At 57.4% G+C, this 57,671-nt stretch carries 44 protein-coding genes (2 of these 44 only partly in view); 31 read left to right on the forward strand and 13 right to left on the reverse strand.

Going from position 1 to position 57,671, the window contains the following annotated elements; translation table 11 throughout:
* The 3 genes from sdaAA to HF320_RS04005 all read right to left on the reverse strand — a co-directional run.
* A protein-coding gene (sdaAA, locus tag HF320_RS03995; RefSeq protein ID WP_169277162.1) for an L-serine ammonia-lyase, iron-sulfur-dependent, subunit alpha crosses the window boundary here: on the reverse strand, positions 1 to 1,201 show its 5' portion. It extends 404 nt beyond the left edge of the window; only the first 1,201 of its 1,605 coding nucleotides appear in the window; it begins with the start codon at positions 1,199 to 1,201; the stop codon falls past the left edge of the window.
* Positions 1,202 to 1,480: 279 nt separating this feature from the next.
* Positions 1,481 to 2,953 (reverse strand): glutamate--tRNA ligase, encoded by a 1,473-nt coding sequence (gene gltX, locus HF320_RS04000; protein ID WP_169277163.1) that lies wholly within the window; start codon positions 2,951 to 2,953, stop codon positions 1,481 to 1,483.
* 194 nt (positions 2,954 to 3,147) lie between these two features.
* Positions 3,148 to 4,101, reverse strand: coding sequence for an AEC family transporter (locus HF320_RS04005; protein ID WP_169277164.1), 954 nt, complete (start codon positions 4,099 to 4,101; stop codon positions 3,148 to 3,150).
* A 252-nt stretch (positions 4,102 to 4,353) separates the two neighbouring features.
* Here HF320_RS04005 and metK point away from each other — a divergent pair, with 252 nt between their 5' ends.
* From metK to HF320_RS04030, 5 genes are read left to right on the forward strand one after another with little or no spacing between them, the layout of a single operon-like run.
* On the forward strand, positions 4,354 to 5,637 hold the full coding sequence (metK, locus tag HF320_RS04010) for a methionine adenosyltransferase (RefSeq protein WP_169277165.1): 1,284 nt from the start codon (positions 4,354 to 4,356) through the stop codon (positions 5,635 to 5,637).
* 19 nt (positions 5,638 to 5,656) lie between these two features.
* Positions 5,657 to 8,128: a replication restart helicase PriA gene (priA, locus tag HF320_RS04015; RefSeq protein ID WP_169277166.1), complete on the forward strand. Its 2,472-nt coding sequence runs from the start codon at positions 5,657 to 5,659 to the stop codon at positions 8,126 to 8,128.
* Positions 8,129 to 8,167: 39 nt separating this feature from the next.
* On the forward strand, positions 8,168 to 8,704 hold the full coding sequence (gene def / locus HF320_RS04020; protein ID WP_022386598.1) for a peptide deformylase: 537 nt from the start codon (positions 8,168 to 8,170) through the stop codon (positions 8,702 to 8,704).
* Positions 8,705 to 8,725: 21 nt separating this feature from the next.
* Positions 8,726 to 9,652 carry a methionyl-tRNA formyltransferase gene (fmt, locus tag HF320_RS04025; protein WP_169277167.1) on the forward strand — a complete coding sequence of 309 codons (927 nt, stop codon included), beginning with the start codon at positions 8,726 to 8,728 and terminating at the stop codon, positions 9,650 to 9,652.
* Positions 9,649 to 11,046: a transcription antitermination factor NusB gene (locus HF320_RS04030; RefSeq protein ID WP_349290699.1), complete on the forward strand. Its 1,398-nt coding sequence runs from the start codon at positions 9,649 to 9,651 to the stop codon at positions 11,044 to 11,046. Before fmt ends, HF320_RS04030 begins: the two co-directional genes overlap by 4 nt.
* 114 nt (positions 11,047 to 11,160) lie before the next feature.
* Here the strand turns inward: HF320_RS04030 and HF320_RS04035 are convergent, their stop codons facing one another.
* The 7 genes from HF320_RS04035 to glgB all read right to left on the reverse strand — a co-directional run bounded on the left by HF320_RS04035 (position 11,161) and on the right by glgB (position 23,918).
* Positions 11,161 to 11,421, reverse strand: a complete 261-nt coding sequence (locus HF320_RS04035; RefSeq protein WP_169277168.1) for an FmdB family zinc ribbon protein — start codon at positions 11,419 to 11,421, stop codon at positions 11,161 to 11,163.
* Positions 11,422 to 11,517: 96 nt separating this feature from the next.
* Positions 11,518 to 14,700 carry a 4-alpha-glucanotransferase gene (locus HF320_RS04040; RefSeq protein WP_349290700.1) on the reverse strand — a complete coding sequence of 1,061 codons (3,183 nt, stop codon included), beginning with the start codon at positions 14,698 to 14,700 and terminating at the stop codon, positions 11,518 to 11,520.
* Positions 14,701 to 14,950: 250 nt separating this feature from the next.
* Positions 14,951 to 17,002 carry a glycogen synthase GlgA gene (glgA, locus tag HF320_RS04045; RefSeq protein WP_169277170.1) on the reverse strand — a complete coding sequence of 684 codons (2,052 nt, stop codon included), beginning with the start codon at positions 17,000 to 17,002 and terminating at the stop codon, positions 14,951 to 14,953.
* 46 nt (positions 17,003 to 17,048) lie between these two features.
* The gene (gene glgD / locus HF320_RS04050) at positions 17,049 to 18,182 is read right to left on the reverse strand and encodes a glucose-1-phosphate adenylyltransferase subunit GlgD (RefSeq protein WP_169277171.1); all 1,134 of its coding nucleotides are present in this window, start codon (positions 18,180 to 18,182) and stop codon (positions 17,049 to 17,051) included.
* A gap of 4 nt (positions 18,183 to 18,186) precedes the next feature.
* Positions 18,187 to 19,335, reverse strand: coding sequence for a glucose-1-phosphate adenylyltransferase (locus tag HF320_RS04055; RefSeq protein WP_169277172.1), 1,149 nt, complete (start codon positions 19,333 to 19,335; stop codon positions 18,187 to 18,189).
* 30 nt (positions 19,336 to 19,365) lie between these two features.
* Positions 19,366 to 21,795: a glycogen/starch/alpha-glucan phosphorylase gene (locus HF320_RS04060; protein WP_169277173.1), complete on the reverse strand. Its 2,430-nt coding sequence runs from the start codon at positions 21,793 to 21,795 to the stop codon at positions 19,366 to 19,368.
* Positions 21,792 to 23,918, reverse strand: a complete 2,127-nt coding sequence (gene glgB / locus HF320_RS04065) for a 1,4-alpha-glucan branching protein GlgB (protein ID WP_349290701.1) — start codon at positions 23,916 to 23,918, stop codon at positions 21,792 to 21,794. Before glgB ends, HF320_RS04060 begins: the two co-directional genes overlap by 4 nt.
* 269 nt (positions 23,919 to 24,187) lie before the next feature.
* On the opposite strand from glgB, the gene HF320_RS04070 reads away from it, so the two are divergent.
* Complete coding sequence (locus tag HF320_RS04070) at positions 24,188 to 24,889, forward strand: HAD family hydrolase (RefSeq protein ID WP_248276597.1); 702 nt, start codon at positions 24,188 to 24,190, stop codon at positions 24,887 to 24,889.
* Positions 24,890 to 25,028: 139 nt separating this feature from the next.
* Positions 25,029 to 25,700 (forward strand): thiamine diphosphokinase, encoded by a 672-nt coding sequence (locus HF320_RS04075; protein ID WP_248276598.1) that lies wholly within the window; start codon positions 25,029 to 25,031, stop codon positions 25,698 to 25,700.
* Between the two features lie 125 nt (positions 25,701 to 25,825).
* On the opposite strand, the gene HF320_RS04080 is transcribed toward HF320_RS04075, so the two are convergent.
* Together HF320_RS04080 and adhE are read right to left on the reverse strand one after the other, a co-directional pair.
* The gene (locus HF320_RS04080) at positions 25,826 to 26,593 is read right to left on the reverse strand and encodes a phosphotransferase family protein (protein ID WP_169277175.1); all 768 of its coding nucleotides are present in this window, start codon (positions 26,591 to 26,593) and stop codon (positions 25,826 to 25,828) included.
* 101 nt (positions 26,594 to 26,694) lie between these two features.
* Complete coding sequence (adhE, locus tag HF320_RS04085; RefSeq protein ID WP_169277176.1) at positions 26,695 to 29,340, reverse strand: bifunctional acetaldehyde-CoA/alcohol dehydrogenase; 2,646 nt, start codon at positions 29,338 to 29,340, stop codon at positions 26,695 to 26,697.
* Between the two features lie 593 nt (positions 29,341 to 29,933).
* Here adhE and rpmB point away from each other — a divergent pair.
* From rpmB to HF320_RS04180, 19 genes are all read left to right on the forward strand, one after another.
* Positions 29,934 to 30,122 (forward strand): 50S ribosomal protein L28, encoded by a 189-nt coding sequence (rpmB, locus tag HF320_RS04090; protein WP_022387517.1) that lies wholly within the window; start codon positions 29,934 to 29,936, stop codon positions 30,120 to 30,122.
* A 255-nt stretch (positions 30,123 to 30,377) separates the two neighbouring features.
* Positions 30,378 to 30,731 (forward strand): Asp23/Gls24 family envelope stress response protein, encoded by a 354-nt coding sequence (locus tag HF320_RS04095; protein WP_022387516.1) that lies wholly within the window; start codon positions 30,378 to 30,380, stop codon positions 30,729 to 30,731.
* A gap of 29 nt (positions 30,732 to 30,760) precedes the next feature.
* The gene (locus HF320_RS04100) at positions 30,761 to 32,425 is read left to right on the forward strand and encodes a DAK2 domain-containing protein (protein WP_169277177.1); all 1,665 of its coding nucleotides are present in this window, start codon (positions 30,761 to 30,763) and stop codon (positions 32,423 to 32,425) included.
* A 10-nt stretch (positions 32,426 to 32,435) separates the two neighbouring features.
* Positions 32,436 to 34,610, forward strand: coding sequence for an ATP-dependent DNA helicase RecG (gene recG, locus HF320_RS04105; RefSeq protein WP_169277178.1), 2,175 nt, complete (start codon positions 32,436 to 32,438; stop codon positions 34,608 to 34,610).
* Complete coding sequence (gene rsmD / locus HF320_RS04110; RefSeq protein WP_169277179.1) at positions 34,607 to 35,209, forward strand: 16S rRNA (guanine(966)-N(2))-methyltransferase RsmD; 603 nt, start codon at positions 34,607 to 34,609, stop codon at positions 35,207 to 35,209. Before recG ends, rsmD begins: the two co-directional genes overlap by 4 nt.
* A 41-nt stretch (positions 35,210 to 35,250) precedes the next feature.
* A complete protein-coding gene (gene coaD / locus HF320_RS04115; protein WP_169277180.1) occupies positions 35,251 to 35,748 on the forward strand; it encodes a pantetheine-phosphate adenylyltransferase in 498 nt (165 codons plus the stop codon).
* A gap of 86 nt (positions 35,749 to 35,834) precedes the next feature.
* Positions 35,835 to 36,338: an ATP synthase subunit B family protein gene (locus tag HF320_RS04120; protein WP_022387511.1), complete on the forward strand. Its 504-nt coding sequence runs from the start codon at positions 35,835 to 35,837 to the stop codon at positions 36,336 to 36,338.
* A 2-nt stretch (positions 36,339 to 36,340) separates the two neighbouring features.
* Positions 36,341 to 36,895, forward strand: coding sequence for a YceD family protein (locus HF320_RS04125; RefSeq protein WP_138377593.1), 555 nt, complete (start codon positions 36,341 to 36,343; stop codon positions 36,893 to 36,895).
* Between the two features lie 122 nt (positions 36,896 to 37,017).
* Positions 37,018 to 37,197 carry a 50S ribosomal protein L32 gene (rpmF, locus tag HF320_RS04130; RefSeq protein ID WP_022387509.1) on the forward strand — a complete coding sequence of 60 codons (180 nt, stop codon included), beginning with the start codon at positions 37,018 to 37,020 and terminating at the stop codon, positions 37,195 to 37,197.
* Positions 37,198 to 37,316: 119 nt separating this feature from the next.
* On the forward strand, positions 37,317 to 38,336 hold the full coding sequence (plsX, locus tag HF320_RS04135; protein WP_169277181.1) for a phosphate acyltransferase PlsX: 1,020 nt from the start codon (positions 37,317 to 37,319) through the stop codon (positions 38,334 to 38,336).
* A gap of 90 nt (positions 38,337 to 38,426) precedes the next feature.
* On the forward strand, positions 38,427 to 38,669 hold the full coding sequence (locus tag HF320_RS04140) for an acyl carrier protein (protein WP_022387507.1): 243 nt from the start codon (positions 38,427 to 38,429) through the stop codon (positions 38,667 to 38,669).
* A 25-nt stretch (positions 38,670 to 38,694) separates the two neighbouring features.
* Positions 38,695 to 39,402: a ribonuclease III gene (gene rnc, locus HF320_RS04145; protein WP_169277432.1), complete on the forward strand. Its 708-nt coding sequence runs from the start codon at positions 38,695 to 38,697 to the stop codon at positions 39,400 to 39,402.
* Positions 39,403 to 39,413: 11 nt separating this feature from the next.
* On the forward strand, positions 39,414 to 42,950 hold the full coding sequence (smc, locus tag HF320_RS04150; protein WP_169277182.1) for a chromosome segregation protein SMC: 3,537 nt from the start codon (positions 39,414 to 39,416) through the stop codon (positions 42,948 to 42,950).
* On the forward strand, positions 42,951 to 43,874 hold the full coding sequence (gene ftsY / locus HF320_RS04155; protein WP_169277183.1) for a signal recognition particle-docking protein FtsY: 924 nt from the start codon (positions 42,951 to 42,953) through the stop codon (positions 43,872 to 43,874).
* Between the two features lie 3 nt (positions 43,875 to 43,877).
* Positions 43,878 to 45,329 carry a signal recognition particle protein gene (gene ffh, locus HF320_RS04160; RefSeq protein ID WP_169277184.1) on the forward strand — a complete coding sequence of 484 codons (1,452 nt, stop codon included), beginning with the start codon at positions 43,878 to 43,880 and terminating at the stop codon, positions 45,327 to 45,329.
* A 157-nt stretch (positions 45,330 to 45,486) separates the two neighbouring features.
* Entirely contained in the window at positions 45,487 to 46,335 is an 849-nt protein-coding gene (thyA, locus tag HF320_RS04165; RefSeq protein ID WP_075844117.1) for a thymidylate synthase, read from the forward strand.
* 42 nt (positions 46,336 to 46,377) lie between these two features.
* Positions 46,378 to 46,905 (forward strand): dihydrofolate reductase, encoded by a 528-nt coding sequence (locus HF320_RS04170; RefSeq protein WP_211158944.1) that lies wholly within the window; start codon positions 46,378 to 46,380, stop codon positions 46,903 to 46,905.
* Positions 46,906 to 46,908: 3 nt separating this feature from the next.
* A complete protein-coding gene (locus HF320_RS04175) occupies positions 46,909 to 47,817 on the forward strand; it encodes a TrmH family RNA methyltransferase (RefSeq protein WP_169277185.1) in 909 nt (302 codons plus the stop codon).
* A 115-nt stretch (positions 47,818 to 47,932) separates the two neighbouring features.
* Positions 47,933 to 49,312 (forward strand): MATE family efflux transporter, encoded by a 1,380-nt coding sequence (locus HF320_RS04180; RefSeq protein WP_169277186.1) that lies wholly within the window; start codon positions 47,933 to 47,935, stop codon positions 49,310 to 49,312.
* Here the strand turns inward: HF320_RS04180 and HF320_RS04185 are convergent.
* Positions 49,309 to 49,845 (reverse strand): cob(I)yrinic acid a,c-diamide adenosyltransferase, encoded by a 537-nt coding sequence (locus HF320_RS04185; protein ID WP_169277187.1) that lies wholly within the window; start codon positions 49,843 to 49,845, stop codon positions 49,309 to 49,311. The two genes, HF320_RS04180 and HF320_RS04185, sit on opposite strands and share 4 nt — an antisense overlap.
* A gap of 177 nt (positions 49,846 to 50,022) precedes the next feature.
* Here HF320_RS04185 and ftsH point away from each other — a divergent pair, with 177 nt between their 5' ends.
* From ftsH to lspA, 5 genes are all read left to right on the forward strand, one after another.
* Positions 50,023 to 51,879: an ATP-dependent zinc metalloprotease FtsH gene (ftsH, locus tag HF320_RS04190; protein WP_169277188.1), complete on the forward strand. Its 1,857-nt coding sequence runs from the start codon at positions 50,023 to 50,025 to the stop codon at positions 51,877 to 51,879.
* A gap of 252 nt (positions 51,880 to 52,131) precedes the next feature.
* Positions 52,132 to 53,217: an iron-containing alcohol dehydrogenase family protein gene (locus tag HF320_RS04195; protein ID WP_169277189.1), complete on the forward strand. Its 1,086-nt coding sequence runs from the start codon at positions 52,132 to 52,134 to the stop codon at positions 53,215 to 53,217.
* Positions 53,218 to 53,345: 128 nt separating this feature from the next.
* Positions 53,346 to 53,879: a zinc ribbon domain-containing protein gene (locus tag HF320_RS04200; protein WP_169277190.1), complete on the forward strand. Its 534-nt coding sequence runs from the start codon at positions 53,346 to 53,348 to the stop codon at positions 53,877 to 53,879.
* 472 nt (positions 53,880 to 54,351) lie between these two features.
* Positions 54,352 to 57,132, forward strand: coding sequence for an isoleucine--tRNA ligase (gene ileS / locus HF320_RS04205; protein WP_211158972.1), 2,781 nt, complete (start codon positions 54,352 to 54,354; stop codon positions 57,130 to 57,132).
* A 109-nt stretch (positions 57,133 to 57,241) separates the two neighbouring features.
* Positions 57,242 to 57,671: the 5' portion of a signal peptidase II gene (lspA, locus tag HF320_RS04210; protein WP_248276599.1), read on the forward strand. The gene runs 161 nt beyond the window's last position; the window shows 430 of its 591 coding nt (coding positions 1-430); the start codon lies at positions 57,242 to 57,244; its stop codon lies off the right edge, out of view.

Here is a 57,671-nt window from a genome sequence, read left to right on the forward strand (position 1 = left end):
CTGAGGTCGTAAGGTTGAGTCCGATGGCTGCCGCGCAGAAGAGTGCCTCTATGATGGTCTCGTCGCTGGCATCGAGATGCTCGGCCAGTGCCAGGACGCACCCGGGGACGATGCCGGAGGAGCCTGCCGTAGGCGCCGCGACGATGACGCCCATGGATGCGCTTCGCTCGAGCACCGCCATGGCTTTGGCGGTCGCGGCGGTTTGGACCTCGCCCAAAAGGGAGAGACGCGTTGTTTGCGAAGCTGTTGCCACGCGTTGCGCTTCGCCGCCCAGGAATCCGCCAAGAGAGGGCGTGGGGTTCGCGAGGGGCGCGCTGGTCTCCTCGCGCATGACGTCGAGGGTGCGTGCCATGGAGGCACGGGCGCGCTCTTCGCCGATGAGGCGATGCTCGCGCAGCTCCATGACGGCTCCAATGCTCATGTTGCGCTCGCGGCAGGCATCGAGAAGTTGGGCACCGTCATCAAAGAGCTCAGGCGTTGAGACGCCGGGGGAGAGTGAAGAGGCAGATCCGGGAAGCTCGATAAAGGTTGCGAAGTCTACGTGATCGAGATTTTTAAGCACAGGGAGCACCTCGCCGCAGGCGGCTCCGTCGGTCTCGAAGACGGAGTAGGCCTGACCGCCCTGTTCGGTGCGATATGTGCGGCAAAAGGCGATGTTGACATGTGCATAGGCAAGCAGGTTGGTGAGGGCGGCAAGCACGCCCGGCAGGTCGCGATGGGCTACGAACAAGGTGCTGTACATGCCGGAGATGTCGACGCCCACGCCGTTGATGCGACTGATGCGCATCTTGCCTCCGCCGAGGCTTTCGCCTCGTACCTGCATGGACTCGCCGCGGGCGTTTTTCATATCGATATCGACGGTGTTGGGATGGATGGAGCCGTCGTCGCCGGCAACGTCGAAGGCATAGCTGAGCCCACGAGCGTGCGCGATGTCGAAGGCGTCGCGGATGCGCTCATCATCGGTATCGAGGCCCAAGATGCCGGCTACGAGGGCACGGTCTGTACCGTGGCCTCGGTAGGTGTGGGCAAAGCTATTCCAAAGCGTGAAGGTCACGTCGGTGACGTCCCCGTCGACAAGTGAGGCGGCGACCTGCGCGCAGCGCAACGCCCCGGCGGTGTGGGAAGACGAGGGGCCCACCATGATGGGGCCGAGGACCTCGAATGCTGAGGTTGTGGCAAGTGTTTGCGGGGTTCCGGACATGAGGGCTCCTAACTGCAAGGCTGGCGGTTGGCATGCCGAGTTTCGGCTCGGTCAGGTCCTGCGCAAGACGAAGCGTCCACTGGACGCTTCTTTGCGTGCGGAATCTACCGAAACTCGGCATGCCAACCGCCTCTAGGATAGAGCATTCAAGTCCCTACGGCTAAGCGTGGAGAAAAAGAGTGTGCGCTTCGCGCACGTTTGGGATATGAAAAGAGAGCTTGGCAAATGCCGAGCTCTCTTTCGAAGATACTGTATTTGCAATTAGCGTAACTGCTGGGGTTACAAAGCCATCGTCTTGGCGCGGGCGATGCGGGCCATGCAGTCTTCACGGCCGATGAGCGCCATGGTGTCCGAAAGCGGGGCGCTCACCAGATTGCCGCAAATCGCCACACGAACAGCCTGGAAGACGATGCGCTTCTTGAGGTCGAGCTTTTCGGGCAACGGCTCCAGGGCGGCGTCGATGGCCTCGGGCGTCCACTCGGCATCGGCGAGTGCGACTTCAGCCTCGTCGAGAATGGCGCCCATACCCTCTTTGGCGAGACCTTTAGCCACGGACTTCTCGTCGTACTCGAGCGTCTCGGCGGTGGCGAAGATGGGGGAGGCCACGGTGACAACGTCGGCCGGGAACTTGGTGCGCGGCTTTGCGATGGCAGCAAGCGCATCGATCCAAGCCTCATCGTACTCAAGGTTGCCTTCGATCATGCCGGCCTCATGCAGCTCCGGAACCATGATTTTATCGGCGAACTCCTTGTCGGTCATGGTGCGAATGTACTCCGCCTGGATCCAGTCGAGCTTCTTAGGATCGAACGTAGCCGGGTTCTTGGACACGTGGTCGAGCGAGAATTTGGAGGCAAGCACGTCGCGGGGAACGATTGTCGTTTCGCCATCGAGAGACCAGCCGAGCAGCGCCAGGTAATTGACGAAGGCATCGGGCAGGTAGCCCTGGTCGCGGTACTCCTCCACAGAGGTGGCGCCATGGCGCTTGGAAAGTTTCTTGCCGTCAGCGCCCAAAATCATGGAGATGTGCGCGAACGTGGGCACGGGGGCGCCGAGCGCCTCGTAGACCATAACCTGGCGCGGCGTGTTGGAAAGGTGGTCGTCGCCGCGGATGACGTGGGTGATGCCCATCATGGCATCGTCAACCACGGTGGCGAAGTTGTACGTGGGGGTGCCGTCAGAGCGGAAGATGACGAAGTCGTCGAGCTCGCGGGCGTTAAACGTAACCTCACCGTGGACGGCATCGTGAATCACTACGTCGCCGCGGTCCTCGGGGACCTTGATGCGCAAGACATATGGCTCGCCGGCGTCGATACGGGCGCGAGCCTCTGCGGGGTCGATATTGCGGCAGGTGCGCTGGTAACCCTGGAACGGGTCCTTGCGCGCCTGGGCGGCAGCGCGATCTTCGGCGAGCTTTTCGGGGGTGCAGAAGCACGGATAGGCACGGCCCTCGTCCCAAAGCTTTTGGGCGGCGGCGCGATACAGGTCCAGGCGCTCAGTCTGAGCATAGGGGCCGTGCTCGCCGCCGACCTCCGGACCCTCGTCCCAGTCAAGGCCCAGCCAGCGCATGGCACGCAAAATAATCTGAGTGTTTTCGTCGGTAGAACGGGTGGGGTCGGTATCGTCGATACGCAGGATGAAGGTGCCGCCATTGGCGCGAGCAAATGCCCAGTTGTAGATGGCGGTACGAGCGCCGCCGATGTGCAGCTTGCCGGTGGGCGACGGTGCGAAGCGGACGCGAACGTCTGAGCTCATGGATGCTCCTTGTATAGATAGGTTCAACTGTTTGACCCATGCATTATAGAGCACAAGCGGCGCGAACGTTATACGGAGCGCGGTATCGGCGTAAATGACGGATATCAACACCCGTTGGAGGCGCGAGAGCCCCTAAAGGCCCTAAAGCGTCTAACGCTCTGACTTCTGGTGCTGTTCGGCGGTCGGTCTTGCCGCTACACCATTAACGCGATGAGTGGGATGGTCAAAATCGATGCCACGATGGTCACGAAGTTCGCCTGCATCATCGGTTTGGGGTCAACTCCGTATAGGAGGCTGAACAGCACGCCATTACTGGCGGCGGGCATGGCGCTTCCCACCACGAGCACGCCTTGTGCCAGCGGATCGGTGACGAAGCCGCCCAAGATGAAGAGAATCGCGCACGGAACGAGAATCAAGCGCGCGGCTCCTGCCACATAGGCGCGCCAGTTTCCAAGCATCTCGCGTGCATTATAGCTCGCGAGGGTGGAGCCGAGCATGAGGAGTACCGCCGGCGTGGTGAAGTTGCCGATTGTCGTCAAACCGTCTCCAAGAATCCCAAGGTCATGTATGCCCAATAAGACAAGGGCGAGCAAGATGAAGCTTGCGAAAAATGTGGGGTTCGCCGCATCGCGGGCAAGCTCGCGCAGACGATTGCCCAGTGAGAGCGCACGCTGCCCCTGTGCGTCCTGGGCGCCGGCTTTGACCATAGCTGCCCCGATACTGAAATTGAACAGGTTGAAGGGGATGTTGGCGATTGCGGCGTAGAGCACGGCTTGCGGCCCAAAGATGGCGGAAAGCGCAGGATAGCCGATAAAGCCCACGTTGCCAAAGGTGATGGAGAAGTGCCAGGCGCTGCGCTCGGTTGCGGGCGTGCGCATGAGTGCGGTGATTGCATAAGCAATGATCGCGGCGATGGCGTAGCCAGCGGTGGAGGCGGCGAGAAGCGTGAGGAGAACGGGTGTCTTTGGCAGGGTCTCGTTTGCGCCCACGGAGGAGACGACCATGCATGGCAAGGTGATGTTCATGACGAGTCGCGTGAGGGCGGTATTCATCTTTTGGTCGAGAAATCCCGCACGCGCGGCAACGATGCCGCCAACGATGGGGATGCACAAGGTGAGCATCTGCAGAAAGATGGTCATGAAGGTCATGGGCTAGCCTTTGATGGTTGTGGTGGTTTGCAAGGTGAAACGGGGTGTCATTCTACCACGGGAGGGCTTTGGTGCCGCATGGGGCCACTTATCGAATTATTCGGTGCAAATGGCACAACTGACGGGAGCGTTAATGACCCGGGAGGACTACACTTGATTGCGTTTAATAGGCAGCGGAGTAGAATGTCTGCCTACACATATGCTCGACGGAATGGTAACGGTCGTCGGGCGCGTTATTGAAAGGGGCATGCCATGCCAGCTACTAATCGTTCCACCTCCGATCGCGGCAACTTCGTGTTCACATCAGAATCTGTGACCGAGGGACATCCCGATAAGATCGCAGACCAGGTGTCCGACGCCATTCTCGACGCCATTCTTGCCAAGGAGGCCGCGTTGCAGGCCCAAGGCTACGTGGCACCCAACGGCGTACCCGCCAACGTCGACAACGTCCGTTGCGCATGCGAGACACTCGTGACTACCGGAACCGTGATCGTCGCCGGCGAGATTCGCACGCAGGCTTATGTTGACGTGCAGCAGATCGCACGCGACACCATTCGCCGCATCGGCTATGACCGCGCCAAGTACGGTTTTGACTGCGATACGTGCGGCGTCATGAACCTCATCCACGAGCAGAGCCCCGATATCGCCCAGGGCGTGGATGAATCCTTTGAGACCCAAAGCGGTGCCACCACCGACCCGATCGACCTGATCGGTGCAGGTGACCAGGGCATGATGTTCGGCTACGCTTCGAACGAGACTTCGACCCTGATGCCCATGCCGCATTACCTGGCGAGCCGCCTGGCGGAGCGTCTGGCCGAAGTTCGCCATGACGGCACTTTGGATTACCTGCGTCCCGATGGCAAAACTCAGGTCACCGTTCGCTACGAGGACGGCAAGCCCGCGGGCGTGGACACTATCGTCGTCTCCACGCAGCATGCGGCCGAGATCGAGGATATGGGCATCATCAAGAACGACATGATCAAGCACGTGATTGCTCCTGTTATGGACGCCGAGGGCATCGATTGGCGCGATGCCGACATCTACGTTAACCCCACCGGTCGTTTTGTCGTTGGTGGCCCGATGGGCGACACCGGCCTTACCGGCCGCAAGATCATCGTCGATACCTATGGCGGCATGGGCCGTCATGGTGGCGGTGCCTTCTCGGGTAAGGACTGCACCAAGGTCGACCGTTCTGCCGCTTACGCTGCACGCTGGGTTGCCAAGAACGTGGTTGCCGCCGGTCTTGCCGATCGCTGCGAGATTGAGCTCGCATACGCTATCGGCGTTTCTAAGCCGCTTTCCGTTATGGTCGATACCTTTGGTACCGCCCATGTGGATGAGGATCGCATCGTCGAGGCCATCAACAAGACTTTTGACCTGCGACCCGGTGCTATCATCCGCGACCTCGACCTGCGTCGTCCGATTTACGAGAAGACCGCCGCTTATGGTCACTTTGGTCGCAACGATCCAGACTTTACGTGGGAGAAGACGGATCGCGTCGATGAACTTCGCGCGCTGTGCGGCATGAGCGCGTAGCCTGGGTTAGAATTGAGGCATGAACAAGCAGCCCTCGCTCTTTCCCCAATTGGATAGTATGCCGAAGGAGGCGCCTGCTCTCGCGGGCGCCTCTTCCTTATCTGCCGCCCCGTGTGCTTACGTACGCGTGGTGGTTGATATTCCCTCGCGTGCGCTTTCGGAGCCATTTACCTACGGCGTGCCGGAAGAGCTGGGGGCTACGGCGCTTGTTGGCGCTACGGCGCTTGTGCCCTTTGGGTCCCGTATGGCCCTGGGCTATATCTGCGAGCGCATGGACAGCCTGCCTTTGAACGGGGAGGGCTCCGTGCCCCACCCTTCGCGCATCAAGTGCATTCGCGATATCTTGGCTGCGCCGGCTTTTACCGAGCAGTCTGCACGCATCGCCTTTTGGATGGCGCGTGAGTATGTGGCTTCGGTTTCCGAGTGCCTGCGGCTCTTTTTGCCTCCCGGTGGGACGCCTCGTCTTGTGCGCGACGCCAAAGGGTCCTATCACGTGGAGGCGCCTGCCACGCCCGAAGCGCACGAGCGATGGGTGTCGCTTACCGAAGAAGGCCGCTCTTTTGAGCCGGCCGCACGGGCCGTACGTCAGCGACAGGTGCTCGACGCCCTGGCCTGCGGGCCGGTGACCACGCGCGAGCTGCGCATTCTCTATACCGATATGTCCGCCACGGTGCGTGCCCTCGAGCGTCGCGGCGTGGTGCGTGTCGAAGAACGTCGTGCATGGCGCGGATGCGAGGATGCGACGACGTTGTCTTCTGCCAATGGCGCGGCGCCCGTTGCGCTCACGGCAGGGCAGCAAGAGGCGCTCGAAGCCATCGAGCATGCGCGCGATGATGCAGCCGGTCGTGTGATTGTTGTCGATGGCGTGACCGGTTCGGGCAAGACCGAGGTGTACCTTTCTGCCATCGAGCGGGTGCTTGAGGATGGCAAGTCGGCGTTTGTTCTTGTCCCCGAGATTTCGCTTACCGCTCAGACCGTAGGACGCTTTCGCTCGCGCTTTGGCTCGCGAGTCGCGGTTTTTCATTCGCGTCTTTCGGCTGGCGAGCGCCGCGATCAGTGGGATATGGTTGCAGCTGGGACCGCCCGTGTGGTGGTGGGTGCGCGCTCGGCGCTGTTTTGTCCCCTGCGCAATCCCGGAATCATCATCATCGATGAGGAGCATGAGCAATCTTATAAGCAAGGGTCTTCGCCGCGCTATCACGCGCGCGAGGTGGCGGCGCATATGGCTTCGGTCTATGGGTGCCCCCTCGTGCTTGGTTCTGCAACGCCTAGTTCGGAAGCTCTTGCCCGCTGCCGTGCGGGGGAGTATGCGGGCCAACGTTGGCTGCGCGTTTGCATGCCCGAGCGACCCGGTGCCGCGCGTTTGCCCGAAGTTACCATATGCGACTTGCGCCGTGAGTTTATTGGCGGGAGTCGCTCGATGTTTTCCAAGGAGCTTCGAGAGGCGCTCCTGGGCGTGGCGGAGCGTAGGGAGAAGGCTGTCCTTTTGCATAATCGCCGAGGATTCGCTCCCTTTTTGATGTGCCGGGAATGCGGTTGCGTGCCAACTTGCAAGCATTGCTCGACGGCGCTTACCTATCATGAGCGCACGCATACCCTTGAGTGTCACACCTGCGGTGCTACGTATCGCATGCGTCCCTATCCTGCTATGGGTTCTGCTTGTCCTAAGTGCGGAAGCCGATATCTTGCGAAGATGGGGCTGGGCACCCAGCAGGTGGAGGATGCTCTTATCCAGCTGCTGCCCGACGACGTTGAAGTCATTCGCATGGATGCCGATTCGACTCGCGGCAAGGATGCCCACAAGGAGCTGCTCGAGCGCTTTGACGCCGCAGAGTGCGCGGTTCTTCTTGGTACGCAGATGATCGCGAAGGGACTCGACTTTCCCGAGGTAACGCTCGCCGCCGTGGTGAATGCCGACTATGCCCTTAAGATGCCCGACTTTCGCGCTTCCGAGCGCGCTTTTGACCTATACGAGCAGCTCGCGGGCCGTGCTGGCAGGGGAGAGCGGGCGGGCCGCGTGATTATCCAGACCTATTTGCCGGACGATCCGGTGATTCGCGCAGTGGCGACGCATGACCGTTCCATATTCACCGAGAGCGACCTTGCCCAGCGTGAGGAGGCGGCCTATCCACCTTTTGTGAGGCTGACCAATGTCGTGATTTGGGGTGCCGATGAGCGCGCCTGCCGGCGTTATATCGAGGAGCTTGCAGCGGCTGTCCGTGCTCAAATGGGCATTGACAATCCGCCGCCTGCTATCGGCCTCACGCCGCTATCCGAAGACGAGGGGCTCGAACCCCCATCCTCCCCGGTTTTGCTTGGTCCCGTTCCCTGTGTAATTGAGCGTGCAAAAGACCGATTTAGGTTCCACTTTATATGTAAGACTCCGGTGGGGTACCATGTTTCAGACTGTATACGTGCCGCACTTGCGAGCGTCGGTTCCCGCGAGGGCATCAGCTTGAGTGTCGATGTGGATGCATACGACCTGATGTAGATGCGGGGCCGCACAAATGAGAAAGGAGCGATGGCGTCAATGGAGATAAACGGCATCGTGATATCGCCCGACCCTCGTCTTCGCCAGGAGTGCGCCGAGATCACCGAGATTGGGCCGGAGATCGAGCGCCTGGCTGAGCGCATGAAGCAGATGATGTTTGACAACGGCGGCTGCGGCCTTGCTGCTCCGCAGATTGGCGAGCTTATTCAGCTCGTGGTTATCGATACCGACTATACGGGCGCCGATGACTACGACCCTTACGTGCTTATCAATCCCGTTATCGTGGAGCAGTCGGACACGCTTGCACCGTATAACGAGGGCTGCTTGTCCATTCCGGGCATTAACTGCGAGATTTCTCGTCCTGATCACGTGGTTGTCGAGGCATATGACCTCGACGCGAATCTCATGCGCTATGAGGCGGCAGGCGACCTGATGTGCGTGTGCCTGCAGCACGAGATCGACCATCTCCACGGCAAGACGATGTTCGAGCGTTTGGCTCCTGGCAAAAGGATCGCCGCTCTCCATGATTATCAGGAGGCGCGTGCTCGCGGTGCCAGGCCTGGCGAGACGGAGTAGTAGCTGGAAAGGAGCGCACGAATGCGCGTTGTATTCATGGGCACGCCGGATTTTGCCGTGCCGTCCCTGCGTGAGCTTGCTTCGCGCTTCGAGGTGGTCTTGGTGCTTACGCGCCCTGACGCCGTGCGCAGCCGCGGAAAGAAGCTCGAGCCCTCTCCCGTAAAAGCCGCGGCTCTTGAGCTCGATATCCCCGTGATGGAAGCCACGCGCATCACCCCGGAGGTCATGGATCGTTTGCATGAGGCCGAGGCCGATATCTTCTGCGTTGCCGCCTACGGTTGCATCCTGCCCGATGAGGTTTTGCATATGGCACCGCTCGGTATCGTGAACGTGCATGCGTCGCTGTTGCCGCGCTGGCGCGGTGCCGCCCCCATCCAGCGTGCGATTCTGGCTGGCGACGAACGTGCCGGCATCTCCATCATGCGTATCGGCCATGGTGTCGATACCGGCGCCTACTGCGCCCAGGCGAGCTGCTCGGTGGCGGGCAAGACTGCAGACGAGCTTACTGTCGAGCTGGCCCAGTTGGGAGCAGACCTTCTGTGCAATACTCTTCCGGCTCTTGCCGATGAGACTGCGGTGTGGACTGAGCAAGACGAGTCCCTTGTCACCCACGCTCAGAAGATCTCCAAGGCCGAGATGCGTTTGGACCCGCAGGAAAGCGCTCTTGTCAACCTGCGCCGCGTGCTCGCCTCTTCCGATGCGGCCCCTGCGCGCTGCATTGCTGCGGGAAAGCCCGTGCGCATCATGCGCGCCGTGGCCGCGGATGGGGATGCTTCCATGTGCGCTGCGGGCGAGCTTGTTTGCCAGTCGAAGCGCATCTATATCGGTTGCTCCGATGGCGCGCTTGAGATTACGTCCGTTAAACCCGATGGGAAGCGTCAGATGGACGCGAGCGCCTGGGCGGCAGGCCTGCATGGTGACGCCCTTGCCTGGGAGATGCTCTCGTGACCAAGCTTTCGCCTGCGCGCCGCCGCGCGCATAGTGCACTGATTGAAGCCCAGGATGGTTGCGGCTTTGTTCGTGATATTCTGGCGGCTTCTGCAGGAACGCTGTCCGATGCGCGCGACGAAGCATTTGCTCTGACGCTTGCCCTAGGCGTGACCGCAACTGTGGGCGCGCTTGACGAAGCGCTTGATCGCTATATTGCCAAGCCTTCTAAGGTTTCTGCTCGTGTGCGCATGGCGCTGCGCATCCCTGCGTTTGAGATGCTCTATCTCGATACGCCGGGGCATGTTGCAGTGAGTCAGGGCGTTGAGCTCGTGCGTTCGCAGGCACGCTCTGCAGCAGGCCTTGCGAACGCGGTGCTGCATCGCGTCGACGAGGGGCGTGCTGCATTTTTTGCGGCCGCGGATGTTTCCGATGACGAGCGCGAGCTCACTGCCCGCGCTCGCCGCCAGGGAATTCCCGTTTGGCTTGCTTGCATGCTCGACGCTTCCCTTGCGCGTCGTGGCTTTGGCGGAAAATCGCTTTGCTTCAATGGCATTGCCGCCCCAACCTGCGCTTGTATGTGTCCTGACGCTGTTTGTTCCGGCGATGTGTCGGATTGTCTTGAGCCTTCTGTGCTTGAGGGCTCTTATCTGGTGGGGTCTCCCGCGGTCGTTGCCGCGTCGAGCGATCTGGCTCAGGGCAAATTGGTGATTTCTGATCTTAATGCCCAGCTCATTGCTGCCTCAACCGTGCGTCCTGGCTCATGTTTGGAGATTGGGGCCGGGCGCGGTACCAAGACGTATGTCATGGCGTGCTGTGCGAATCGATGCGGGCTGCGCGGGCATCATGTTGCTGTAGATCTTTCTGCGGCAAAATGCGAAATCAATCGCCTGCGCTTGGAGCAAGCCGGTCTTTCCAAGGGAATCGAATTTGCGCCGGGTGATGGCTGTAATCTTGATGCGACTCTTGCACACATCGATGTTGCGGGCGAGCGCACCTTGTTCGATACGGTCTTTTTGGATGCTCCCTGTTCGGGTACGGGCACCATGCGTCGGCATCCCGAGATTCCCTGGCGTTTGGTTTCAAGCGATGTCGAGGACGGTCTTCCCAAGTTGCAACTGCAGCTATTGCAGGAGGCTTCGCGTCGCGTAAAGCCCGGAGGCGAGTTGATCTATGCCACCTGTTCGGTACTCGAGGTAGAAAACGAGCAGGTAATCGATGCGTTTTTGCAATCGGAGCAGGGACGTGCATTCAAGCTTGCCCCGCTGCACGAAGCCGATCCCTTCAAAGATGAGACTGAGGCTATGGCATATATATGCGAGCGAGAGGACATGCGTGGGCTCTTCCAGTCCATCCCTCTTTCGCCTGCAGACTTCGATGGCCATTTCTGCGCCCGCCTCATCTACCAAATATGACAAAAGTCCACGGGTTTGTTTTGTCATGTTTTCCCTGTCAACGCCCTTTTAACGCAAAGCGCCCAGCAGTCTGAATGAACTGCTGGGCGCTTTGCGTTGCATAGCGATGGACGCTTAGTTGTTATGGGGGCAATCGGCGCAGGCGCAGGAATGCGTCTCGCTTGATGCGCCCGACGTCGCCGATGTGCTCGAAGAGCCACCGCGCTGGTCGGTGTTATAGAAGCCTGAGCCTTCGAACTTGATGCCACTTGCGTTGAAGACGCGCTCGGTGGCGCCGCCGCAGTCGGGGCATACGATGTCCGGGTGCTCTGTCATACCATGCTCGACCTCAAAGACTTTGCCGCATGAGTCGCAGCGATAGTCGTACCGTGCCATGAAACTCTCCTCTTACGTTATACGATGTAAGCAACGTTGCCTACTGTACCCGAATCTGCCCTGATTTGTTCTTAAAACTCAACAAGCCTATTTCTGTCACATAAGAGCTCGTTCGCAACGTACCGCAATTTCTTTCATGCGTTCAATCGAGGCATCGAGTTCTTTTTCGGTTGCCTGCCAAGACCAATTGCCGCCAGTGGTCCCGGGAACATTCATGCGAGCATCGTCGCCCAAGAGCATCACGTCTTGGAGCGTAAGCATGATAAGAGGGCTGCTGCTTTTGAACGCACGTTCGATCATGTCGAGGGCGGTATGTTGAAGCTCCGGATCGTTTTCGTTTGCGTTTGCAAACCAGCGAGATTTCACCCAGCCCATGAGTGTTGAGGTGTCATGGGTTGAGGTATAAACCACGTTTGCCGGATTGTCGGGCATCGAGAAACGGGGATCATCGTCGCTAAACTCAAGTACATCCATACCGGGGAAGCCGCACTGCGCTTTGAGCGCGCGCACGGCGGGCGTGAGATACCCCAGGTCCTCGGCTATGAAGGGTAGGAGTCCCAGCTTTTCGTGAATGCGCTCGAACAGTTCCAGGCCGGGACCGGGAATCCACCGGCCTGCGGAACCGGTCATCCCGGCAGGGATGGAGAAATACGACTGGAAACCAAGAAAATGGTCCAGGCGCACCTCGTCATAGAGCTCGAGGGAACGGCGCAGACGCTCGGTCCACCACACGTAGCCGTCGTCGTGCATATGGCGCCAACGGAACGTGGGGTTTCCCCAAACTTGTCCCGTTTCGGAGAAGCGGTCGGGCGGGGTGCCGGCGATTTCTGCCGGCATTCCCGCTGCATCGAGTTGGAACATCTCCGGTTCGCTCCAGGTGTCGGCGGAATCGTCCGAGACGTACATGGGGATATCTCCGATGATGCGAATACCGCGCTCGTTGGCGTAGCGTTTAAGCTCGCGCCACTCGCAGTCAAAACGATATTGCGCGAAGGCATGGAAACGTGCGCGCTCTCGATAGACGGGGTCGTCAAGAATCGCGACATCATAGCGCGCGAGCTTTTCTTCCCAGGTATGCCGCGATGCTCCGCCGTGCACATCTTTCACCGCTGCGAATGCACAGTAGGGGTCGAGCCAGGTGCTTGCGCGCTCGGTGAAAGCGCAAAAAGCATCTTGACGCTCGCCTCCGTTTTCGATGAATGCGTGATACATCTCTTGAATCGTGGCAGCGTCTTCCTCCAGGAGGTCGATGTTGCCTGCAAAGGCGGAAGGGCCAGCGTAGGGGGAGTGATGTTCATCGGTTGGATTGAGGGGCAGGACCTGCCAGTACGATGCGCCCATTTCTTGCAGATGATCGACAAATCGACGTGCGGGAGCGCCCAGCGTACCAGGCTTACCCTCACAGGGGATGGAGGTGACGTGGCACATCACGCCCCAACCGTGGCAAAGCGGCTTTTGCAGGCGCTCGCGCGAATGAAAATAGACAGCAGCGCTGCCCAGGGGGTACAGCGTTACCGTGGTCATGCCATCGGCATCCGCGCAGAGGGTGCGCCCGGAAATGAGGTCGGTCGCGGCTTCTCCCATAAACGGAATGCGCACCGTATGCGTGTTGCAGGAATCGCGATTGACGAGCATGTTCAGGCACTCGCACTGCGTTTTACCCCTCGAATACATGAGGACGTCGGCATCGAGAGCTCGAGCCTCAATTGATGCGGTTCCAAGTAGCGGCATAGATCGGCGAAGAGAGGCGGCGTTTTTAATCATAGCCTGGAAATCCAGGTCTTCATGTCCCCACGGGTAGGTCGAGCGGTTGCCGGGGTCTGTGGCGCCTTGCAGGCCTGCTTCATCGCCGTAATAGACGCACGGTACGCCTGGATACGTCATTTGCATGAGCATGGCGAGCCAGAATCGACCCTTGGCAAGACCGAGCTTGTCGTCTGGTAGACGCCATGTTGCCCGCTCGTTTTCGGGAATGCTATCCGGGTTTTCCATCCCACCTAAAACGGAGATGATGCGTGCGCGGTCATGGCTGCTCAAAAGGTTGAGCGAGCAGCGCAAGGCCTCCGCAGGATAGTTCTCGCTCTGCGACTCGATCATCTCGGCAGCACGGTAGGCGTCGACGCCCTCGGCGCCGGTGAGAAAGCCAATCACCATGTCGCGGAACGGATAGTTCATGGCTGCATCGAGCTCATCGCCCAATAGGTAGCGACGAAGATTGCCATAGCTGATCTTATTCGAAGCGTCTTCCCAGACTTCGCCCAGCACGAGTGCGTCGGGCTTTTCGGTAGTCGCCGCTCGCTTGATCTCGGCGATAAAACCATCGGTAAGCTCGTCTGCCACATCCAAGCGCCAGCCGTCGGCACCCATGCGTAGCCAGTGGCGAATCACGCCGTCTTTTCCCAGCAATAGCTCGCGAACGGCGGGGGAGTTTTCGTTGAGCGCCGGCATGTTGGTTACGCCCCACCAGCACTCGTAGGTCCCGTCTTCGTTGAAGTTGAAGGCGTCTTTCCAGGGCGAAGTTCCACCTTGCCAGGCGCCAGGAGCGGGATAGTTCTCGTAGCGGTTGAAATAGATCGAGTCGTCGCCCGTATGGTTAAAGACGCCATCGAGAATGATACCGATGCCATGCTCGTGCGCTGCTTGGCATAGGTCGCGAAAGTCTTCGTCGGTTCCCAGCATCGGATCGATATGCAGGTAGTTTGCAGTGTCGTATCGATGATTGCTAACGGCTTCGAAAATGGGGTTGAGGTAGATTGTCGTAATGCCCATTTCGCTCAAGTGGGGGAGTTTTTCTTCGATGCCCTTGAGCGATCCGCCGTAGAAGTCCCATGAGGTAATGGAGCCGTCGGGGTTTCTGCTATAGGTGGGGGGCGTGGACCAATCCTCTATGAGGTGCTTGGTGCTGCCGCGTCGGGGCTTTGCGCACTCGGCAGCAGTTCTCTCACGCCATGCGGTGTCGCGCGCAAAGCGATCCGGGAAGATTTGATAGGCAATGCCATTTTCATACCATGTAGGGCGGTGGCGGCGCGGCTGATATACCGTGAGCTGGAACGAGGGGACTTCTGCGTAGTCATAGACAACGCCCTCGCCGCCTTGGGAGCCTTGTGGGGCGCCAATGCGCAGCTCCTGCCCACCGGGCTGGCGAATGATAAAAGAGTACCAAACGATTGCAGGGGTGTCCCTCGTAATCGTCGTTGAGAACATGCCTTCTTTATCGCGGTCCATGTCGAGGAGCGTTTCGCCCTCGCCATCGATCCAAAGTCTCAGGATACATGCCACTTCGTGCGATTTGTCACCTTTGACTTGGCAACTCAGGCGTACAGGCGTATTACATGCAACAGCGCCAAAGGGGGTTCTGAATTGAGGGGAGCGGGAGTTGTGTCGGAATACCATCGACTGTCGTTTCTTTGATGAATGTACAAAAGCCAGTGTACGAGTGTACAGGAATATGCAAGCAAGCGGGGCGCGCAGCCTTATTGCTGCAACGCCCCGCATCCGTGCATTTGAGGTTTAAGAGATGGACGTGCAATTACTTGCTGGACGCTCGACCATGCCCTCTCGTTGCGGTGGAAGAGGATTTGCGCGGAGTGGTCGTCTTGGTACTTGAGGCGCCTGTCTTGCGCGCCCTGACTGACGTTTTAGGTGCTTCGGGGGCACTCGTCAAAGTGGAGGAGTCTGCTTTGGGCGAAGATGTTGCTGCCTTGGCAGGTGCGGCTGGTGCCTTTTCCTTGGCTGTCGTCACTTTTTTGGCACTTGTTTTAGACGTGCGCGTGCTTGCGGTTTTAGCCTGAGTCCCGGCGGTTGTCTTCGCGCGTGTCTTGTTCGATGCTGCCTTGCTGTTTTCCCGTTCTGCGCTATCGCCAAGCGGTTTCTCGTTCTTGCGTACAGCGGCGGTCTTCTTGGTCTCCGCTGTTGTTTTGCGCGTGCGTGCAGGTTTTTCTTTGGGCTCTGCGTCCAAATTGTTGTCAGCAGAGGTTGCTGCGGCGGTTTGACCCACCGGAACCACTGCGGGCGCCGCCTTTGCCGTCTTGGCTGCGCGCATAGCTGCGGAAGTGGTTTTTGGGCTGCGTTTTGCAGCGGTCTTTTGTTTGGACTTGGGCTTATGCAAACTGCAATCGGGGTGAAGCGTCAAGTAAAGATCCAGGTAGCGTGCAGCGGAGGCCGTCCAGCTAAAGTCGCAGGACATGGCCTGGGATACAAGTTTTTTCCATTCACTCGGCTGATCCCAGAACAGGCGCGCTGCGCGAAAGACCGTATCGCCCATTTCCTCGCCATTGAAGTGCGCGAACGAAAAACCGGTGCCTTCTCCCGTGTATTGGTTGTACGGGGTCACGGTATCACGAAGGCCGCCCGTTTCGCGTACGATGGGCAGGGTGCCATAGCGCATGGCAATCATTTGGGATAATCCGCATGGCTCAAAGAGCGAGGGCATGAGGAACATGTCGGCACCGGCATACATCCGCTGTGAAAGCGCCGGGTCGAATTCAATACGCGCCGCCATCTGACCGGGATAGATCGATTGATACCAGCGCAGGGCATCTTCGTAGTCGGTATCGCCCGTGCCCAGAACTGCCACCTGAACACCGCCGTCGAGGATGCGCTCGAGGCAGTACATGACCAGGTCCATACCCTTTTGCCTGGTGAGGCGCGTAACCATAACCATGAGGGGGCGGTCGTCTCGTACCTCAAGCCCCAGCTCTTCTTGGATGGCCTTCTTGCAAAGCGCCTTACCCGTCATGTCTTCTATCGAGTAGGGTGCTGCGATGCGCTTGTCGTATGCCGGATCGTTGCGTACCACGTCGATGCCGTTGACGATGCCGTGCAGGACATTTTGACGGCGACGCAGAGCGCCGTCGAGGCCCTCGCCGTATTCGGGCGTGCGAATCTCTTCTGCATAACTGGGAGATACGGTTGTAATGGCGTCGGAGTAGTTGATGGCGCCGAGCATGTAGTTGATGGAATCGGCGTCGCACCTTAGCTGGCGTGCGGCGGCTTCCACGCCGCCGAGCCCCAAGATGTCATCCAGCACGAAGTCGCTATATTGACCTTGGAAGGCGATGTTATGGATGGAGTAGACGGTGCGCACGTTCTCATACAGGGGAAGACCCTGGTAGAACTCGCGCAAAAACACAGGCGCCATGGCGGTGTGCCAGTCGTTGCAGTGCAGGATATCGCAGACAAAACCATCTGGTAGATGCTGCAGGGACTCGCAGATGGCTTTGGAGAAGAACGCAAAGCGTTCGCCATCGTCAAAAAAGCCATACGGATAATCGCGCTTAAAATAGCGCTCGTTGTCTACAAACAGATACGTGATGCCGTCGTACACGAGGTGCTCAAGGCCGCAGTACTCGTTGCGCCATCCCAGGGGCACGTAAAAGTCAGTGACATGCTCCATCTGGCTGAGGTAGGAGCTATCGATCGTGGAGTATTTGGGCACCATCACGATGACTTTTGCCCCAGCCGCCTTCAAGGCATGGGGGAGTGAGCCCGCGACATCGCCAAGGCCACCCGTCTTGACAAACGGAGCGGCCTCCGCGCTCGCGAACACCACATGAAGGGGTTTGGTTGCCGCTTCGGTCATATGCTGGGTTTCCTTTCTTTATCGCGGGTCACGTGAACCGTTGGGGTTAGTCAAGGGTTGCAAGCTCCTTGGTCGCGAGGGGCGCCTTGGGGATGATGAGGGTTGCGTCGGGGGTGCCACGCAGCTCTGTCTGCGCCGGAATTACGTTGTTCTTGTCGACGATGGCGTTCTCCACGCGCGCCCCGCTGCGAATCACGCAGCTCTGCATGATGATCGAGTTCGATACCGAGGCGCCGTGCTCAACGATAACGTCGCGTGCAAGGATGGACCCGCGTACCGTACCCTGAATCAAGCATCCTGCAGACACCAAGGAGTTGCACACCGTGCTGCCCGTGCAGTACTTTGCGGGCGGTGCGTCGTGTGCCTTGGTCATGATGGGACGATCGGGGTTGAACAAGCGGTCGTTCAGGTCGGGGCGCAGCATCTCCATGGAGCGCTGGTAGTAAGACTGCTCATCAAAGACACCGAGTGCCAGGCCCTTGAACTCGTAGGAGCATACGTCGATGCGGCCGAACTCGGGTTCGATGGCCTCAAAGAGGTCCAGATGATCAACGTCTTGATAGTTGTCGATAATGTCGAGCAGCACGTCGCGGTTGATGACGCAGCAGTCAAGGAATTTGTTGTCGCCGAAGGAGCATCCGGCGTGTAGGGCGTGCACGCGTCCCGCCTCGCCGATTTCCAGAGCGGTTACGTCATTGTCGTGTTCGCGTTCTGCGCGACAGTACACCATCGTGGCATGGGCGCCAGAGCGCTCGTGGGCATCGATGATTTCGGCGAGGTCGATGTTGAAGATGATGTTGCATCCGCACATGACCACATAGGGCAGGTCGGAACGCTGGAATAGCGTCTTGTTGGCGATGATGTCGCGCAGCAGGAAGCGCATGCCGCGCTTGGAGGCGCCGAATGCGTTGCCGGGGAGCAAGAACAGGCCGCCCTTTTTGCGGTCGAGCATCCAATCACGGCCAGACTCCATATGGTCGATAAGCGAGCGGTAATTGCCCGGCATCACGACGCCGACGGTTTTGATGCCGGCGTTCATCATGTTGGAGAGCGGGAAGTCAATCAGGCGATAGCGGCCAAAGACTGGCAGGGCCGCCAGGGGACGGCATTCGGTGAGCTTGGAGCTCGTGCGACAGGTATAGTTTGCGGTGATGTAGCCGATGGCTTTACGGTTGATCATCGGTTCATTCCCCCTTCCCGATCACGACATCATTACCAACGACGGCGGTATCCTTTGCAACGTCAACGCTACCGAGCTTAACGCCCTCTTCGACCGTCGAGTTTTCGCCCAGAATCGCGCGGGCCACGTGGGCACCAGCCTTGACATGGGCGCCGGGTAGCAGCACCGAATCCTCAACGACGGCGCGCTCGTCAATTACGCAGTCGGTCGAGATGATGGAGTGGCGCACGGAGCCAAAGACCTTGCATCCATTTGAGATCAGACAATCCTCGACACGCGCATCGGGTCCAATGTAGTGCGGCGGGCGCGTGGTGACGTTGCTCATGATGGGGAACTTCTTGTCGAATAGATCGAACTCGGGGTTTTCGCCCAACAGGTCCATCGACGTCTCATGGAAGCTCGAGATGGTGCCGACGTCTTTCCAGAAGCCATGGAATTCATAGCAGAACAGACGACGGTTTTCTTCAAGAAGTTTGGGGATGATGTCCTTGCCAAAATCATGACTGGAGCGCGGGTCGAGGGCATCTTCCTCGAGGGCATCGATCAAAAGCTTGGTGCTAAAGATATAAATGCCCATGGAGGCAAGGTTGGAATCGGGTTTCTCGGGCTTCTCCGTAAACTTGAGGATGCGATCGTCCTCGGGGTCCTTGGTGATGATGCCAAAGCGGCTGGCCTCTTCCCAGGGTACGGGCATGACCGAAATCGTGAGATCGGCGTTATGCTCGATATGCGCCTTGAGCATCTTGCGATAATCCATGCGATAGAGATGGTCGCCAGAAAGAATCAAAACATATTCGGGGTCATGCTCCTTGATGTAGCCGATGTTTTGCGCAACGGCATCTGCAGTCCCTGCGTACCAGCTGCCGCCTTCCTGTGTGGCGTAAGGGGGCAGAATCGATACACCGGCGCCGCGTTCGTCCAGATCCCATGCCTCGCCAGAGCCCACGTAGGAGTTGAGGAGGTAGGGGCGATATTGCGTAAGCACGCCAACTGTATCGATGCCCGAATTGGCGCAGTTCGACAGCGAAAAGTCGATAATCCTGAACTTGCCGCCGAAGGAGACGGCTGGTTTAGCGATCTTGCTGGTCAATGCACCCAGCCTACTGCCTTGTCCTCCTGCGAGGAGCATGGCAATACATTCCTTCTTGCTCATCGGTTTCTCCTTTTGCCGATTGACGGTTACCTATACGTGCCAGATATCGCGAGCGTACTCACGGATGGTGCGATCGCTCGAGAAGTGCCCGGAATTCGCGATGTTGGCCAGTGCCTTGCGTTGCCACTCACGTGCGTCATCGTAGGAATCCGTAAGCTCGCGCCAGGCCTGCGTGTAGCTCGCGAAATCGGCGATGACAAAGTCGTAGTCGTTGTTGTTCATAAGTTCGGCGTGAATGCTCTCAAAGTTGCCGGAGAGCGCGCCGAAGGTGCCATCGACCAGCTGCTCGACGCAGCGGCCAATGTGTTCGCGGTCGTTGTTCACAACGTCCCATGCGAAGTAGTCGCTGCGGCGCAGCGCCTCGACTTCATCGACTTTCATGCCGAAGATCTTTTCGTTTTGCATACCCGCAAGCTCGGCGATCTCGATGTTTGCACCATCGAGAGTTCCCAGAGTAAGGGCCCCGTTCATCATGAGCTTCATGTTCGAGGTTCCCGATGCCTCTTTGCCTGCCGTCGAGATCTGCTCGGAGATTTCGGTTGCGGGGTAGATAAGCTGCGCATTGGAAACGGCGAAGTTGGGAACGAAGGCGACCTTGATGTAGTCGTTGACGCGCTCGTCGTTGTTCACAACATCGGCCACGGAGTTGATGAGGCGAATCGTTTCTTTGGCAAAGGTATACGCGCTTGCTGCCTTGCCGGCAAAGATGAACGAAGTCTTATGCGGCTTGTAAGACGGGTCTGCAAGCATCCTGTTGTAGATGTCCATGACCTTGAAGATGTTGAGCAGCTGACGCTTGTAGGCATGGAAACGCTTGACCTGAACATCAAAGATAGAATTCACATCGAGCTCGACACCGGTCTGCGCGGCGATGTAGCGAGCGAGGCGCTCCTTGTTCTCGCGTTTGGATGCAGCGAGCGCATCCAGGAAGGCATCGTCATTTGCAAAGGCTTCAAGACGCTTGAGTTCCTCGGCGTCGCGCAGCCAGCCGTCGCCGATTTTCTCGGTGATGAGTCGGGCAAGCGAGGGGTTGGCATTGGCAAGGAAGCGGCGCGGCGAGATGCCATTGGTCTTATTGTTGAACTTCTCGGGCGTCATCGCATAGAAATCATGTAACGTCTCGCGCTTGAGGATGTCGGTATGGATCTGTGCCACGCCGTTGACGGAATGGGAGCAGATGACGGAGAGGTTTGCCATGCGCACCTGTCCATCCCAGAGGATAGCGGTGTTGCGCAGGCGATCTTGCCAACCTTCGCCCTCGCGCGGGAAAGACTCCATATAGTGGCGATTGATCTCGTCGATATACATGTAGACGCGCGGAAGAAGGCGCTGGAAGGTGTCGATCGGCCATTTTTCCAGAGCTTCGGGAAGAACGGTATGGTTGGTGTAGGAGATGCTCTTGGTCACGATGCCCCAGGCGGTATCCCAATCCAGGCCCTCTTCGTCCACGAGCAGGCGCATCAGCTCGGCGCCGCACATGGCGGGGTGCGTGTCGTTGGTATGAATTGCCACGAGCTCGGGGAAGCGTTTCCAGTCGGCATCGGGGTGATCGAACTTGAAGTTGCGGATGATGGACGCAAGGCCGGCGGCAACGAACAGATACTCCTGTTTAAGGCGCAGGATGCGACCGTGCTCGCCCGCATCGTTGGGATACAGAATTTCCGAGATCGCCTCGGCATCGGTGCGGAACTTCGCGGCAGCGGCATAGTCGCCGCGGTTGAATGCATCAAGATCGAAGTCTTCTTGTGCGGGCTCGGCACTCCATAGGCGCAGACGATTCACGGTCTTGCCATCCATGCCGATGATGGGCACATCGTAGGGGACGGCTTTTACCATCTCTCCGCCCTCTTGGCTAAACCAGAACTTTCCGCTTTCGTCTTCGTGGCGAACGACCTCTCCGCCAAAACGGACGATAACGGAGCTCTCGTCATGTCGCGTTTCCCACGGATAGCCCTTGTCGAGCCAGTTGTCGGTGACCTCTACCTGGCGTCCGCCTTCGATTTTTTGACGGAAGAGTCCATAGCGGTAGCGCATGCCGTTGCCAAAGCCCAGGATGCCTTCGGCGGCCATAGAGTCGAGGAAACATGCGGCAAGGCGGCCCAGACCGCCATTGCCCAGGCCGGGGTCTCCCTCTTCGGCCAAGACATCGTCGAGCTTGATGCCCATGCTGTCCAGGCCCTCGGTGACAACATCGCGGATACCATAGTTGAGTAGGTAGTTATCGAGCAGGGGACCAAGCAGGAACTCCAGCGAGAAGTAATAGACCTTTTTCTTGTCGCTTTTGGCGTTTTCCGAGTCGGATTGCGCAAACTGCTGGTTTGCCTTTTGGGCAATAAGTTTGGCGAGTGCCTGGTAGCGCTCGGTGTTGGTGCAGCCGGCGAGGTCCTTTCCAACTTCGGCGGTCAGGACGCGCAGATACTCATCGGCAAACTGCTGCGGGGTTTCGAAAATCTTTGTCATGCATTCTCTCCTTTGCGTGCGCTGCTGCACTGGGATTTCTTCTTTTTGGTTTTATCGGGCGCTTTGGCAGGTGCCTTAGCGGGGGTCTTTGAACGCTTGCGCGCGGACGCCTTGGGCGGCACGTAGCTCGAGGGCCCAACCCTGCGGAATACAAGGCCGGCGAGATCGGGTACGGGAGTTTCGATCGAGTTCTCCCTGCCGTTCCAGGCAACCGGTTCGCTTGAAACAAGCTTGCGCACGGGATAGTCAGAGCCTCCGTAGCGCGCATCGTCGCTATTGAAGATGAGCTTCCAGTCGCCTTCGCGTGGGGCGCCTATACGGAATCGCTCGTAGGATGCCGGGTCGAAGTTGATAAGGATGAGCAAGTCGTCTTTTGGGTCGTCGCCATGGCGCACAAAGGTCACAACGGACTGATCGGCGTTGTCGGCATCGATCCACTCAAAGCCGTCCGGGGTGTAGGAGCGCTCAAAGAGTGCGGGTTGTTCGAGATAAAACGCGTTGAGGGCTTTGACGAATTGCTGCTGGTTGCGGTGGGTATCGTATTCATGTGTTAAGAACCACTGAATGGACTCGTAGTAGCGCCATTCGATGAACTGAGCGATTTCATTGCCCATGAAGTTGAGCTTTGCGCCCGGGTGCGTTATCTGGTAAAACGCGAGCGTGCGCATGCCGGCGAACTGGCGCCACCAATCGCCGGGCATGCGGCCGATCAGTGAACATTTGCCGTTGACGACTTCGTCGTGTGAGAGCGGCAGCACGAAGTTCTCGTTAAAGGCGTACATCATCGAGAACGTGAGCAGACCGTGATTGCCGGGTCTCCAGGGAAAATCGGTTTGCATGTAATGCAGGGTATCGTTCATCCATCCCATATCCCACTTGTAGTGGAAGCCCAGGCCGCCTTCGCTTGGCGGGTAGGTGACGAGGGGCCAAGCGGTGGATTCCTCGGCGATCATCATCACGTCGGGCATGCGCTCGGACACACAGGTATTGATGGAGCGGATGAAGGCGCTGGCGTCCAGGTCTTCTTCGGTTCCTAGGGCGTTGAATTTTTTATCGGATTCGTTGTCGATTCCGAAGTTGAGATAGAGCATGCTCGAGACGCCGTCCATGCGGATGCCATCGATATGGAAGTTCTCGAGCCAGAACAGGATGTTGGCGGTAAGAAAGCTCACTACCTCGGGGCGCGAGAAATCGAATTTGTGCGTTCCCCAGTTGGGGTGAATCTCGTGTTCGTAGAGCATATGCCCATTGAACGTGGCGAGACCATGGGCATCTGCGCAAAATCCGCCGGGGACCCAGTCCATGATGATACCGATACCTGCTTGGTGGGCGGTATCGACAAGCTGCATGAACTCCTGAGGCGTCCCAAAGCGCGCCGTGGTGGCGTAGTAGCCCGTTGTTTGATAGCCCCATGAGCCGTCGAAGGGATGCTCGGTTATCGGCAAGATTTCGATATGGGTATAGCCCATATCTTTTGCGTACGGCACGAGCTCCTGCGCAAGGTCTAGATAGCTGTAATACGTTCCGCGCTGGGCGGGGAAGGGGTCGCCCGGGCCGGGATAGGTTCCATCTTCGCGCGGCTCTCCCTGGGGCTCATTGCCATGGCGATTCCAGCTGCCCAGGTGTACTTCATAGATATTGAGGGGCTGTTTCATGTGGTTTGAGGCGCGGCGTTGCTCGAGCCATAGCTTATCGTTCCACTGGTAGCCGTCGAGCGACCACAGCTTCGAGGCTGTTCCCGGCGGAAGCTCATCTGCCACCGCCATGGGATCCGCCTTGAAAAGAACCTCTCCAGAATCCGTTTCCAGCGCGTATTTGTACAGCTCACCAACTTTGAGTCCGGAGATAAAGCCCTGCCAGATATCGCTTTGATGCACGCGTGCAAGGGGATGCGCCCCCGGTGTCCACGCGTTGAAATCTCCAACAACGCTTACGCTTCGGACCGCTGGTGCCCAAACGGCAAAACTCCATCCGTGGGTCCCATCTTCGATGTCGGGGTGGGAGCCGAGCTTTTCGGCGCAGCCGAGCCAGGTGCCTTGACCAAATAGATAGATATCGTCTTTGCTGATGGCGAGGGAGGACTCGACGGTGGTTGTGGCAAGGGTTTCGTTTTGTTTGCTCACGGTAATCAGTCCATCGAATGTCGGGGTCTTCCAAGAAAAAAATGACCTTTTTCAAGGTAGCACTTCCCAGCTTATTCCCGCTCATGGGAGCGCGGGACGGTCGATTTTAATCCATGGGTGAACGACACTTGACAACTTACGGTTTTCGTATTTTTGATTTAGATGCGCGGCTTTCGGTGTCCTTCGTCTTGGTTTGGTGTTTTGCTACCATGGACACTGTTTGAAGTATTGGTCTTTCGTTCCAGGCCAGTCTTCCGAGAGGGGATTTCATGACACTCGACCAGAAGATGCCCCGTGCATTTATCTTTGATTGCGATGGCACCATTTTACAGTCCATGGGAATGTGGCTGCGCATACAGCCTGCACTGCTCAAGACGTACGGTGTCGATACCGTGGCTGATGATTTTGCCGAATTCGAGTCTCTTTCCGTTATGGGTGAGTGCGAGGGATACCATCGCAAGTGGGGTGTTGGTAAAGACGCGCAAGAGGTCTACGACCGTCTTTTGGGCATGCTTGCGCGCGGCTATAGTGAAGAGGTTTCTGTCCGCGAGGGAGTAGCCGATTTCTTGAAGTCTGCGTATGACGCGGGCATTCCGATGGCTATTGCCACATCAACCCCTGCAGAGTCGGTTCAAATCGGTCTTGATGCACTGGGCATCGGTCGTTACTTCGATGTAATCGTCACGACGGCAGACGCCGGCGCTTCTAAAGACCATCCGGATGTATACAATTTGGCGCTGGAAAAGCTGAGCGGGATTCACGGCATGAAAGATGTCGACCATACGGATGTCTGGATATTCGAGGACATGCCGTTCGGTCTTATTAGCTCCGCTTCTGCGGGGTATCGCCGTGTGGGCATCTTTGATCCCGAAGGCCGTGCCCCCCGTCCGGACGTCCAGGCGAATTGCGATATCTTCATCGATTCCTTTACCGAGCTCACACTTGATCGCATTCTTTCGTATGAGGATTGAATTCCCGGGCAGCTCTGCGCAAATGGATGTTCCCATTGTGGCCTCTGTGCAGAGCTGATGCGGCGACGTGCAGAGGCTGCACAGGCCGCCTATCTTGACGATATCGAGGTGTACGAAGGGTTTGAGGGAGATGAGGGCCTTGTCTAATTCGGATGTCGATTGTGTTCTCATCGTCGGTGGTTCCCCAGATCGCTCTTCCGCTAAAACGATTTGTTATGCGTCACGGGGCTGTGCTCATATCGTTGCGGTCGATCGCGGTTTAGATGCTGTTCTCGATGCCGGTCTTTCGTGCGATTTGTTTTGCGGCGATGCCGATACGGTGGGGGAGCGCGGTCTTCGCCTTGTCGAGGAGGCACAATCGCGTACCAAGGCTGTTTCTTTTGAGGTTGAGCGCTACGACCCCCATAAGGATGCGACCGATCTTTCCCTGGCGTTGCGTGCGATCGAGAAGCGCTGGCCTCTTGCCGAGATTGTGTGTACATGCGTGTCTGGAGGCGCTCCCGATCATGCGCTTGGTGTGCTCGGGCGTCTTGCCGGAGCACGATCTTTTGTCCGCGTTATCGAAGACGATTTTGAAGCGCGGATTCTTCATGGGAATGACGCTTGGGAGATTTGCGCGGCCCAGGGCCGCCGTTTTTCGTGCGTTCCCGTAAGCGCTGGAGCAGAAGTGTCTGAGCAAGGTTTTTGCTGGAATGTCGATCATGCTCAAATGCCCTTGCTCTCCGACTGGGGCATCTCCAATGTTGTTGAATCATCTCGGGCTAGCGTTCAATGTCATGAAGGCGTAATCGCCTGCTGGCTTTATTGCTAACAATTCTTGGTTTTTAACGATAGACGCCGCGGGTCGATGCAATTTCGCGTCGACCCGCGGCATTATGTGTTCGGGTTGCTTGGGTTGATATACGACTCGACTAACGGCCCAGGCGTACCTGCGGCTTACTGATAGTCCACAACATCGACCCAGCTCAAGAGCGCGTCACGATCCTGGCCTTCACGGTTGCGGGCAAGTTCTGAGGCGGCGACAACGGGCATCCACTGACGCACAACCTGCATCGGCGTGCTGGAGCGGTCACAATACATCTCAAGGAAGGCGTCGGCCTGTTGCTTGTCCTGGATGGAGAGGAGCAGATACGTCATGGCTGCGTCTGCCGCAGGTTCACCCTGGGTGGCGTGAGCCCAGTCGCAGACATAGAGCTTATCGTCTTCGCCAATGATGATGTTCGTGGGATTGAAGTCGCCATGGCACACGCACGTGTCCTTCTTCATGCCATCAAGACGCTCAAGGAGGTTGTAACGGGTCGTGCCGTCGATTCCGTCGAGGCTCTTAATCATGCGGGAATACTTGTCCTTCTGGCGGTTGAGCTGCTGGCAGCGATAGCTGTGAATCTCAATCAAGAGGTCCACAAACTGCTCAAGATACTCGTAGAAGTGACCGGGCTCCGCCAGCATCTTCTCCGCCATTACGGTGCCGGGGATCTTGGTGGTCTCCATGGCCCAGCCACCACCGTTTTCGATTTCGGATACCTGCAGCACCTTAGGGCTGCGGATGCCGCACTCGTTGATGCGGGCAAGGTTGAGCGCCTCGTTGAAGACATCGGACAGCGGTTTTGTCTCGTTGAAGACCTTCACTATCTTATCTCCCAGGTCATAGACGACCTTGTTGCCGCGCTTTACCAGCTCGACCTTGTTCTCCGGAAGTTTCATGATCGATGCATCCCTTCTGCCCAGATGGGCAACTGACGTATGGAAAAGGGAGGTAACCGCCTATTGCGTGTTACCTCCCTTCAAACCCGAAGTTGCTACTGTTAGACGCCGTAGCTCTGCGGCTCACGGCCGTAGTATGCGTCCAGGTAGAGCTCCTTGATTTCGCTCATGAGCGGGTAGCGCGGATTGGCGCCGGTGCACTGGTCGTTGAACGCCTGCTCGGTCATCTCATCAAGTGTATCCAAGAAATACTTCTCGTCCACACCGTATTCGGCGATCGTCTTCTTAACGCCGATGAAATCGCACAGCTCGGTGAGCTTGGCGATGAAGTTCTCGAAGACCTCTGCATCGTCCTTGCCCTCAATGCCGCAATAGCGGGCCATGTCGGCGTAGGCGTGCAGCGCATTGGGGTAGGGGTACTGCGAGAAGGTACCCATCTTGACCGGTGCCTCAGCAGCGTTGTAGCGCATGACGCGCGTCAGGATGACGGCGTTTGCCAGGCCGTGCGGGATGTGATGGAAGGCGCCGAGCTTGTGGGCCATGGAGTGGTTGAGGCCCAGGAAGGCGTTGGCGAATGCCATGCCGGCCATGCAGGAGGCGTTGTGCATCTCCTCGCGGGCATGTGGGTCCTTGGCGCCGTTCTCAAAGCTGGAGGGCAGGTTCTCGAACACGAGCTTGGCTGCGCGCTCGGAAAGGCCACGCGTGTAGTCGGAAGACATGATGGAGACATAGGACTCGATGGCGTGGGTCATGACATCGATGCCGGAGGCAGCGGTGAGGCCGCGCGGGGCGGTCATGGCATTGTCGACGTCGACGATAGCCATCTTGGGCATCAGTTGGTAATCGGCAAGCGGCCACTTGATGCCGGTTTCCTTGTCGGTGATGATTGCGAACGGCGTGCACTCGGAACCGGTACCCGAAGAGGTGGGGATGGCGACGAAGTAGGCCTTCTGACCCATCTCGGGGAAGGTGTAGACGCGCTTGCGGATATCCATGAAGTCCATGGCCATATCCTCGAAGTTGACCTCGGGATGCTCGTACATGACCCACATGATCTTGCCGGCGTCCATGGCGGAGCCGCCGCCGACGGCGATGATCACATCGGGCTCGAACAGGCGCATCTGGGCGGCACCGCGGCGAGCGCACTGCAGGGAGGGGTCGGGCTCGACATCATAGAAGCAGTCGTGCGCGATGCCCATCTCGTCGAGCTTGGCCTCGATAGCGCGGGTGTTGCCATTCTTGAACAGGAACTGGTCGGTCACGATGAAGGCGCGCTTCTTGCCCATGACACGGCCGATTTCGTCGAGCGCCACAGGCGTGGAGCCCTTCTTGAAGTACACCTTCTCGGGAGCGCGGAACCACAGCATGTTCTCGCGGCGCTCCGCGACGGTCTTGACGTTGATCAAGTGCTTCACCCCAACGTTCTCGGAGACGGAGTTGCCGCCCCAGGAGCCGCAGCCCAGGGTCAAGGACGGCTTCATGCCGAAGTTGTACAGGTCACCGATGCCGCCCTGCGAGGAGGGAGTGTTGATGACGATACGGCAGGCCTTCATGGTGTTCTCGAACAGGGCGATCTTCTCGCTCTGGGCGGGGTGGACGTAGAGCGACGCGGTGTGACCCGGGCCACCGGCGAGCACGAGGTGCTCGGCCTTGTCCACTGCCTCCTGGAAGTCCTTGGCATGGTACATGGCGAGGACGGGGGAGAGCTTCTCGTGGCTGAACTCTTCCTTCTCGGGGTCGGTCGAGGTGACCTCGGCGATCAAGATCTTGGTCTTGGCGGGAACCTCGATGCCGGCGAGCTCGGCGATCTTGGCGGCAGCCATGCCGGGGATGCGGTGGTCGAGAGCGCCGTTCTTGAACATAGCCTCGCGCAGGGCCTCGAGCTCCTTGCCCTTCTTGACAAAGTAGCAGCCGCGGCGGGTGAACTCCTCTTTGACCTCCTTGTAAACGCTATCGATGACGGTCACGGACTGCTCAGAAGCGCAGATCATACCGTTGTCGAATGTCTTGGAGTGAATGATGGAGTTGACAGCCAGCTTGATGTCGGCAGTGTTGTCGATGACGACGGGTGTGTTGCCTGCGCCGACGCCCAGTGCGGGCTTGCCGGAGCTGTAGGCGGCCTTGACCATGCCCGGGCCACCGGTGGCCAGGATGATATCGACGTCGGCCATGACCTTGCCGGTCAAATCGATGGAGGGTACGTCGACCCAGCCGATGATCTCCTCGGGAGCACCAGCCTTGACGGCGGCGTCGAGCACGAGCTTGGCTGCGGCGATGGTGCACTTGGCAGCAGCGGGGTGCGGGGAGATGATGATCGCGTTGCGCGTCTTCAGGCAGATCAGAGTCTTGAAGATTGCGGTAGAAGTGGGGTTGGTGGTCGGGATGACGGCACCGACGATGCCGATGGGCTCAGCGATCTTGGTGATGCCATAAGCCTCGTCGCGCTCGAGCACGCCACAGGTCTTGGTGTTCTTGTAAGCGTTGTAAATATACTCGGCGGCGTAGTGGTTCTTGATGATCTTGTCCTCAAGAACGCCACGGCCGGTCTCCTCGATGGCCATCTTGGCCAGGGGGATACGGGCCTTGTTCGCAGCGAGAGCTGCCTCGTAGAAGATTTTATCGACCTGCTCCTGGGTATAGGTGGCGAAGACCTTCTGCGCTTCACGCATGCGTGCGAGCTTTGCCTCTAGGGCGTCGATGTTGTCCACGATCTCGGGCGCGGCGTCAGTCGTTGGCTTTTTTGCCATGCTAAGCTCCTCCTCTTAGTTGGGCTGTGCCTACGAGCCGAAATTCTATGACATACATGCGCGTTTGGATGCGAGCGGTAGCTTTTTGTCGATAAACGGCATAAATGAAGCGTTTCACTTGCGATTTCGGTATTCAATTATGGCGAGAATCTGAAGGAGGCAAACGGTTTGTCCCTCTGGGATTTCGCAGATGAATAGCTATATCGTCATCGTTTTTACGCCCAGGTGTCGTTTCTTCGTTTGTATTGAAAGATGAAGCGTTTCAACAAAGAAATCGAAAGAAGCTATTCTGTCTTAACGTAAACGCGCCCCTAAAGACCGGCCCATTGCGGAAGATGAGCTCGACCTATATATAAGTGCGATAAGTGCGCTGCCGGCGTCCATAATCGCCACTCTTCACTTTTAGCTCTTGCGCGCAGGCGAAAGTGGGGTATGATAGCCTGCGCATTTGCTTGGGAACGGTCTGCTCCACGTATCTATGGTTTTCCAAGTTCATTGTGTAAATATCGCGCACTATTTCATTTCTGTGATATAGTGCAATGCTGTTTGTTCACGCGGCATCAACAACATACGCCGCCCAAGGAGGGTTACACATGTCCAAAGTTTGCGAAATCTGCGGTAAGCACCCCGTTGCTGGTCGCTCTGTCAGCCACTCTCACCGCGTCTCCATCCGCAAGTTCCGTCCCAACATTCAGCGTGTCTACGTTGTCGTCAACGGCCAGCGTCGTAAGATGAACGTCTGCACCTCCTGCCTTAAGTCCGGCAAGGTCGCCCGTTCCTAAGTTCTTTCGCGGCAGCCACGCGTGAACATGCCGATACATCGGCTCCGTCACGAACTTGAAAGCCACCTTCGGGTGGCTTTTTTGATATCTCGGATCGATAGCCATCTGTTTTTTGAGGATTCATGCCGCACCCGTACTTCGCTCATCATGTGTGCGCTTGATTGATTACTGATTTACATGCGCTTGCGTTGTAAAATACAAGGATGATTGCTCCCGCAAACCGATGCCTGGTATGCATCTGGAAAGGAGATTTCTGTGTGTGAAACCATTCCTGGCACCTTGAGTGTCTCTAACGACGTCATCGCCGATATCGCCGGGTATGCCGCTATGTCTTGCTACGGCGTGGTTGGCATGGCCGAGCAGCTTCAGGGCGCCGAGAGCGTGCGCCTTCTTCCCGGCCAGCGTCTGCGCAAGGGCGTCATGGTGTCGAGCACCGAAGACGGTCTTGTCGTGGACCTTCATGTCGTGCTCGAAAATGGCGTCAACATGAAGTCCGTCTGTGCGAACCTCACGAGCTCGGTGTCGTTCACCCTGGCCGAGATCGCCCAGATCGACCCGGCTCACCTCAAGATCGCCATTCACGTCGATGCCCTTAAGTCCCGCGGCTAACCCTCTTCTTGTTCGGAGATTCACCCAATATGATTGCCAATACCATCCGCACCTGCTTTCCCATTGCCGCGAAGGCGGTAGCCGATAAGGCCGAGGAGATCAACAAGCTCAATGTCTTCCCCGTGCCCGATGGCGACACCGGTACCAATATGTCCTTGACTTTGGCTTCTGTTGTCAAGGAGGTGGCGGAGCTGCCTGCAGATGCCGATATCGAGGCTATCGCCGCCGCCATCACCCATGGCTCCCTCATGGGCGCTCGTGGTAACTCCGGTGTTATTACTTCGCAGATTCTTCGAGGTGTGGCTGAGGGCCTTATCTCGGCGAGTAACCCCGTGAGCACCGCCGATATCGCTGTGGCCCTTCGCAACGCCGTGAAAGTCGCTTTCCAGGCTGTTCGTAAGCCGGTGGAGGGCACCATTCTTACGGTGCTGCGCGATATTTCCACCAAGGCCGATGAGTGCGCTAAGAAGAAAATGACTCCCGCCGATGCGCTTGACGCCATCGTGGTCGAGGCCTATCAGTCTGTGGCGCGTACGCCTGACTTGTTGCCCGTTCTCAAGGAGAACGGCGTGGTCGACTCCGGTGCGTTCGGTTTTGCCATCTTTGTCGAGAATTTCGTCTCGGCTGCCTTGGGTCGCACGTCCAATATCGAGGGCTTTTCGGCTACGTTTGATGCCGATGCAAGCTCTGCGAAGGAAAACGCGCTCGGTCGTGTCGAGATTGAGGCCAATGACGACTGGGAGGGCTCTGAGTTCCGCTATTGCAACGAGTTCCTCTTCAAGGCAGAGAAGAAGTTCGATGAGGAGAAATGCCTCAAGTTCCTTGCCTCCATGGGCGATTGCGAGCTTCTCGTAGGCGCTTACCCCGACTATAAGGTGCACGTGCACTCCAATACCCCCGATAAGATTTTGGCTCATATGCTCAAGTACGGCCAGGTCTACGAGGTCTTCATCCACAACATGGATATGGAGTCTCACGAGCGCACTGCAAAGATCAAGGCCGATCAGGCCGCCGCTGCCGAACCCGCGAAGCCGCTCGGTTTTGTTGCCGTGGCTGCCGGTTCCGGCCAGGCCGAAATCCTGAAGTCGCTCGGTGTCGATATGATCGTCTCTGGCGGACAGACCATGAATCCCTCCACCGCTGACCTTTTGGCTGCAGTGGACCAGGTGAACGCTGAATCCGTCATCATCCTTCCCAATAACGGCAATATCCGTATGGCAGCCGAGGCCGCTGCGTCTGCTTGCGAGAACAAGCACGTTGCAGTCGTTCCCACCAAGACCGTTCCCCAGGCCTTCTCGGCTCTGTTTACCGTTGTTCCCGACGCTTCGCTCGATGAGGTTGTCGAGACCATGACAGAGGCTGTCTCCGAGGTACGCGATGGCGAGGTTACGACTGCTGTCCGCGATAGCTCCGCTTCCGATGGCAGCCCGATTCATGCCGGCGACGTCATGGGCATCATCTCCGGCTCTATCGATATCGTAGGCTCTGATGTAGCCCAGGTCACCGTCGACTGCATCAATCGCATGCAAGACGAGGAGGAGGGCGATACGCTCACCATTCTCGCCGGCGCCGATATGTCCGATGATGACTTCGAAGACCTCCTTTCTGCTATCGAGGAGGCCCAGCCTGATCTTGAGATCGATTCGCACCGTGGTGAGCAGCCGCTCTATCCGGTGATCTTCTCGATCGAATAGGCCGTGCGATATGACGCGCGCAATCATGACACCCGAGGCTTCCGCGCGTCTTTCTCGGACGGGCATCCTTGCGCAGGATGTTTCGCGTCTTAAATATGTTTCGGGTGCACGTGAGGAGGCTCTCCGTAGGCTCGGTATCGAGACGGTGGGGGACCTTCTCCTTCATATTCCGCGGCGCTATCTCGATTTCACGCGTGGCTACAGTATCGAGACCGCGCCGCTGGGGCAGGTGTGCACCATCATAGCCACCGTGGATCGCGTGATGGAAAAACGCCCGAGGCCTCGTCTGACTGTGACTGAGGTGATGCTTGTAGATGATTCGGGTGTTCTGCGCGTTTCGTTTTTCAAGCAGCCCTGGATTGCAAAGCAGCTCAAGCCTGGTGATCGCCTTGCCGTTATGGGGAAGGTAGAGTTTGCCTACGGCTTTAAACAAATGACCTCACCGCATTATGAGCGGCTCGATTCGTCTTCTTCCCTGGGTGCGATTGTGCCGGTGCACGGTGCGTGTGAGGGCCTGAGCGCAGCCTGGATGCGCCGTATTGTTTCTGTTGCCTGCGAGACAGCGGATGTATTTTGCGACCCTATTCCCGCCAAACTGCGCTCACGACGCCGCCTTATGAGCATCTCGCGCGCGTTGCGCTCCATCCATTTTCCTTCGTCTCTCGCCGAGGTCACGCTTGCTCGCCGCAGGCTTGCCTATGATGAGGTCCTATACCTGCAGCTCGCCCTTCGATTGCGCAACGACGCTAATCTTTTGGGCATTACTCCAGTGAAGCATATGGTCAAGGAGCACGTTTCTGCTGTCTTGAAGTCCCTTCCCTTTGCACTGTCCGACGAGCAGCAAGCGGCTGTCGATGAGATTTTGACTGACATGCAAAGCTCCGAACGCATTATGAATCGTTTGCTTTTGGGCGATGTGGGAACGGGAAAGACGGCTGTCGCGATGGTTGCGCTGGCCTCGTGCGCGGATACGGGCACGCAGGCCTGTGTAATGGCGCCCACCTCTGTGTTGGCTCGTCAGTATGCTTCTTCATGCATGCCCGTTCTCGAGCAAGCTGGCGTGCGCTGTGCGTTGCTTACCGGATCGACATCTGCTGCAGAGCGCGACCGTATGCTGTCCGCCCTTGGCTGCGGCGAGCTCGACATCCTCTTTGGAACCCATGCCGTGTTGGGGGATGACGTTGTCTTTTCGCATCTTTCGCTTGTGGTGATTGATGAGCAGCATCGTTTTGGTGTGGGGCAGCGTAATCTTTTGCGTGCCAAAGGGCCCGGCGCCGACTTGCTCGTTATGACCGCTACCCCGATTCCGCGCACGCTCGCGCTTTCGGTCTACGGTGACCTTGAGACGAGCATTATCAGGCATAGGCCCGTTGCGAGCGCGGGTGTGACAACGCGCGTTCTTGCCGATGCAAATCGTGATATCGCCTATGGCGCGCTGCGCGCTGCTCTTGAAGAGGGCCAGCAGGCATACGTTATTTGCCCACTTGTCTGCGAAAAGGACGATCAAGATGAGCTTGACGTCCAGCCCGGCTTGGAACTCGATGAGCTGGGGCGCCCTGTTTCGGCCCAGCATCTGCATTCTGTCGAATCCGAGGTCGAGCACCTGTCCCATCTGTTCCCCGAGGCACGTATGGCCGCGCTTCATGGGCGCCTCTCCCCGCGTGACAAGGACCGCGTGATCGATGCCTTCCGCGGAGGAGAGGTAGATATTCTCGTGGCGACCACGGTGGTCGAGGTGGGCGTGGATGTCCCCCGAGCCACGGTGATGATTATCGAAAACGGCGAGCGATTTGGTTTGGCGACGTTGCATCAGCTCCGTGGACGCGTGGGCCGTGGCAGCTTGCCTGGTTCGTGTTTTGTCCTTTCGCAGCTTTCGAGTTCTAAACATACTGTTGCGAGCGACCGGCTCGAATCGCTCGAGAAGAGCAACGACGGTTTTACGCTTGCCGAGGAGGACCTTCGTCTTAGGCATGAGGGAGAGATTTTGGGGCTTCGTCAGCATGGAGGTGTGACCTTGCGCTTTGTCGACCTTGATGCCGACACCGATATTATCGAGGCGGCCCACGAGGACGCGCGCGAGCTTTTGCGGTATGCTCCTACTTTGTCCTCGCAGGCTACGCTTCCGTTGCGCCTGCAGGTTGTCGAACGGTATGGAAATATCTTTAAGGAGGTAAGCGGAGGATGAGAATCATCTCCGGACAATGGCGTGGGCGCAAGATCGCCGAGCCGCAGGGGAGAGACGTCACGAGGCCTACGACCGATCGCGTGAGGGAGGCCATGGCATCGATGGTCGACTCTTCGCTTCCTCAGGGGATCGAGGGCGCTCGGGTGCTCGATGCCTTTGCAGGATCAGGCGCATTGGGAATCGAGATGCTCTCGCGCGGCGCTGCTTTTGCCGCCTTTTTTGACATCAATCGTTCTGCCGCGGCTCTGGTGCGCAAAAATCTTGAGTCGCTCTCTGCTCCACGCTCCTCGTATCGCGTATTTTGCGCCGATTGTCTTGCTTCGGCAGCGCGCGGTCGTATTGAGGGGGCGCCGTTCGACCTTGTGATGGTCGACGCTCCGTATGCGTTGGGGGCAGACCCGGCCACGCAACTTGCGGAATCCCTTGTCAAATCGGGATTGCTGGCTTCCGACGCTCTTGTTCTCGTCGAGCATGCTGCTGCGGACGAAGGGCCGCGGCCGGATGGTTTTATTGTCGAGCGCGAGAAGCGCTACGGCTCTACCGCTGTCGATCTTTTGCGTTTTGACGGCTCGCTTACCATCGAGGATATCGATCGCTAGCTTTAGCTTGCTTTAACTATAACCACCAACGAAGGCAGATTATGATTCAAACCATCGACCACGCACTCGTCCCCGGTACGTTTGACCCCATCACATATGGTCATATCGATGTGGTGCGACGTGCATCCCGTATGTTCTCTCAGGTGACGGTTGCTGTTGCCGAGTCGCTTGGCAAAGGCGGCAGCGGTCCCGTTTTCTCTCTCGATGAGCGCGTCCGTCTTGCTACCGAGGCTCTTGCCGATCTTGAGAATGTGCAAGTGAGGCCTTTTTGCGGCCTCCTGGTTGATTTTGCCCATGAGATTCAGGCGGGCGCTCTTGTCAAAGGCCTTCGCGCTATGACCGACTTTGAGTACGAATTGCAGCAGGCCGATTTAAACTATCGCCTGGATGCAGACCTTGAGTCGATTTTTGTGATGAGCGCTCCGCAGTATGGTTATATTTCGTCTTCGGTTGTGCGGCAGATTGCCTCGCTTGGGGGCGATGTGTCCGGCTTTGTTCCCGGCAATGTGGCGCATGCCCTTGCAGAGCGATTCAAGTAAGCAACACAAGCCACCACTTTGTGCAAGGCGATACTGTTCATGTGCTACTATTATCGGTTGATTATAAGCAAACGAAGGGAGACAGGATGGCTGGGGACAACTTTCCTGGCGAGAGGATCGAAAGCCTCGTAGACGAACTCGAGGGGCTTATCGAGGAAGCAAGGCCACCTTTCGGCAAGAACCAGCAGTTCAAGGTCATCGAAACGGAGGTCTTCTTCAATATTCTTGACGAGATCCGCATGAGCTATCCGGAGGAATGGCAGAAATCTCGCCGCATCCTCAAGGAGCGCGATGAGTTGATGGCCAGCGCCACCGCACAGGCTGATTCGATTATCGCCGATGCCCAGCAACAGGCGCTCACTATCGCGGGCGAGCAGGAGATCGTTCGTCTGGCTCAGCAGCAGGCGGATGATATTCGCGATCGTGCCCAGCAGTATGAGCGTGAGACGCGCTATGCTGCCGAGGACTATGCCGAGCAGGTGTTCACTCACCTTGAGGAGAACCTCAAGAGCTTGACCGGCACGGTTGCCCGTTGTCGTCAGCAGCTCAACGAGGGCGCTAACTCCGCTCAGCAGAATGGCGCTTGGTAATCATGTCGCAGTTTGCTTCTGTTGTCGTCAATCTTGAGGACAAAATCGAGAATCCCGGCGATACCCTCCCGGTCGCAGGGCATATCGATGCCGCGACCTATAAAGCGGGGGAGAAGTCCTTTTCTCTTGACGACGGCATTTCCTATGATGTGATGCTCACCAATACCGGCGACGGCGTTCTCGCTACGGGTATCGTTCGCGCGCATGTCACCGGCGAGTGCGATCGCTGTCTCGATGTTGCCCACTTTGAGGTCGCGGGCGAGATCGAGGAGTACTACCTCTTTGAGGAGCCTGAGGATCCGGAGAGCTATGAGGATGGGTTCGAGCTTGTGAGCGAGGACCGCACCATCGATCTTTCTGATGCCATTGCCGATGCCGTCGTGATGGACACACCTTTTGTGGTTCTCTGCCGTCCCGATTGCGCCGGCCTTTGTCCCACGTGCGGAGCGAATCTTAACGAGGCTCCCTGCGCATGCGAGGATAAGCAGAAGGACGATTATGCCGCTTCGGATTCCAATCCTTTTGCGGCGTTGAAAAATCTTAAGTTTGATGAGTAGGCCGCTATTGTATGGTCAACTCTTGATGGAGAAAAACTTCCACCAAAACCCAGTGGAATGTGATAGTATCGGTGCTTGCGCGTAATTGTGCCAGGCAATAGTTATGTATAAGGAAGGTCATCATGCCAGTACCTAAGCAAAAAAAGGGTCGTGGAGCTGTGCACACCCGTCGTTCCGCCAACATGAAGATTGACGCCCCGTCTCGCTCCGTTTGCCCTCGTTGCGGCGCCGTCAAGCTTCCGCATCACGTCTGCCCCAACTGTGGCTTCTACAAGGATCGCGAGGTCATCGTTACCGAGTAGCTTTTGCTTAAGGTAATGCTGCGCGCTGCATCATCGATCTTGTTTTGCATGGCGTGATAGATCTGGAACAGACATGGCCGGCTCTTCGAGTCGGCCATTTCGCTATAGAGGGAGAGTTCATGGATAAAGTTCGTGTTTGCGTGGACGTCATGGGCGGAGACGAGGAACCGTCGGTCGTCATGGCCGGCATCGAGGCCGCGCTTGCTGCCGATGCCGATCTTACCGTTGTGGCCGTTGGTCCTCAGGATATTGTCGAGGCGTTTGCGAAGAAGCATGAGCGCGTCGAGCCGCTGGTGGCTCCCGATGTCATCACGATGGAGGACGATCCCATTCAGGCTGTCATGCATAAGCGCAAGTCGTCGGTGGTGATTGGTTGCCGAGCCGTCAAAAAGGGCGCGGCGGATGCTTTTTTCTCCGCCGGCGCTACCGGTGCTATCACCGCTGCCGCCACCGCCTATGTAACTCCTTTTAAGTACGAGAGCGAGGGCACGCGTCGCCCTATTCGCCCGTGCCTTACCTCGGCGCTTCCTAACCGGCAGGGCGGTTTGACCGTTTTGTGCGATATGGGAGCCAATCCCGATGTCGAAGTGGAAGACCTCGTCCGTTTTGCTCAGATGGGTGCTACGTATGCGAGGGTCGTCTGCGGCATTTCAAATCCTCGTGTAGGCCTTTTGTCCAACGGCTCCGAGGACACCAAGGGATCGCATTTCACCAAAGAGTGTTTCTTGCACATGGGCAAGAGCGTGCCGGGCTTTGCGGGTAACTGCGAGGGCACGGACTTGACCTCTGGTAACTTTGATGTTGTTGCTACCGACGGTTTTGCCGGAAACGTTGCGCTTAAGGCAACCGAGGGAGCCGCAAAGCTGCTCATGAGCGAGCTCAAAGGTGTGCTCATGGGGTCTTTGGGCGGAAAGATCGCCGCGCTTCTCGTTAAGGACGGGTTAAAAGAGCTCAAGGTCAAGCTTTCGGGCGATGCCAAGGGCGGAGCGATTCTTTTGGGCCTTCGTGGCGTTGTCCTTATTGGCCATGGAGCCACCAGTGTGGAGGCTATTAAAAACGGTACGCTGGCTTCTGCCTATGCCGTTCGCGAGGGTCTCGTGGATAAGCTTGCCTCATCCATGGAGAACATCGTTCGCTAACCGGTCTCTGTTGGGCCGATGCGGTAAAATCACACTGTTGATGCGTCGCGGCTGCGTGCCGTGTCCGTGTATGGGTGAAAGGAGCCCACAATGGAGCATTCTGAGATTTTTGAGAAGGTTGCCGACATCGCTAGCGATGTACTCGGCATCAACGCCGATGAGATCACCGAAGAGACCACGTTTGACGATCTTGATGCCGATTCTCTCGATCGCCTCCAGCTTGTTACTGCGATGGAAGACGAGTTCGATATCGAGATCGATGACGAGAAACTCGAAGCAATCAATTCTGTAGCGGAGGCTATCGTAGCCATCAAGTCCGCTCTGGGGGAATGAGCGCGTGTATTCGATCGCTGAAAAAATGAATCGGGCGGAGGCGATCTGCGATCATACGTTTTCCGATCGCGATCTGCTTCGTTCTGCTATTACGCATCCTTCTGCTGTAGAAGGCCAGCCCGTCTCTGCATCCTACGAGCGCTTGGAGTTTCTGGGTGACTCGATTTTGGGTTCTATTGTGGCGCTTGCCCTGTTTAAAGCCTATCCCAATTTTGATGAGGGCAAGTTGACACGCCTTAAGGTCTCGCTGGTTTCCGGTGCCACGCTTTCCGATGTAGGCCTCGAGCTTGGTATCGACAAATGCATCGTCTTTGGCGCCTCCGAGACGGGGACGGGCGCGCGCGGCATGCACTCCGCGCTCGAAAACGTCTATGAGTCCCTTGTCGGTGCCATGTACCTCGATGGTGGCTGGGATGTTGCCGAGGCGTTCATCTCGCGTACGCTCAAGCCGCATCTGGCAACCGAGCGTGCCGAGCACCCCTCGAATCCCAAATCCTTTTTGCAGGAGTGCGTGCAGGGTGACCGCTTTGATCCTCCTGCGTATAAGCTTGTGGACACGAGCGGTCCTGCGCATGCGCCCACTTTCACGGCGGTTGCGCTCGTCGATGGCATTCGCCGTGGGCGCGGTACGGGATCTTCAAAGAAAGAGGCCGAAGCCGCGGCTGCTCTCGATGCGCTCGAGCGCATGGGCTACACGCATAACGGCGTCATTTTGAAGAAAAAGCTTGGATAAGCGAGGCATAGGTGTATCTCAAGTCCCTGACACTCAAGGGCTTTAAGTCCTTTGCCGATCGTGCGCATATGTCCTTCGAACCCGGACTGACGGTTATCGTGGGCCCCAATGGTTCGGGTAAATCCAATATTTCAGACGCTATCCTTTGGGTTTTGGGCGAACAGAGTGCCAAGCAGCTGCGCGGCCAGGCCATGGAAGATGTCATTTTCTCCGGCTCGTCGGCGCGCAAACCCGTTGGCGTGGCGGAGGTCACTCTTGTTTTGGATAATTCTGACCATATGCTTCCGGTCGACTTTAACGAGGTCGCTGTTACGAGGCGCATGTATCGTTCGGGCGAGTCGGAGTATCTGATTAATTCGAGCCCCTGCAGGCTTATGGACATCCAGGATATCCTGCATGATTCCGGGTTGGGCAAAGATACTCATTCCATCATCAGCCAGGGAAAACTCGATGCCATCTTGCAAAGCCGTCCTGAGGAGCGCCGCGCTCTGATTGAAGAGGCTGCCGGCATTTCCAAGCACAAGCGTCGCAAGGAGCGTGCGCTCAAAAAAATTGCTTCCATGGATGAGCATCTCAAGCGTGCCCGCGATATCAATCGCGAGATTACCCGCCAGCTGCGTCCCCTTGAGCGTCAGGTTGATCGAGCGAGGAAGTACCGCGACCTTACCGATCGAGCCAACGAGCTTACGCAGATTCTTGCTGTTGATGAACTGCGCCGCCTTCAGGCTTCATGGGGCGATATGGAGTCTTCGTCGCGTGAGGCCGATGCTGCGTTCGAGCTTGCGAACTATCGCTTGGGCGAGAAACAGCGCGAGCTTGAGAAGCTCCAGGTCATGCTTGAGGAAAAGGGCCTGTTCGTCGGCGACCTTGGCGAGCAGCGTCGCCATATGCAAGATGTCTTGGGCCGCATTGGCTCCGATATGCGGCTGCTCGAAGAAAAGGGCCGCAACATGGTGTCTCGACTTTCCGAGATGCGTGGCACGTTATCTTCTTCTGAACATCAGCGTAAACGCGTTGCGGACGAGCTCGAACAGATTTCTGCCCAACTTGATGAGGTGCGCGCTGCAGCGCATATTGCGCGAGAGGATGTGGACGAGGCTGCTCCGGCAGCCGAGAAGCTCCATGCGCGTCGTAAAGAGCTCGACGTTTCCATCACCGCGCTCACGCGCGATCAGCGCGATGCCCAGCGTGCCGCCGATGCAGCGGCGCTTGAATACGTCAAGGTCAAAGAGACGATCTCTAATGCGGAGCTCGAGGATTCGATGTATGCATCGCGTCTCGACCAGCTCGATGAGCAGATGGAAAATTTGGCGGCCTCTCTCGAAAACCGCCGGAGTCGTGCGGAGGAGCTCGATGCCGAACTCACCTCGACGGCCCAGCGCCGCGAGGACGCGAAGGGCGCCATTGATCTTGCCCAGCGCGCTCTTGAGGAGCTTCGTGCTCGCGAGACCGAAGCCCGCCAGCATCTTTCCGAAGTGAGAAGCGAGCTTGCCAGTTTGAAAAAGCTCGATGAGCGCGCAAAAGGTGCCTCTCCGCTTACTTCTACCATTGCAAATTCCCATGCTGGGGATATCGCTGCACGACTGGGCGATCTTATCGAGGCTCCAGAAGACCTTGAGTCTTTAGTGGAAAGCCTGCTTTCTTCCGATATCGATGCTTTGGTCACTACTGATGAGCAGGCACTTGCCCGTTTGGGTTCCTTTGCTGTCGAGCAGAAGGGCGCTTCTGGTGAGGCTTTGCTGCTTTCGCGCGATGCTGTGGGTACAGATCCGGCTGCCAGCGCTGCTGGTTTCCGGCTGGTTGAGCGCCTGAGTGTTCGCGATGGTTTTGCTTGCGCTGTGGCGTCCATCCTCGGTGGCGTCTATGTTGTCGATTCCCTTGACGAGGCTCTTGGCGCCCCCGCCATTCCGGGCGTCATGTACGTGACGCGCGATGGCGCACGCGTTACTTCCGGTGGCGCTGTTCGCGTCGGTTCTGCGGGCGATGCCGCCGACGGCGCGCTTGAGCGCAAGCGCCGTATCCGCACTCTCGAGGGCCTTGAGCCCGATCTTTCCTCCGTGTTCGAACATGCCGGCCATCAGGTTTCGGAGGCTTCCGACGCCGTGGCTCAGGCGCGATCCGCTGAGGCGGAGGTTGCGGGCGATATCGCTCGTATCGAGGGAGAAAAGCGCTCCTTGCTTTCTGAAATCGGTCGCCTGGAGCAGTCGTATAACCAATCGCAATCCGAGCGCAAGCAGGTTGAGCGCCGTCGTGAGCTGTCGGCGAGCGCCGTACGCGAGGCTCAGCCGCGTCTGGATGAACTCGCGACGACGTGTGATTCCGAGCGCGAACGCGCCGATTCGCTTGCTCTCGAGATCGAGGATGCAAGCGACGAACTCGAGGCGTTACGCCGCGAAGATTCCGAGGCTGCGAGCAAGCTCGCTGATGCCAAGGTCCGTTTGGCGCAGTCTTCCGAACGCCTGCGCAGCCTTGAAGCTCGTAAACCCGAGCTCGAGCATCGGCTCGAAGGGATTGACCGCCGCATTCGCTCCACACGTCAGGCATCGCGTTCGCTTGAGGTCTTGCGCCTTCGTGTCGATCCGTTGCATGACCGCTATCAAGCCTTGTCTGAGCGCGCTCTTGATTGGGCTGCTCGTTTGCGAGATCAGGCGTCTATCGAGGAGGCCGACTCCGCGTCGCTTAAGAAGACAATCGCCGACGCGCGCGCCGAAGTGGAGCGTGCAAAAGGTGAGGTTGATGAGGCCAAGGCCGCTCAGGGCGAGGTCAAGGTTGCACGAGGCAAGCTCGAGGTGCAAGTCGAGGCAGCCATCAAGGCCATTACCGCCGATGGCAAGACGGTGCTCGAGGAGGCGCTTTCTCTGCCTGCGCCCGACGACCGCGCGGCCTGTGAGCGCGAGCTTGCCGACCTTGCGCGTCAGATCAACAATTTGGGCCCGGTGAATCAGGTGGCTTTCGAGGAGTATGAGCGTCTTCGCGAGCGTGCGGATTATGTTGCCACCCAGCTGGCAGACCTCGAGAGCGCCCGCACTTCGCTTACGAAGATTTCTCAGGCCATCGACCGAAAGATGCGCCGTCAGTTCCTGACGACCTTCGAGGCCGTCGATGCAAATTTCCGCGAGGTCTTCTCCATGCTCTTCCCGGGCGGTCAGGCGCATCTCGAGATGACCGACCCCGAGCATCCCGCGCAAACCGGTATCGAGGTGGTGGCGCAGCCACGCGGCAAGCGCATCACCAAGATGATGCTTATGAGCGGTGGCGAGAAGAGTCTGACGGCTTTGGCGCTTCTGTTTGCGGTCTATCGTACGCGTACGGTGCCGTTTTATGTGCTCGACGAGGTTGAGGCCGCCCTTGACGACTCCAACCTGTCTAAGCTCATCGGCGCCATCGATGTTTTGCGTCAAAGCACTCAGCTGCTTGTTATCTCTCATCAGCGTCGTACGATGGAAGATGCTGATGTCTTGTATGGTGTGTCGATGCAGGCCGACGGCGTGAGCCACGTGGTTAGCCAGAGGCTCGACCGAGAGACCGGAAAGGTAGTGAACGCGTAGATGGGTTTCTTTGATTCGCTTTCGCGTGGACTTGAGCGCAGTCGCGAGGCGCTTAACCAGATTTTCTATTTTGGTGGCGACGTTACCGAGGACTTCTGGGAGGATCTTGAGGATACGCTCGTCATGGGCGATATGGGCGCCGATATCGCCATGCAGGTTACCGATGATCTGCGTGATATGGCAGCGAAGCGCAACCTTACCTCCGCTCGACAGTTGCGCGAGGCGCTGACCGATCGTTTGGCCGAAACCTTTGTGAGTTCTGAGTTCGATCCCTTTGACGACACGCCTTCCGTCGTCTTGTTCGTGGGTATTAACGGAGCCGGTAAGACCACTACGGTGGGAAAGATTGCCAGTGCCGCTGCCCATGAGGGGAAAAACGTGATTATCGGTAGCGCCGACACCTTTCGCGCTGCCGCAATCGAGCAGCTGGATGTTTGGGGCAAGCGCGCGGGCGTTTCCGTTGTCAAGCGTGATCGAGGCAGCGACCCTGCGAGCGTTTGCTATGACGTCTTGGATGAGGCCGACAAGTGCGGAAGCGAGCTGGTTCTGATCGATACCGCCGGCCGCTTGCACACAAGCGCCGACCTTATGCGCGAGCTTGCCAAGGTGGTTAATGTCACGCGCAAGCGCGCCGCCTCTGCGGCAGCGGGCCCCATGCCCGTGCGCGTGGTTCTTGTAATTGATGCCGCAACGGGACAAAACGGCCTGAATCAGGCCTTGGAGTTCAATGAGGCGCTGGGTCTTGACGGTATCATCATGACAAAGCTCGACGGCACGGCCAAAGGCGGTATCGCCATGGCTGTTGCCTCTAAGCTCAAGCTTCCCATCTTCCGTATCGGTGTGGGCGAGCAGGTCGAGGACCTGCAGCGTTTTGATGCCCACGAGTTCTGCCGTGCCCTGGTGGGCAACGGCGACAAGGAGTAGTCGATGTTCAACAGCCTTTCCGATCGCCTGAACGATACTTTTGACCGCCTGCGCGGCAAGGGCAAGCTGACCGAGGCCGATATCACAAGTGCTATGCGCGATATTCGCATGGCGCTGCTTGAGGCCGACGTCAACTTCAAGGTCGTCAAGGATTTTGTCGCAAAGACCAAAGAGCGCTGCATGACCGCCGAGGTCATGGAGTCACTCACCCCGGCGCAAAACGTCGTCAAGATCGTGCTTGATGAGCTTACCGAGCTTTTAGGCTCCACCGAGAGCAAGCTTGTTCTCTCAAGCCGTATTCCCAATGTGATCATGCTCGTGGGTCTTCAGGGTTCCGGCAAGACCACTGCTGCTGTAAAGCTGGCCTACCTGCTCAAGAAGCAGGGTCGTAGCCCTTTGCTCGCCGCGTGCGACGTGTACCGTCCCGCTGCAGCCGATCAGCTCGCTACCCTGGGCGGCGAGATCGGTGTGCCGGTCTTCCGCGGTGATGGCAAAGATGCGGTCGAGATTGCCCGCGGTTCTATTCGCGAGGCTGTCGACAATATGCGCGACGTGGTCATTGTCGATACCGCCGGCCGTCTGCAGATCGACGAACAGATGATGCAGGAGGCCGTCGATATCAAGCGCGCGGTCAAGCCCGACCAGGTCCTGATGGTTGTGGACGCCATGACCGGTCAGGACATCGTCAACGTGGTCTCCACGTTTGCCGAGCGCACCGACTTTGACGGCGTCATCATTTCCAAGCTCGACGGCGATGCCCGTGGCGGCGGTGCCCTGTCCGTGCGCCAGGTTACCGGTAAGCCCATCAAGTTTGTCTCGATGGGCGAGAAGCCCGATTCGCTCGAGACGTTCTATCCCGATCGCATGGCCAAGCGCATCTTGGGCATGGGCGACGTCGTTGGCATTATCGAACAAGCGCAGGAGATGGCCGACGCCAAGCAGATCGAAAATGCCAAGCGCATGCTTCGTGACGGCTTTACCATGGATGACATGCTCGAGCAGATGGCCGCTGTCAAGAAAATGGGCGGCATGAAGGGCATTCTCTCCAAACTTCCGGGCGGCCAGCGCGCTTTGAATCAGATGGGCGGCAATCTGGATGAGAAGATCTTCGATCGCAACGAGGCCATCATCCACTCCATGACCAAAGCCGAGCGTCTTAAGCCCTCGATCATCAACGGCCAGCGCCGCGCTCGCATTGCCCGTGGCTCGGGCACGACCCCGGCAGATGTCAACTCCCTCATGAAGCAATGGGGCGAGATGAACAAAATGATGGGGAAGATGCGTTCGATGCAGCAGCAAGCGAGCGGAAAAAAGGGCAAGAAGGGCAAGAAGATGCGCATGCCCAGTATTCCCGGTATGGGCAATCTGGGCGCCATGGGCGGTATGCCGGGCCTTGGCGGCGGCGCCGATATGGACATGCTGCGCCAGATGGAGCAGCAGATGCGCCGCAAGTAGTTCTTTTGAACACAGACAATTTCATCTGTTTTTGGGCGGGTCTTTGGACTCGCCTTTTATTACTGGGGTATCCATGTGCGTCGGTTATGGTTATGAGAGCCTTGATGCTTGCTGTCGTACAATGGGGTGCATCGCTCGCTATCGTTTGGAGGCGCTGATGAGCAAGGCTGATGAACTCTTTGTTTCCATGTGCCAGGATATTCTCGATAATGGCACGACGACCGAAGGCCAGAAGGTTCGTCCCCACTGGGAGGATGGTACCCCTGCTTATACCATCAAGAATTTTGGCGTCACCAATCGGTACGACTTGCGTGAGGAATTTCCCGCGTTGACCCTGCGACGCACGGCGCTCAAAAGCGCTATGGACGAGATCCTTTGGATTTATCAGCGTAAATCCAATAATATCAACGACCTTCACAGCCATATTTGGGATGAATGGGCCGATGAGACAGGCTCAATCGGTAAAGCGTACGGCTACCAGATTGCGCAGAAGTCCCATTACGCTGAGGGCGACTTCGATCAGATGGACCGCGTTTTATATGACCTGCAGCACACGCCGTTCTCGCGCCGTATCATGACCAACATGTACACCTTCAGCGACTTGTCCGAGATGCACCTCTATCCATGCGCCTACAGCGTGACCTACAACGTCACGGAGCAGCCTGGAGACGAGAAGCCCACGCTTAACATGGTGCTTATGCAGCGTAGCCAAGATATCCTCGCCGCTAATAATTGGAACGTCTGCCAATATGCGATTCTGCTGATGATGGTGGCGCAAAGTTGCGGAATGATTGCAGGTGAGCTGCTTCATGTGATCGTCGATGCGCACATTTATGACCGTCATGTCGATATCGTTCGCGAGCTTATCGCACGCCCCCAGTATCCTGCGCCGCGTGTGTCCCTCAATCCCGAGGTGACGAATTTCTACGACTTTACAACCGATGATTTGATCGTGGAGGAGTATGAGCACGGCCCCCAGATCAAGAACATTCCCATTGCGGTGTAAGTCGATTTGGCCAACATGCCGTATGAGTGAGAGGTTAAACCAATGGACAATTTGAAGGCAATCGTTGCGGTGTGTGACGATTGGGGTATTGGCGCAAACGGAGACATGGTCGTCTCCAACCGTGCCGACATGCGCCATTTTGTCTCCTGCACCAAAGGCCATACGGTCATTATGGGTCGCAAGACACTCGAGAGCTTTCCCGGTGCCCGTCCACTCAAAGATCGTCGCAATATCGTTTTAACGCGCGACCCGCTGTTCTTGTGTCGTGGTGCCGAGGTTGTCCATACTATCGAAGAAGTGCTCGCTGCCCTTGAGCCCTCTGAGCTCGCTTGGGTTGTCGGTGGGGGTAAAGTGTATGAGCAGCTTTTGCCCTACTGCTGCGAAGCGGAAGTGACTCGCAATCATTGTCTGCGCAATTCCGATACGTATTTTCCCAATCTTGATGAGGACCCTGCATGGGTTGTCGTCTCTCGTTCCGAGACACAACAGGTCGCCGAAGGAGAAGGCGATGCTGGCGTTTCCTTTGAGTTCGCCACGTACCGACGTCGTGATGAGAGAGCGGGGGAGTAGCGCGTGGCAGTTCAGCTCATACGTATCGAGTCCCTTGAGGACAAACGCCTTGATGCCTATACCAAATTGACGGAGCGCGAGCTTCGTTGTGTCCTTGAGCCTGAGAAGGGCATCTTTATCGCCGAGAGCGCCAAGGTGATCGAGCGCGCTGTCGATGCGGGGCTCGAGCCGGTGAGCTTTCTTTTGGGCGAGCGTTGGGTGCCTCAGCTGCAGCCGTTTTTTGAGCGTTTGGAACAGGAGCGTCCCGAACTCGATATTCCTGCGTTTGTAGGGTCTATGGACCTCATGCGCGATCTTACCGGTTTTACGGTGACGCGTGGCGCGCTCGCTGCGTTTCGTCGCCCACCGCTGGCCGATGCGAGCACCTTTCTCACCGCGTTGAATGCGCGTGCCGAGGGACGCTCCGTGCGCGTCTGTGTGCTCGAGGGAATTGTGGATCACACGAATGTCGGCGCTATCTTCAGGAGTGCGGCAGCCCTTAACGTCGATGGCATTCTGGTGAGTCCTACATGCTGCGATCCTTTGTATCGTCGTGCTGTCCGCGTGTCGATGGGAACCGTTTTCCAGGTTCCTTGGACTCGTATTGGAACCGAGGCACGCGTCTGGCCACATGATGGTTTGAACGTACTGCACCAGGCTGGATTTGAGTGTGCGGCCATGGCGTTGACAGACGAATCCGTCTCTTTGGATGCCCCTGAACTTCGGGAGTGCGAGCGTCTCGCCATCTTTATGGGCACCGAAGGGGAAGGTTTGCAAGCGCGTACGATCCGCGGTTGCGACAAGACCATTCGCATCCCGATGGCACACGGAGTGGATTCCTTAAATGTGGCGGCGGCGAGCGCGGTGGCATTTTGGCAGCTTTGCCCCCATGTTCCTAATGACTATCATTACCGTCCCGGGATGTTCGCTTAACCTTTTTGACGAATCCGCACGTACGTTGCATGTATTGCAAATCGTCGCTTGAAGCTCTTTGCGCGTCGGCGTACCCTATGTTGCTGTCGCGCTTAAAGGAAGAGAAGGGAGCGAAATGGCGAGGCCGAAGGAAACTGCTGTCGACGTTACCGAGGGTGTAATCTGGAAACAGCTGTTTACGCTGTGCATTCCCATTTTCTTCAGTTCCTTTTTTCAGCAAGCGTACACGCTTATCAACACATTCGTTGTCGGACAATTCGGTGGCAAAGACGCCCTTGGTGGTATTCAGGCAACTACGTGCCTGACCGAGCTTGTCGTTGGTTTTTGCGTCGGCCTCGGTGCTGGCTGTGCCGTTTGTGCCGGACAGTTTTTTGGGCAAAAAGACGATGAGAGGCTCTCTCGTGCCGTGCACACGGCCATGACGCTTTCGCTGCTCATCGGCCTTTGCGTTACCGTTTTTGGCGTGATCTTTATCCCCGATATCCTGCGCCTCATGGGCACGCCCGAAGAGCTTCTTCACGATGCGATTCTCTATTCGCGTTGCTATCTGGGTGCCATGACTTGTACGCTCATGATGAACATGGGTGTGGCCCTCTTGCGTGCGGTGGGCGATACGCGTGGACCCGCTTTGATCACGGCTGTGAGCTGCGTTGTCAACATCGCGCTCGATCTTGTCTTCGTGGTCTGGCTTCGCCTTGAAGCGCTGGGCTGCGGCATCGCTACGGCTCTCGCCATCGCAAACAGCTGTATGCTGATTCTTCACCGAATGCATAAGGCCGAGGGGGCCTGGCGACTTGAGTTTCGCCGAATGCGTATCGACCCCGTAATCTTGAAGAATATGGTGTCGTGCGGTTTGCCTCTCGGCATTCAATCTGCTGCTTATTCGATTTCCAACATCATCGTGCAATCCACCATCAACAGCTTTGGTGCCGATGCGGTTACGGGCTGTGGTCTGGCAAGCCGACTCGACGTGTTTGTCTGGCTGGTCGTAGAGGCACTTGGTGTGGCGCTTACGACGTTTACGGCTCAGAACTTCGGGGCGCGCAATTACCGGCGCATGCGTGAGGGTTATCACACCTCGCTTGTCATGTCGCTTGTGCTTGTGGGCTCTTTGTCCTCGCTGTTGATTCTCTTTGTCGATCCACTATCGCGTTTCTTTATCGATGACGCTGGCGTGACGTATTACACGCGCTTGATGATTCACTATGTTGCGCCGTTCTATATCTTCTACTCGGTGGTCGATAACGCCTCCGGAGCCATTCGAGGTTCGGGCGTGAGCTTGCAACCCATGATTATGACGCTGTTGGGCACCTGCGTTCTTCGTATCGTTTGGCTCTTTACCATCGTGCCGCTGCATCACGAAATGGGCACGATGCTCATGGTGTACCCTGTTACCTGGGTTGTGACGGCGGTTCTTTTTGCCATCTACCATCACTCCGGCAACTGGCTGGGTCGCGCTCGCGAGCGCCAGGAACGTTTTGAGATTGCGCTTTAGTACTCGATACCGCGCCGGGCGAGAAGGCCTTCGTCAAAATAGTGCTTTATCGGAACCATTTCGGTGACCAGGTCTGCTCTGTCGGCAAGGTCAAGCAATCCGCGTCCTGTAAGCACCAGCTCGGTTGTGGCGGGTTTTGACGCGATGAGCTTTTCGATGTCTGCTCGCGTTACGTAGCCTCGATGCATCGCGTAGCCCACCTCATCGAGCACGAGTATGTCTACGGGCTTATTCCGTGCAGCGATGGGGATGCTCGCGTCCGGAGCGTCTCCCGCTGGCGCCAGTGCCCAGTGCGCCAGCTTCATGATCTGCTGTGCGCATAGTTCTGGCGTTTCCCGCGTGGCTTGTGCAATTTCAAGGCCTATCTGTGGCGCTATCTCGTGTTCGGCACAGACGAGCTTTTTTGCAAACTGGAGAAAAAGGACGTCGAGCCCTAGCCCGCGAGCGCGAAGGGAAAGACCGAGTGCTGCGGTGGTCTTGCCCTTGCCGTCTCCGGTATAGATTTGCACTTTTCCACATTCGAGCTGAGCCATCGTATTCTCGAGCCTTTCGTATGCGCGACATATGTCTTTATGAGCTTATCGCTGGGGGAGCTTCGCTTAGAAAACAATTTGATTATCTTATTATCGATAGGGTATCAAACAGTAATCAACAATTCTCGAGATGGAGTTTTGCCAATGGAGATGGATGATCGCAAGCGCAGAAGGAATATGATCCTCTACGTTCTTATCGCGTTCGTTGTCTATCTTGTGCTCAGCACGGTGCTGTTCCCCAATTTGGGACGCACCCAGCAGATCACCGAGACAGATTATTCGACATTTGTGACCGCTTTGAAAAAGAAGAAGGTCGATAAGGTCGAATACAACACGGACGACTACACGATTTACTACACCAAGAAGGGTGAGAGCGAGGATATCGCTTATAAGACGGTGGGCGTCCCCAACGATTCGGGCTTTACCGATCGCGTGCTCGACGCCGGTGCTTCTCTGACCTCGGTGGTTCCCGATAAGAACTCCGGGTTGATGATGTACTACCTGCTTACTATGGTGCTGCCCATCGCTATCTTCTTCTTGGTTGGCTGGTGGCTCAACCGTAAGATGAAGAAGGCTATGGGTGACGATGGCCCCTCGATGAACTTTGGCGGCGGCTTTGGCGGCGGTGGTCTTGGTAAGTCCGGCGCGCGCGTGATCGCTTCCAAAGACGTGGGCGTGACGTTCAAGGATGTCGCTGGTCAGGAAGAGGCCAAGGAGTCCCTCAAGGAAGTCGTTGACTTTCTTGAAAATCCGAAGCGCTATGAAGAGATCGGCGCCAAGCTTCCTCGCGGCGCTCTACTCGTGGGACCTCCGGGTACCGGTAAGACCCTGCTTGCCAAGGCAGTTGCCGGTGAAGCCGGCGTGCCGTTCTTCTCCATCTCTGGCTCTGAATTCGTCGAGATGTTTGTTGGCCGTGGTGCAGCCAAGGTGCGCGACCTTTTCAAGCAGGCCAAGGAAAAAGCTCCCTGTATCGTCTTTATTGACGAGATCGATACTGTCGGCAAGAAGCGCGACGGCGGTGGGTTGTCGGGTAACGATGAGCGTGAACAGACCCTGAACCAGCTTTTGACCGAGATGGATGGTTTCGATAACCATAAGGGCATCGTTGTTCTTGCGGCCACTAACCGTCCTGACAGCTTGGATCCCGCGCTGCTTCGTCCCGGTCGCTTTGATCGTCGTATCCCCGTCGAGCTTCCCGACCTTAGCGGCCGCAAGTCGATCCTTGAGCTTCATGCCAAGGACGTTAAGGTGCAGCCGCCAATTGATCTTACTGCCATCGCGCGCGCCACGCCGGGCGCGTCCGGCGCCGATCTTGCGAACATCATCAACGAGGGTGCCCTTCGCGCCGTTCGCATGGGCCGCAAGCGCGCTACCCAGGATGATTTCGAAGAGTCGGTTGAGGTGGTCATTGCCGGCCAGCAGCGTAAGTCCACGGTTCTTTCCGATCATGAGAAGCAGGTTGTTTCGTATCACGAGATCGGCCATGCCATCGTTGCGGCGCGCCAGAAGGGTTCTGCCCCTGTCACCAAGATCACAATCGTGCCGCGTACTTCGGGTGCCCTTGGTTACACGATGCAGGTTGAGGAAGATGAGAAGTTCCTGACGACCAAGCAGGAGATTCTTGATAAGCTTGCGGTCTACTGCGGTGGCCGTGCTGCCGAGGAGCTCATCTTCGGTGAGATGACGACGGGCGCCGCCAATGATATCGAGCAGGCAACGAAGCTTGCGCGCAACATGATCACGCGTTTTGGTATGTCCGATGAGTTTGGCATGATGGCTTTGGGTACGGTTCAAAACCAGTATCTCAACCAGGACACCTCGCTTACCTGCGCTCCCGGAACGGCCGAACAGGTGGACGCCCTGGTGGTAAAGCTGATTGAGGAGGCCCACGCCCGTGCTATGCAGATCTTGAAGGAGAATAAGTTCAAGCTGCATGAGCTCGCTCGCTATCTCTATAAGAAGGAAACCATTACCGGCGAGGAGTTCATGACGCTCCTTTCGCGCGAGAATCCGCTGATGCCAAAAGCGCAGTAATTGATTTTCTCTTTTTGGTAGTTTCCTTGGTTATATATGCCCCTGTGATCTCGGTGTCTCGGAATCACAGGGGTTTTGCGTGCGTTTCGATTATGCGCTAGCCTTCGGACGCGGTTTGGGGAGCGGGCGTTAGGCTTGTTAACGGTAAGTTTCTCGATAGTGCACTCACCGCGTATTATCAAAATGGTAAACAATGCGCACAGACGTGACGGTTCGTAAGAATCGTTGCCATTTTTACGGGAAGGATAGCCAATGCGAACCGTTGAATTGAGCAATTACACCATCGGAGACGATTGTTTTGATGCGATTCCCGAGGTCTTGGCTCTTCATGAGGTCAAAAGGGTCATGCTTATCGGCGGCGAGCGTGCGCTCGCGGCCGCGGCGCCCGGCATCAAGGCTTCTCTTGCGGGTACTGATGTCGAGATTCTTGGTCGTCACGTGTACGGCAAGAACAGTACGCGCGAGAACATCGCCAAGATTGTTAACAGCCCTTTGGCCCAATCTGCAGATGCGCTATTTGCAATTGGTGGCGGCAAGGCGATCGATACGGTAAAGACCGCTAACATCGAGCTCAATAAAAAGGTTTTTTCGGTTCCCACCATCTGTTCCAACTGCTCTGCTGGCACCGCTATCGCGGTGGTGTACAACGCCGACGGTTCGCTCGAGGGGTATAGCTACCCGCATTGTCCCGACCACATTTTTATCAACCCTGCGATTATCGCAGCGGCTCCCGCGGAGTACTTCTGGGCTGGTATCGGTGACGCGCTTTCAAAGCAACCCGAGGTGGAGTATGCCACCAGTGCCGGGAACTTGGAGCATACCGCTGCTTTGGGCTTGGCTTTGGCGCATACGTGTTCTGAGCCGCTTTTTGCCTATGGCGAGCAGGGTTTGAAAGATGTTCGAGCAAAGGTGAGCTCGGAGGCTGTGCGACAGATCGCGCTTGATATCGTGGTCAACACGGGTTATGTCTCAAACCTCACCAACCAGACTGATTTCTACTACAACTCAAGCGTCGCTCATGCTTTCTACAATGCGAGCTGCTCGATTGACCGTCCAGGCAGCTATCTTCATGGTGAAGTCGTAAGTTTCGGCGTCCTCGTTTTACTCGCCTATATCGGTGATGAGGAGAATCTTGCTCGCTATGCTGCCTTCAACAAGAAACTCGGCCTTCCGGTAACGCTCGAGGCTGTCGGCTTGGATGAGAGCTTTATTCCCGCACTTTGTGAGGCAGCCCATGCTACCAACGAATGGAGGCAGGGCAACCCCGAGCCCTTTAGCGACGGTAGATTTGCTCAGGCCATCAAGGACGCCGACGCTTTTGGCAAGCGTCTCAACTAGAGAATGCGCTATGGGCAGCGCTGCCAGGATGCCTTGATAAACCTCACTATTCATTACTACTTCACCTTGATGTGGCATAGTGTCCTTATTAAATGGGATTTTATCCATACGCATTGAGAGGAATGCCAATGGGCTTTTTTGATGATATTCAAGCCTCTATGAATCGAGGCATGGCTAGCGCCGGTCGTGCTGTGGATACGCAGAAGATCAAGATGCAGATGAACGATGCTGCGAAACGCCGGCAGGCGCTTGCGGCCCAGCTTGGTGCAAGCCTTTATGATGTCACCAAGGATGCTCCTGAGTTTCGTTTGGGCCGCGAGCCTCTTTATGATGGCATCGCGGCTGTCGATGCCGAGCGCGCATCGCTTCAGGCACAGCTCGATGAGCTTGAGCGTCAGGCGCAGCAGGCGGTTCAGGCTGCCACCACATTTGCATGCCCCTTCTGCGGAGCGCGCATGGGCGTGAGTGATCTGTTCTGTTCCGGTTGCGGTAAACCTATCGCCGAGATCAAGGATGCCTTTGCCGCTCAGCAGCAGGCAGAAGCCCCCGTTGCATCTACCGTCGGTCCCGTGTGCCCCGCGTGCGGCGCTCCTGTTGTCGAGGGCGATGCTTTCTGCATGTCGTGCGGCAAGAAGCTTGGCGAAGACGCCTCTGCAGAGTAATGCGATATATGGGCGGGACAAAATCCTACGACGATTTTGTCCCGCTTTTTTTGCTTTGTAAAACATCGATGCTCGCACTGTTCGTTCGTGCTAGCATACAAACCTGTTAAGCGTTGATGGGGACGAGTAATCGGTCATACGCGCACATCAGAGAGTTGGACCTTGGCTGAAAGTTCGACGTGCGCGCCCGTATGAAAATCACCCCGGAGCTGCGGCCCCAACGGGAGCATATCCTCAGTAGGCGTCGCCGGGATGGTCGCCGATATAGGCCAGCCGAGTATCGGATGCGAGGCATGCGTGGTTGCCTGTGCATCTAAGCTGGGTGGTTAAACGAAGAGCATGAGCGGCTATACCGCACGGGAGCGCTTCGTCCCAGCTTGTAGGGACGGGCGCATTTTTTGTGCCCAAAGGACGCGAGAGCGTCCGCGTGTATACGAAAGGGGTATTCGTGGCCAACGAGTACAAACAGACCATGAACCTGCCCAAGACCGGTTTTCCCATGCGCGCCGGTCTTTCCAAGTCCGAGCCCAAGCGTCTCAAGGACTGGCAGGACAACAAGGTCTATGAGCAGGTTTTGAAAAAGAACGAGGGACACAAGAAGTTCGTCCTGCACGATGGACCTCCGTATGCAAACGGCCCGATTCACATCGGCCATGCCATGAACAAGATCTCTAAGGACATCATCAACCGCTATCAGGCCATGCAGGGCTATGAGACCCCCTACGTCCCGGGATGGGACTGCCATGGTCAGCCCATCGAGCACAAGGTCGAAGAGAAGCTCGGTACCGCCAAGTTCAATGAGACCCCGGTGGCGAAGATTCGCGAGCTCTGCAACGAGTTCGCTGTCGAGAATATCGAGCTCCAGAAGGCGGGTTTCCGTCGTCTGGGCGTGCTCGGCGATTGGGACAATCCCTACTTGACGCTGTATCACCAGCATGACGCTGCTGATATCGAGGTTTTCAAGGCCATGTTCGATCGCGGTATGATCTATCGCGGCCATAAGCCTGTTCACTGGTGCAAGCATTGCCATACCGCTCTCGCCGAGGCAGAGATCGAGTACTCCGACGAGACGTCCCCCTCGATTTTTGTTCGCTTTGAGCTCACGAGCAAGCCTGCGGGCTTGGAGGGTTTCGACGGTCCTGTCGATTTTATTATTTGGACCACGACCCCGTGGACCATTCCTTCCGACCAGGCGGTATCCCTCAAGCCCGGCGAGAAGTATGTTGCTGTTGAACACGACGGCCGCGCCGAGATCATGCTCGAGAAGCTCGCTCCTTCTTGCTGTGAGCAGTTTGGTTGGGAGTACACCCCGGTTCAGGTCGACGGCGCCGATTACGTTGTCGATGCCGAGGTCTTCTATCACCTCCACTACAAGCAGCCCGTCTTTGATGGCGTCGAGGGCGTGGCACTTCTTGCCGATTACGTTGGAACCGAAGACGGTACCGGTATCGTCCATAACTCTCCTGGCCATGGCGCCGACGACTACTACGTTTGCGTCAAGGAAGGCATGGATATCTGCATGCCGGTCGATGATGACGGCAAGTTCTACGTGGGCGATGAATTTGGCTGCGGTGGTCCCTTCAGCGGCATGGATACCGATGAGGCCAACCCTCACATCATCGAGTTCCTTCGCGAGCGCGGCACGCTTGTGATGGAGAAGAAGATCACGCACAGCTATCCTCACTGCTGGCGCTGCAAGCATCCGGTTCTTTTCCGTGCCACCGACCAGTGGTTTGTATCTATGGACAAGACCGGTCTGCGCGAGACTGCTGCCGATCAGATCAAGAACCATGTGAAGTGGTATCCCGCGCATGCGGCCAATCGTATTGGTGCCATGGTCGAGCAGCGCCCTGACTGGTGCATCTCCCGCCAGCGCAACTGGGGCGTGCCTATCCCGAGCTATACCTGTGCCGACTGCGGCGAGAAGGTCATGAACGACGACACGCTCGACGCTGTGATCAAGCTCTTCCATGAGAAGGGCTCCGATGCTTGGTTTACCGACGAGCCCGCAAGCTATCTGGGCGACGCCTGCGTCTGTCCTAAGTGCGGTGGCCATCATCTTAAGACCGACCGCGACATTCTCGATGTGTGGTGGGATTCCGGCGTCTCCTGGAAGGCTGTCTGCGAGTATCGCGACGAGCTTCAGTATCCTGCCGACGTCTATCTTGAGGGTTCCGACCAGCATCGCGGATGGTTCCAAAGCTCGCTGCTCACTTCTGTGGGTACCAACGACATCGCTCCGTATAAGGCCGTTGTCTCGCAGGGCTTCACGCTGGACGGCAAGGGTCGCAAGATGTCCAAGTCGCTCGGCAACGTAATCGACCCTAACAAGGTTTGCGACGAGATGGGTGCCGATATCATTCGCCTGTGGGTGTCCTCGGTCGATACCAGCTCTGATGTCTCCATCGATCACGAGATCCTCGCTCGTACCTCCGATGCGTATCGTCGTTTCCGCAACACCTACCGCTTCTTGCTTTCCGAGCTTGAGGGACAGTTCGATCCCGAGCGTGACCGCGTTGCGTTCGACGAGCTTATGCCGCTCGATAAACTCATGGTTGCGCGCCTTACTCAGGTCCAGGCCGAGGTCGATGACGCCTATGCCTCCTATGAGTTCCCGCGCGCTTACCGCGCTCTATACGACTTCGTGGTCACCGAGCTCTCCAATGTCTATTTGGACGCTCTGAAAGATCGCCTGTACTGCGAGAAGCTCGGCTCTCTCAAGCGCCGCAGCGCTCAGACCGTCCTTGCAGAGCTGCTCTCTATGCTGCTGCGAGACATGCAGCCCATCCTCGCCTATACCACAGACGAGGTTATGGCGTATGCGCCCGCAGGCATCGTGGACAACCAGAAGTACGCCGCACTGCTCGATTGGTACAAGGGCCCCATCACTCTTGAAGAGGCTAATGGGTTCGAGGGTATTCTCGAGGCTTCGCTTGAGCTTCGTTCCGTTGTCACCAAGGCGCTCGAGGAGGCTCGCGCTGCCGGTACCTTCACAAAGAGCCAGCAGGTCAAGGTCAAGGCGACCGTTCCTGCCGAGATGTATGAGCTGCTTTGCGGCGAAAAGGCCGTCGACCTTGCCGAGTTCTACATCGTCTCTGCCGTCGAGCTGACATCCGGTGACGAGCTGACCGCTACGATCGAACCTGCCGATGGCGAGTGCTGCGACCGCTGCTGGAACTACCGCACCGATGTTGCGACGTATGGCGCTCACGAGCACATCTGCGCTCGCTGCGCCGCCGCGCTGGGGGAGTAGCGGTATCGATCTGCATCCTTTTATGTGTATGTCGAGGGGTCATCGATTTCATCGGTGGCCCCTTTTGTGTGATATGGTTTTGCAGAAAAACTGCTGGCGAGGAGTATGAATGAAACAGCAACAGCCCGAAATGAGTCCTAACCGTGTATGGCGTTTCGCCACTGCCGCTGGCGTTTCCGCTCTTTTTTTGGTGCTCGATCAGATCACCAAGGCGGTCGTGCGAAACGTTCTCGTCCTGGGAGCACCTGGCCCCGAGCTTATTCCTGGTGTGATTCGTCTTATCTATGTTCAAAACATCGGTGCGGCGTTTTCCCTCGGTGAGGGGCTGGGTGGGGCTTTTGTTTTGCTTGCCCTGGCGGTAATCGCCGCGACTGTCTGGTATCTCTGGAAGACCCCGTTGGTCTCGCGCTTGGAGGTAATTGGTCTCGCCATGGTTGTGGGCGGCGCCGTGGGTAATGCGATCGATCGCTTGATGTGCGGCTATGTTGTCGACTTTTTTGCCACGGAGTTCATCGATTTCCCTGTCTTCAACGTTGCCG

This window comes from Collinsella acetigenes, from assembly GCF_012844445.1.
GTDB lineage: Bacteria > Actinomycetota > Coriobacteriia > Coriobacteriales > Coriobacteriaceae > Collinsella > Collinsella acetigenes.

Excerpts from the sequence above, each read along its gene's own strand:
- gltX (WP_169277163.1), bottom strand. The coding sequence starts at position 2,953 with ATGAGCTCAGACGTTCGCGTCCGCTTCGCACCGTCGCCCACCGGCAAG.
- HF320_RS04005 (WP_169277164.1), bottom strand. The coding sequence starts at position 4,101 with ATGACCTTCATGACCATCTTTCTGCAGATGCTCACCTTGTGCATCCCC.
- metK (WP_169277165.1), top strand. The coding sequence starts at position 4,354 with ATGCCAGCTACTAATCGTTCCACCTCCGATCGCGGCAACTTCGTGTTC.
- priA (WP_169277166.1), top strand. The coding sequence starts at position 5,657 with ATGAACAAGCAGCCCTCGCTCTTTCCCCAATTGGATAGTATGCCGAAG.
- def (WP_022386598.1), top strand. The coding sequence starts at position 8,168 with ATGGAGATAAACGGCATCGTGATATCGCCCGACCCTCGTCTTCGCCAG.
- fmt (WP_169277167.1), top strand. The coding sequence starts at position 8,726 with ATGCGCGTTGTATTCATGGGCACGCCGGATTTTGCCGTGCCGTCCCTG.
- HF320_RS04035 (WP_169277168.1), bottom strand. The coding sequence starts at position 11,421 with ATGGCACGGTACGACTATCGCTGCGACTCATGCGGCAAAGTCTTTGAG.
- glgA (WP_169277170.1), bottom strand. The coding sequence starts at position 17,002 with ATGACCGAAGCGGCAACCAAACCCCTTCATGTGGTGTTCGCGAGCGCG.
- glgD (WP_169277171.1), bottom strand. The coding sequence starts at position 18,182 with ATGATCAACCGTAAAGCCATCGGCTACATCACCGCAAACTATACCTGT.
- HF320_RS04055 (WP_169277172.1), bottom strand. The coding sequence starts at position 19,335 with ATGAGCAAGAAGGAATGTATTGCCATGCTCCTCGCAGGAGGACAAGGC.
- HF320_RS04060 (WP_169277173.1), bottom strand. The coding sequence starts at position 21,795 with ATGACAAAGATTTTCGAAACCCCGCAGCAGTTTGCCGATGAGTATCTG.
- HF320_RS04070 (WP_248276597.1), top strand. The coding sequence starts at position 24,188 with ATGACACTCGACCAGAAGATGCCCCGTGCATTTATCTTTGATTGCGAT.
- HF320_RS04080 (WP_169277175.1), bottom strand. The coding sequence starts at position 26,593 with ATGAAACTTCCGGAGAACAAGGTCGAGCTGGTAAAGCGCGGCAACAAG.
- adhE (WP_169277176.1), bottom strand. The coding sequence starts at position 29,340 with ATGGCAAAAAAGCCAACGACTGACGCCGCGCCCGAGATCGTGGACAAC.
- rpmB (WP_022387517.1), top strand. The coding sequence starts at position 29,934 with ATGTCCAAAGTTTGCGAAATCTGCGGTAAGCACCCCGTTGCTGGTCGC.
- HF320_RS04100 (WP_169277177.1), top strand. The coding sequence starts at position 30,761 with ATGATTGCCAATACCATCCGCACCTGCTTTCCCATTGCCGCGAAGGCG.
- recG (WP_169277178.1), top strand. The coding sequence starts at position 32,436 with ATGACGCGCGCAATCATGACACCCGAGGCTTCCGCGCGTCTTTCTCGG.
- rsmD (WP_169277179.1), top strand. The coding sequence starts at position 34,607 with ATGAGAATCATCTCCGGACAATGGCGTGGGCGCAAGATCGCCGAGCCG.
- coaD (WP_169277180.1), top strand. The coding sequence starts at position 35,251 with ATGATTCAAACCATCGACCACGCACTCGTCCCCGGTACGTTTGACCCC.
- HF320_RS04120 (WP_022387511.1), top strand. The coding sequence starts at position 35,835 with ATGGCTGGGGACAACTTTCCTGGCGAGAGGATCGAAAGCCTCGTAGAC.
- HF320_RS04125 (WP_138377593.1), top strand. The coding sequence starts at position 36,341 with ATGTCGCAGTTTGCTTCTGTTGTCGTCAATCTTGAGGACAAAATCGAG.
- rpmF (WP_022387509.1), top strand. The coding sequence starts at position 37,018 with ATGCCAGTACCTAAGCAAAAAAAGGGTCGTGGAGCTGTGCACACCCGT.
- plsX (WP_169277181.1), top strand. The coding sequence starts at position 37,317 with ATGGATAAAGTTCGTGTTTGCGTGGACGTCATGGGCGGAGACGAGGAA.
- HF320_RS04140 (WP_022387507.1), top strand. The coding sequence starts at position 38,427 with ATGGAGCATTCTGAGATTTTTGAGAAGGTTGCCGACATCGCTAGCGAT.
- rnc (WP_169277432.1), top strand. The coding sequence starts at position 38,695 with ATGAATCGGGCGGAGGCGATCTGCGATCATACGTTTTCCGATCGCGAT.
- ftsY (WP_169277183.1), top strand. The coding sequence starts at position 42,951 with ATGGGTTTCTTTGATTCGCTTTCGCGTGGACTTGAGCGCAGTCGCGAG.
- ffh (WP_169277184.1), top strand. The coding sequence starts at position 43,878 with ATGTTCAACAGCCTTTCCGATCGCCTGAACGATACTTTTGACCGCCTG.
- thyA (WP_075844117.1), top strand. The coding sequence starts at position 45,487 with ATGAGCAAGGCTGATGAACTCTTTGTTTCCATGTGCCAGGATATTCTC.
- HF320_RS04170 (WP_211158944.1), top strand. The coding sequence starts at position 46,378 with ATGGACAATTTGAAGGCAATCGTTGCGGTGTGTGACGATTGGGGTATT.
- HF320_RS04180 (WP_169277186.1), top strand. The coding sequence starts at position 47,933 with ATGGCGAGGCCGAAGGAAACTGCTGTCGACGTTACCGAGGGTGTAATC.
- HF320_RS04185 (WP_169277187.1), bottom strand. The coding sequence starts at position 49,845 with ATGGCTCAGCTCGAATGTGGAAAAGTGCAAATCTATACCGGAGACGGC.
- ftsH (WP_169277188.1), top strand. The coding sequence starts at position 50,023 with ATGATCCTCTACGTTCTTATCGCGTTCGTTGTCTATCTTGTGCTCAGC.
- HF320_RS04195 (WP_169277189.1), top strand. The coding sequence starts at position 52,132 with ATGCGAACCGTTGAATTGAGCAATTACACCATCGGAGACGATTGTTTT.
- HF320_RS04200 (WP_169277190.1), top strand. The coding sequence starts at position 53,346 with ATGGGCTTTTTTGATGATATTCAAGCCTCTATGAATCGAGGCATGGCT.
- ileS (WP_211158972.1), top strand. The coding sequence starts at position 54,352 with ATGAACCTGCCCAAGACCGGTTTTCCCATGCGCGCCGGTCTTTCCAAG.